Here is a 57223-nt window from a genome sequence, read left to right on the forward strand (position 1 = left end):
TCTTTGGGTTACTTTTCTTTTGGGCCAGCAAAAGAAAAGTGACTCGGCCTTCGGCAGAAGGTCGAAACGCCCGCCGCCGTGGCGGCACGATGGCGGGAACGCTCAACGATAGCCAAGAGCAAAGTCACTGGACCCCGGCCTGCGCCGGGGTGACGGTGAGGGGGACACGCGTTCTCGCGAGCATCCACCCGCGCACCCCTGCATTCCCTCGACAAGGGACAAGGAGACGTGACGCACCGCGCAAAACCACCCGAACCATTGCGTATCCCCCCAAATCCGGCAACCCTACGCGCTGGCCCGCCAACCGGCAGCGGCCGCTGCATCCACGCTGCCAATGGGCAGCCATTTGGGGAACCACCAACATGACGAGCATGAACTCGTGATCGGCAACCATCCCAGCACAGAGTCGCGCAAAGAGCTCACCGTTCGTGGTCTCATCCTTGGCGTCATCATCACCGTGGTGTTCACGGCCGCCAATGTCTTCTTCGGCCTCAAGGCCGGCCTCACCTTCGCCACCTCGATTCCGGCGGCGGTGATTTCCATGGCCCTGCTGCGCGGGTTCAAGGATTCCACCATCCAGGAAAACAACGTCGTGCAGACCATCGCGTCGGCGGCGGGCACGCTGTCGTCGATCATCTTCGTGCTGCCCGGCATGATCATGATCGGCTGGTGGGCGGATTTCCCGTTCTGGACGTCATTCGCGGTCTGCGCGCTGGGTGGCGTCTTGGGCGTGATGTATTCCATCCCGCTGCGCCGTGCACTGGTGACCACCTCCGATCTGCCTTACCCCGAAGGTTTGGCCTGCGCCGAAGTGCTGAAGGTCGGCGCGGGTGACAAGGCGACCGCCGGCAGCGTGGAAGAAGGCAGGGCGGGTCTGCTGGCGGTGTTGTGGGGTTCCATCGTGTCCGCGGTGTTTGCCGTGGTGGTGGCGACTCAGGTGTTCGCCAGCGACGTGGTGTCGTATTTCCGTGTCGGCAACAAGGGCGCAGTGAGCGGGTACGATTTCAACCTCTCGTTTGCGCTGTTCGCCATCGGGCATCTGGTGGGCCTGTCGTGTGGTATCTCGATGCTCATCGGTGCGCTGATCGGTTGGGGCTGGGGGGTGCCGCACTATTCGCTGCTGGCCGATACCAGCGGCGTGGTGGCGGATCTCGCGCAACAGACCTGGAGCCACAAGGTGCGTTTCGTGGGTGCCGGTGCCATCGGCGTGTCGGCCATCTGGACGCTGGCCAAGCTGGTGAAGCCGGTGATCAGCGGCCTCGCTTCGGCCATGGCGGCGTCGCGTGTGCGCAAGGCCGGCAAGGCGGATTCGCTGCCGCGCACCGAGCGTGATATTCCGATCGGCATCGTGGGTCTGGTCACGCTGGCCTGTTTCGCGCCGATTGGCTGGCTGCTGGGTTACTTCGGTTCGCAGAGTGGCCTGGGTGACCAGGTGGGAGTGCTGGCCATCGGTGGCGTCGCCTTCGTGGTGCTGATGGGCTTCTTCGTCTCCACCGTGTGCGGCTACATGGCCGGTCTGATTGGTTCGTCCAACAGCCCGTTGTCCGGCGTGGGCATCCTGGTGGTGATCGCTGCCTCGCTGCTACTGGTGGCGTTCGTGAAGCCGCACGTCAGCCCGGAGTCGGGCAAGGCGCTGGTGGCGTTCGCGCTGTTCATCACCTCGGTGGTGTTCACCGTGGCGGCTATTGCCAACAACAATCTGCAGGATCTCAAGACCGGCCAGCTGGTCGATGCCACGCCGTGGCGTCAGCAGGTGGCGCTGGTGATCGGTGTGGTCGCGGGCGCGGCGGTGATTCCGCCGGTGCTCGATCTGCTCAACAAGGCCTATGGTTTCGTGGGCGTTGCCGGTGTTGGCGCGCATGCATTGCCCGCGCCGCAGGCTGGCCTGATCTCGGCGCTGGCGCAGGGTGTGATCACCAACAACATCGACTGGAGCCTGATCATCACCGGCATCTGGATCGGTGTGGTGATCATCGTGGTGGACGAGATCCTCGCGCGCACCACCAAGCACATGCGCATGCCGCCGCTGGCGGTGGGCCTGGGCATCTACCTGCCCACGATAAGCACGCTGATGGTGGTGGTCGGCTCCGTGGTCGGCTGGTACTTCGACCGTCGCGCGGATCGTTCGACCAAGCCCGAAAGCACCAAGCAGTTGGGTGTGCTGCTGGCGTCGGGCCTGATCGTGGGCGAAAGCATCGTCGGCGTATTCATTGCCGGCATCGTGGCATTTGCCGATAAGCTGGGCTTCACCAACCTGCAAGCGCCGTTGGCGCTGGTTGGCCCGGATTTCGGGACGGCAGCCGAATGGATCGGCGGTATCGCTTTCGCTGCCGTTGTGTTCGTGATGTACCGCTGGGTTGCCCGCATGGCCAACGGCCTGAACGGCAAGCCCTGATGGATGGGGTCGCGGTTGCCTGAAGCGACCGCGACCGAATGTCATCCCTGCATGCCACGATCGAACAGGAATGCGCCTTGACCGGCTATCCTAGGCGGTCGCAGCGAAGGTCCTGCGCGCTGGTCGATGTGGAGGCGGTAACCGCGTGGTAGAGCAGACAGGGGCGGAGGCCTCGATTTCCGGTGACATGCTGGCTCGCCCTGGCCTGATGGTCAGGTTGCGTCGGCTCGCCGGTCCGCTGCTTTCGGTGGCTATGCTGTGCCTGGCGCTGTGGGCGCTGCACCGGCTGGCCAGCGAGGTGAGCTACCGCGAGGTCGCGCGTTACGTCCACAGCCTGGAGAACTACCGCATCGCGCTGGCCGTGCTGCTCACGGCAGGCAGCTATGGCGTGATGATCCTGTATGACTGGTTCGGCCTGGCCACTATCGGCAAGCGCTTGCCCGGCGCCCAGGTCAGCCTGATCTCCTTCATCAGCTACGCCTTCAGCAATGCGCTGGGCATGGCGCTGCTGATCTCCGGCTCCATTCGCTACCGCTTCTATATCCAGGCCGGCCTCACCACCGCGGAAGTGGCGAAGGTGGTGGTGTATTGCACGCTCAGTTTTTGGCTGGGTCTGGCCGCGCTAACGGGCGTGACGCTGCTGCTGGTGCCGGTACCGCCGACGCTGCCACTGGCGGGCTGGCGCATTCCGGTGGCCTGCGTACTCACTGCGATTCCCTTGCTGTGGCTGGTCGGCAATCGGCTGATGCGTCGGCCGCTGCGCATCTGGCGCTGGCGCCTGAGCTTGCCTTCCACCATGGTCGCTGCGCGCCAGATTCTGGTCGGCGCGGTGGACTGGGGGCTGGCCGCCTACGTGCTGTATCTGCTGATGCCCAACCAGGTGGATACCGGTTTCGGGCATTTCCTGGCGATCTTCGTGCTGGCGCAGATTGCCGGCCTGATCAGCCACGTGCCTGGTGGCCTGGGCGTATTCGAGGCGGTCATGCTGGCCGGCTTCGGTGCCGCGGGTAATCAGGGTCTGGAAGCGCCCATCCTCGGTGCGCTGGCCGCGTATCGCCTGATCTATTACTTCCTGCCGCTGTGCGCCGCCACCATCGTGGTGCTGGTGCGAGAAGCGCGCGGGCTGCGCAGCAAGGCATTGCTGGCGCCATGGTTCACCGGGCTGCTGCCACCTTTCTTCGCGGGCCTGACGCTGGTGTCGGGTGCGGTGCTGCTGTTCTCGGGCGCCACCTCGGCCTTGCCGGCGCGCATGGCGATCCTGCGCGACGTGTTGCCGCTGGCGGTGCTGGAAGTGTCCCACTTCCTCTCCAGCGTGGTCGGCATGATGCTGCTGATCCTCGCGCGCGGCCTGCAGCGTCGCCTGGACGCTGCCTATGTGCTGACCCTGGTGCTGCTGGTGCTGGGCGCCGTGCTGTCGTTGCTCAAGGGCATCGATTACGAAGAGGCCATTCTGCTGTCACTGCTGGCGCTCGCGCTGGCGCCGGCCCACCAGCTGTTCTACCGGCGCGCGTCGCTGTTCAGTGCGAGCTTCTCGTGGGGCTGGATCATTGCCATCGTCGCCGTGCTGGTCTGCGCTGGCTGGCTGGTGGGCTTCAGCTACAAGCACGTGGAATACACCAACAACCTGTGGTGGGAATTCAGCTTCTACCACGGTGGTGCGCCGCGAGCGTTGCGTGCCCTGGTCGGCGCGGCGTCGGTAGGCCTGCTGTTTGCGCTGGCCAACCTGATTCGCCCGGCGCCACCGCATCTGCAGCTGCCGGGCGAAGGCGAGCTGCAGAAGGCCTTGCCGCTGATCAAGCACTACACCTCGGCGCAGGCGCATCTCGCGTTGATGGGTGACAAGACGCTGCTGTTCGACACCGAAGGCAAGGCCTTCATTATGTACGACGTCGAAGGCCGTAGCTGGGTGGCTATGGGCGATCCGGTGGGCGAGGACGAAACGGCCCGTCGCGAACTGGTGTGGACCTTCCGCGACCAATGCGAGCGCGCGGGTGGCTGGCCCTTGTTCTACCAGGTTCGCCCGGAAGATCTGGACCTCTATCTCGAAGTGGGCATGAACCTGCTCAAGATCGGCGAAGAGGCGAGGGTGGAACTGGCCACCTTCAATCTCGACGGCAAGTCGAAGAAGGTGCTACGCAACACCATCAACAAGCTCACGCGCGAAGGCATGCGCCTGGAGATCGTGCCGGCCGAGCACGTGGCAACGTGGATGCCGAAACTCAAGAAGATCTCCGACGCGTGGATGCGTGACAAGGGCGTGCGCGAGAAGGGCTTCTCGTTGGGCACCTTCGATCCGCGCTATCTCGAGCGCACGCCGATGGCGCTGGTCTGGCAGGGCGAAGAGCTGGTGGCGTTCGCCAACCTGTTCCTCACCGACAATAAGGAAGAGGCATCGCTGGACCTGATGCGCCACCTGCCGGATGGCACGGCTGGCGTCATGGACTTTATGTTCATCGAGCTCATGCAGTGGTCCAAGCAGCAAGGCTACCGCTGGTTCAATCTCGGCATGGCACCGTTCTCCGGCTTGCAGAATCGTCGCAGTGCGCCGCTGTGGAGTCGCCTGGGAGCGATGTTGTTCGGTCGCGGCGAGCGCTTCTACAACTTCCGCGGGCTGCATAAGTACAAGGACAAGTTCGATCCCGTGTGGGAGCCGCGTTACCTCGCGGTACCCAACGGTATCGCCTTGCCGCTGGTGTTCGCCAATGTGGCGAGCCTCATTTCGGGTGGACTTTCGGGCATGGTGCGCCGTTGAAACGATTCTTTAAGTGGATGCTTCTCACGCTGGCGGTGGTTGCCGCTATTGGCATGGGAGCCTGGCAGCCGTGGCATCACGTCACGATGGAAGAGTCGAGCATTGCCGTTCCGGTGAAACCGGGAGTCGTGCCGCTACAAGGGCGCGACGATGTGGTGGCCGTGTTTTATTCCGGCGATGGCGGCTGGCGCGATCTGGACAAGTCGCTGGGCAGGATCATTGCCGACCATGGCATTCCTGTGGTCGGCATCAGCCTGCTGCAGTACTACTGGCGCGAGCGCTCCGCGGAGGATTCGGCAGCGGATCTCGACGCACTTATCGCGCGCACCGTGGCCGGTAACGACAAGAAGCGCATCTGGCTTATCGGCTTCTCGTTCGGTGCGGACGTGCTGCCGTCCATCGTCGGTAAGCTCAGTCCGGAAGGGCGTGAGCGCATTGCCCAGATCGTGATGCTCTCGCCCAGCAAGGACGTGAACTTCGAGATCGAAATGGAAGGCTATATGCGCGAGGGTTGGTGGAAAACCCACACGCAGGACTTCTTCCAGTGGCTCAACCCCGTGCAGCACTACGACGCCATGCCGCCACTGCTGGCGCTGGGCGGCCACCCGCCGGTGGTGTGCTACTACGGCATCAAGGACAAGGACGACACCATCTGCGCCGACCCTTCCTTGCCGTCCTGGGTCAAGGTGATTGAGAAGACCGGTGATCATCACTTCGACTACAACTACGAAGGTTTGGCGCAGCAGATGATTCACGACCTGCCCGCAGCGGAGCATTAAGACAAGCAGGCTGGATGGTTTGCCGGGGAGGGCGCCATGGAAAGGCATTCGAATAGTGCGGACGCGGTCACGCGTAACGCCGGCATCGACCTGCTGCGCGGATTGTCCATTCTTCTCGTTGTGCTGCACCACATCGGACTGCGCATTCGATTGCGGAAGACCGTGCTGGCCGACGTATTGCCAGAGAAGTTGCTCAACGCACTCAACTTCAACGGCTACGAGGCCGTCTTCATCTTCTTCGTCATCTCCGGTTTCCTGATCGCAAGCAACGCGCTGCGCCGCAGCGGTGCGCTGGCGAACATCGAGCCGCGTACCTTCTATGCACGACGGTTCTCCCGCATCGCGCCCTGCCTGATGCTGTTGGTTGCCGTACTGAGCGCGCTGCACCTGCTTGGCGTGCAGGATTACGTCATCCAGCGCGAAGGGCAGACGCTGCCGCGCGCGATCATCGCAGCGCTTGGCTTTCACCTGAACTGGTACGAAGGCATGTTGGGCTACCTGCCCGGCGGCTGGGACGTGTTGTGGTCGCTGTCGATCGAAGAGGTGTTCTACCTCGGCTTTCCGCTGGTCTGTCTATTCACGCGGCGCACGTGGGGGCTGGTGCCGATCCTGGTGGTGTTGGCTATCTCGTTGCCGTGGACGCGTGCCGCGCTCGCGGGCAACGAGATCTGGCAGGAGAAGGCGTACTTGCCGGGCATGGCAGCCATCGCCACCGGTGTGCTGGGGGGCTTGTTGGTACAACGCTGGCAGGCCGTTCCGCGTGGCGTGGCGTCAGCGCTTGGTATCGCCGGATGCGTCGGGCTTTACCTGGTGATGTTCGAAGGCAAGCTGCTGTGGTTGTTGATGCACAACGGTTACATGCTGGTGCTCACCAGCTCCGCGTTGTGCCTCGTGCTGGCCAGCGCGTGGGCTCCAGCCGGTCGAGTGCCGTGGCGTGGGCTGGATTGGCTGCGCTCATGGGGACGCCTGAGCTACGAGATCTACCTCACCCATATGTTCGTGGTGATCGCGGCGATTCGACTCTACAAAGCGACGGGCAGCAACATCGCGCACGGCTACCTTTGGTATCTGCCGATCTTGCCGCTGTGCTGGCTGTTGGGCAAAGCCGTGGAGCGATACATCTCGACGCCGGCGGAGCGCTGGCTGCGCGAGCGGATGCTGTCGCCAGCGACCGTTTCCCCGGTGCTTTCCGAGCAAGCGCTCCCGCAGCAACGCGCTTAAGAGAAAAACACGTAGCGCACGAGGAACAGCAGCGCGACCACCCAGGTGGCGGTATGGACATCGCGCATGCGGCCGGTGAAAAGCTTCAGCACGGCGTGGCTAATGAAGCCGAACGCCAAACCATTGGCGATGGAGTAGGTGAACGGCATCACCAGTGCGGCCAGCGCCGCCGGCACGGCTTCAGTGTGGTCGTCCCAATGCACGTTGACCAGTTCGCGCAGCATCAGGCCGGCCACATAGAGCAGTGCAGGTGCTGTTGCATAACTGGGAACGGCACCGGCGAGTGGTGCCAGTACCAGTGCCGCCAGAAATAACAAAGCGATGACCAGCGCGGTAAGTCCGGTGCGTCCACCTGCCTGCACACCCGATGCGCTTTCGATAAAGGCGGTGGTGCTGCTGGTGCCGAGCACCGAGCCGGCGAGAATAGCGATGCTGTCGGCAAACAGAGCGCGACCCAACCGCTGCTTATGCGATCCCTGTGACAAGTGGGCGTGGTGAGTGATACCCATCAACGTCCCGGTGGCGTCGAACATCTCGACCAACACGAAGACAAGCACCACCTGAAAGAAGCCGTGATGCAGCGCGCCGCGAACATCCAGTGCGAAGAAGGTGGGTGCAAGGCTGGGTGGTTTGGAGAACACGCCGGCGAACTGCGCGTGTCCGGTGGCGAAGCTGGCCAAGGTGACCGCCAGAATGCCGATCAGGATGGCACCGCGCACTTTGAGCGCATCAAGCACGGCGATGACGAAGAAGCCGCCAATGGCAAGCAGCACCTGCGGCTCGTGCAGATCGCCCAACCTGACCTTGGTGACGGGGTCTGAGACAATAATGCCGGCATTGCCCAGGGCGATGATGGCGAGGAAAAGCCCGATGCCGGCCGCGATAGAGCAGCGCAGCGAATGCGGTATGCCCGCGAGCAGCCAGCGTCGAATGCCGGTGGCGCTGAACACCACGAACACGCATCCGGAAATGAACACCGCGCCCAGCGCTTCCTGCCAGCTGTAGCCCATGGCGGTGACCACGGTGTAGGCAAAGAAAGCATTCAGGCCCATGCCGGGCGCCATGCCCACGGGATAGTTGGCGACAAAGGCCATGATCAGCGAGCCAATCGCGGCCGCAAGGCACGTGGCGGTGAATACCGCGTGGCGGTCCATGCCGGTGGTGCTGAGGATGTCCGGGTTGACGAAGATGATGTACGACATCGTCAGAAAGGTGGTCAGCCCGGCGATGACCTCCGTACGCACGGTCGTGCCGTGCTCATTCAACTTGAAGAGACGTTGCAGCATGGCGTGGATCGCCTGTGCGGGGAGGCTGCCCATGGTATCGAAGCAGGCGGGATGCGTGCTGACGCAGGGCAGGGATGCCCGGAAGACTTTGGTCTAGCCCTGCCTCGTTTGGGCAGGGACAGACATCAAGGATCAGCGGAAACGGTTGATGGTGTCGCGCAGATCTTGGGCGACATCGCGTGCAGCCTGCGCGAAATCTTCGCCGTTGCCGGCATAGAGAATGGCGCGCGACGAGCTGATCATCAGGCCGGTGCCATGGGCGCTGCGGCCATGCCTGAGGACGGCTTCCACGTCGCCGCCTTGTGCGCCAATGCCCGGCACCAAGAGCGGCATGTCGCCGACGATGGCGCGCACCTTGCCGAGTTCTTCCGGCCAGGTGGCACCGGTGACCAGCGCGCAGTTGCCGTTGGCATTCCAGTCGCGCGCGATGGTTTCAGCCACGCGCAGATACAACGGCAGGCCACTGCAATCGAGCGCCTGGAAATCCGCGCCGCCCGGGTTGGAGGTGCGGCACAGCAGGATCACACCCTTGTCCGCGCGTTCAAGGAAGGGCTGCGCGGAGTCGCGACCCATGTACGGGTTCAGCGTGACTGCATCGGCCTTGAAACGATCGAATGCTTCGGTGACGTAATGCTGCGCGGTGCTGCCAATGTCGCCGCGCTTGGCGTCGAGAATCACCGGCACTTTCGGATGCTTGTCGTGAATGTGCGCGATCAGTCGCTCAAGTGCGTCTTCCGCACGCAACGCGGCGAAGTGGGCAATCTGCGGCTTGTAGGTGCAGACGAGGTCGGAAGTGGCATCGACGATGTCGCGGCAGAACTCGAATACGGCATCCGGGCGACCTTTCAGGTGCGCGGGAAACTTCGATGGTTCCGGATCCAGGCCGACGCAGACGAGGGAGTTGTGGTCAGTCCATGCGTTTTGCAGGGATTGCATAAAGTGCATTGGAGTCTCCTCGTCGCCGCCTATCAGCTCCCTCTCCCCTCCGGGGAGAGGGCGGGGTGATGGGCCAATCTTGCGGTATCGCTTGATGGTCGTGCTGTTCTTTTGAAGGACAGGGGCCAGCCGTGACCCCTCACCCCAACCCTCTCCCCGGAGGGGAGAGGGAGCAGGAGCTGCGCTTACGCCAGCTTCTTGTACTTCACGCGATGCGGCTTCGCAGCTTCATCGCCGAGACGACGCTTCTTGTCCGCTTCGTACTCGTTGTAGTTGCCCGGGAAGAACTCCACGTGCGAGTCGCCTTCGAACGCGATGATGTGCGTGGCGATGCGGTCGAGGAACCAGCGGTCATGCGAGATGACCACAGCGCAGCCCGGGAATTCGAGCAGCGCGTCTTCCAGTGCACGCAGGGTTTCCACGTCCAGGTCGTTCGACGGTTCGTCGAGCAGCAGCACGTTGCCGCCCTGCAGCAGGGTCTTGGCCATGTGCAGGCGGCCGCGCTCACCACCGGACAGCTGGCCAACGATCTTCTGCTGGTCGGTGCCCTTGAAGTTGAAGCGGCCAATGTAGGCGCGCGACTGGATCTCGAAGTTGCCGATGGTGAGGATGTCCGAACCGCCGGACACTTCCTGCCACACGTTGTTCTTCGGATCGAGCGCGTCGCGGGACTGGTCGACATAGGCGAGCTTGACCGTGTGGCCCAGCTTCACCTCGCCAGAATCCGGCTGTTCCTTGCCCATGATCATCTTCATGAACGTGGATTTACCGGCGCCGTTCGGGCCGATCACGCCGACGATGGCGCCCGGCGGAATCTTGAACGACAGGTCTTCGATCAGCACGCGGTCGCCGAACGCCTTGTTGACGTTCTTGAACTCGATCACTTCCTGGCCCAGGCGCTCGCCCGGCGGAATGAAGATTTCATTGGTTTCGTTGCGACGCTGGTACTCGACCGAGTTCAGCTCCTCGAAGCGGTTAAGACGCGCCTTGCCCTTGGACTGACGGCCCTTGGCAGCGGAGCGCACCCACTCCAGTTCCTTCTCGATGGCCCTCTGGCGCGACTTTTCCTGCGAGGCTTCCTGCTTGAGGCGGGTGTCCTTTTGCTCCAGCCACTCGGTGTAGTTGCCCTTCCACGGAATACCGCGGCCGCGGTCGAGTTCCAGAATCCACTCGGCGGCGTTGTCGAGGAAGTAGCGGTCATGGGTGACAGCCACGACGGTGCCCGGGTAGTTCTGCAGGAACTGCTCCAGCCAGTCGACTGACTCAGCGTCCAGGTGGTTGGTGGGCTCGTCCAGCAGCAGCATGTCGGGCTTGGACAGCAGCAGGCGGCACAGCGCCACGCGGCGCTTTTCACCACCGGACAGCGGACCGATCTTGGCGTCCCAGGGGGGCAGGCGCAGCGCGTCGGCGGCCACTTCCAGCTGGCGCTCCAGCGCGTGGGCGTCGTTCACGGCCAGGATGTTTTCCAGCTCCTGCTGTTCGGCAGCGAGCTTGTCGAAGTCCGCGCCTTCCTCACCATAGGCGGCGTAGACCTCTTCCAGGCGCTTCTGCGCGTCGAGGATGACGGAGACGCCTTCCTCGACGGATTCACGCACGGTTTTCTCGGGATCGAGCTGCGGCTCCTGCGCGAGGTAGCCGACCTTGATGCCCGGCTGCGGACGGGCTTCACCCTGGAAGTCCTTGTCGACGCCGGCCATGATGCGCAGCACCGTGGACTTGCCCGCGCCGTTCACGCCCAGCAGGCCGATCTTGGCGCCGGGGAAGAAGCTCAGCGAGATGTCCTTGATGATGTGGCGCTTCGGGGGAACGATCTTGCTGACCCCGTTCATGGTGTAGATGTACTGCATGGAGCCTCCGGCGGCGTGCACGAAGCCAGCCGTAGAGGGCAGGCAGTGCAATTCAGAGTGGGTGTAAACCACTCATTATAGCGGGTTATGGGGGCGGGCCGGTGACCGTGCTTTGGTCGTTTGCCCCATGCGGGACAACCGCCTGTGGGAGCGCACCCTGTGCGCGACAGACCACCGGAGCTGAAACTCGTCAGGGCGCAGTCGCGCACAGGGTGCGCTCCCACCAGGGGAACCGTCGTTTTTAGCGCTCGCTATCCAGCGATGCCATGCCCTGGGTGTTGTAGCGCTCACCGGCCGCGGCGCCGGGAGGGAACGCCTGCTCCAGCGTGGCGAGGTCATCGGCAGACAACGACACATCCAGCGCCCCCAATGCCTCATTCAGACGCTCGCGTGTCCGCGCGCCGACCAGCGGCACGATGTCCTCGCCACGGGCCAGCACCCAGGCGATGGCGACCTGGGCCACGCTGACACGGTGCGTCTCGGCCAGCTGGCGCAGCGTATCGACCAGGGCCAGGTTGTGGGCGAGGTTGTCGCCCTGGAAGCGCGGGGCGTGGGTGCGGAAATCCCGTGCATCGGCAGGGCGGTCCTGAGTCCAGTGACCGCTGATCAACCCGCGTGACAGCACACCGTAGGCGGTGACCCCGATGCCCAGCTCGCGGCAGATGGGCAGGATGCCCTGCTCAATACCGCGTGAGATCAGCGAATACTCGATCTGCAGGTCCACCGCCGGCAGCACGCTGTTGGCTCGCCGAATGATGTCCGGACCCACTTCGGAAAGGCCCAGGTGGCGCACGTAGCCGGCCTTCACCAGGTCGGCAATGGCGCCCACGGTCTCCTCGATCGGCACATTCGGGTCGAGCCGGGCAGGACGGTAAATGTCGATGTAATCGGTGCGCAGACGCTGCAGCGTATAGGCCAGTGCCGTCTTCACCGCCGCTGGCCTGGCGTCGTAGCCCAGCCAGTCCCCGGCGGGCCCGCGCTGGGCGCCGAATTTCACGCTGAGCTGGTAGCTATCGCGGGGACGGCCTGCCAGGGCGTCGCCGATCAGCATTTCGTTGTGGCCCATGCCGTAGAAGTCGCCGGTATCCAGCAGGGACACCCCCGCGTCGAGCGCGGCATGGATGGTGGCGATGCTCTCGCTCCGGTCGGAGGCCCCATACATGCCAGACATGCCCATGCAGCCGAGACCGAGGGCGGAAACCTTGGGGCCATGCCGGCCGAGTGTGCGGTGCTTCATGGGGAGCGCTCCGTGGAGGGGGATCTCCGTATGGTGCCCCCCGGCCGGGTGGCCGGCATGTGCCTCTGGCCGCGAACGGGCCGTGTTCCGGGCACAAGATCTTCGGGAGACGGGCGGATATGGCCCCAAGGGGCTGGGGGCGTTACACTTTCTCGTTCAAACCCGCAAGCCACCCCCATGAGGTCAGGATGTTTCCGAAGAACGAGACGATCGCCGGTTACGACAACGAACTGGCCCAGGCCATGGCCGACGAAGCGCGTCGCCAGGAAGATCACGTCGAGCTGATCGCTTCGGAAAACTACGCCAGCCCCCGCGTCATGGAAGCGCAGGGCAGCGTGCTCACCAACAAGTACGCCGAAGGCTACCCGGGTAAGCGCTACTACGGCGGCTGCGAATTCGTCGACGTGGCCGAGACGCTGGCTATCGATCGCCTGAAGCAGCTGTTCGGCGCCACCTACGCCAATGTGCAGCCGCACTCCGGCTCGCAGGCCAATCAGGCCGTGTACCTGGCTCTGCTCAACCCGGGCGACACCATCCTCGGCATGTCGCTGGCTCATGGTGGCCACCTGACGCACGGTGCCAAGGTCAACGTCTCGGGCAAGCTGTTCAACGCCGTGCAGTACGGCGTGAACGAGCAGGGCCTGGTCGACTATGACGAGGTCGAGCGCCTCGCCGTCGAGCACAAGCCGAAGATGATCGTGGCCGGCTTCAGCGCTTACTCGCAGGTGATGGACTGGGCGCGCTTCCGCGCCATCGCCGACAAGGTCGGTGCCTTGCTGTTCGTGGACATGGCGCACGTCGCCGGCCTGATCGCCGCAGGCGTGTACCCGAGCCCGCTGCCGCACGCACACGTCGTCACCTCCACCACGCACAAGACCCTGCGCGGCCCGCGCGGCGGCATCATCGTGGCGAAGGATGCCGGCGAAGAGATCGAGAAGAAGCTGCAGTCCATCGTGTTCCCGGGCATCCAGGGTGGCCCGCTGATGCACGTGATCGCCGCCAAGGCGGTGGCGTTCAAGGAAGCGCTGGAGCCGGAGTTCAAGACCTACCAGGCACAGGTGGTGAAGAACGCCAAGGCGATGGCCAAGACCTTCATCGATCGCGGCTACAAGATCGTTTCCGGTGGCACCGAGAACCACCTGATGCTGGTGGACATGATCGGTCGCGATGTCACCGGCAAGGACGCGGAAGAAGCGCTGGGCAAGGCACACATCACGGTCAATAAAAACGCCGTGCCGAATGATCCTCGCAAGCCCTTCGTCACCTCCGGCCTGCGCGTGGGCACCCCGGCCGTCACCACCCGCGGCTACAAGGAAGCGGATGTGGTCGAGCTGACCCATTGGATCTGCGACGTGCTAGACGCGCCGAAGGATGACGCTGTCATCGCCAAGGTGCGTGAGAAGGTCACGGCGCAGTGCCACAAGTTCCCGGTGTACGGATAAAGGCGAGAAGCGAGTGAAGAGGAGTGAGATGTGAGAGCAAGCTGTCCTTCTATCTTCTCACTTCTCATTTCCCACTCCTGAACTTATGCATTGCCCGTTCTGCCAGCACGAAGACACCCGCGTGATCGATTCACGCCTTGCGGAAGACGGCGCCACCGTGCGTCGTCGTCGCGAGTGCCCGAAGTGCGGCGAGCGCTTCAATACGTTTGAAACGGCCGAGCTCAAGCTTCCCACGATCGTGAAGAGTGGCGAGCGACGTGAGTCGTTCGATGAGCGCAAATTGCGTGTGAGCTTTGAGCGGGCGCTCCAGAAACGTCCGGTGCCGACACCGGCGGTGGACAGTGCCGTGCGCGAGATCATCAATGATTTGCGCCGCTGCGGTGAGCGTGAGGTGCCTTCTCGCCAGATTGGCGAGTTGGTGATGCGTGAGCTGAAGAAGTTGGATCAGGTGGCTTACGTGCGGTTTGCTTCGGTCTATCGCAAGTTTGAGGATGTGCAGGCGTTTCGCGAGGAGATCGAGAAGTTGGAGCGTGATCTTCCGGAGTTGGAGGCGCTGCAGCTTTCTTTGCTTAGCGAGAGTATGGCGCGGCGTAAGAAGTCCTGACGTCGCTGTCATTGTGTAGGAGCGCACTTGTGCGCGACCGCAGGCTGACATGGTTCCCGCTCCGTCGGCTGTCGCGCACCAGTGCGCTCCTACAGAAATCCGTCCAAAGCCCATAGACTGACGCCATCTCCACGCCAGGCGATGCGCTATGACCTCAGTTTTCTCCGCCATCGACCACGCCCACATGGCGCACGCGCTGCGCCTCGCCGAGCAAGGGCTCTACACCACGCAACCGAACCCGCGCGTGGGCTGCGTGATCGCGCATGGCGAGCAGATCGTAGGCACGGGCTATCACCAGCGTGCCGGCGAGCCGCATGCCGAGGTTTATGCGCTGCGCGAAGCCGGCGACAAGGCGCGAGGCGCTACGGCGTACGTCACGCTGGAACCCTGCGCCCATCACGGCCGAACGCCACCTTGTGCGGATGCGCTCATCGCAGCAGGTGTGTCGCGCGTAGTGATCGCGGCGGAGGATCCGTTTCCCCAGGTCGCCGGCCGCGGCATCGGCAAGCTGCGCGACGCAGGCATCGTGGTCGACACCGGTTTGATGCGTGAGCAGGCGCGTGAGCTCAATATCGGTTTCTTCAGCCGCATCGAGCGCGGTCGCCCGTGGGTGCGAGTGAAACTCGCCATGAGTCTGGATGGCCGCACGGCGCTGGCCAATGGCGATTCGAAGTGGATTACCGGTGAGGCCGCACGCGCCGACGTGCAGCGTTGGCGTGCGCGCAGCTCGGCCATTCTCACGGGCTCGGGCACGGTGCTGGCAGATAACCCGCGTTTGACCGTCCGCCTGCCTGAAAGCGAGATGTTTACGCCGCCGTGGCGAGTATTGTTGGATAGCCGCCTGCAAACGCCGTCAAACAGCCATGTGTTGGATGGAACGGCACCGACACTGGTGCTGCATGGGGCGCATGCGAAACCGGACTATCCGGGATTCCAGGCGGCGGAGCTGGCCGTGGTGGCAGAGCGAGGTGGTGCGCTGGATCTGGATGCCGTGATGGCTGAGCTGGCCCGACGCCAGGTAAGCGAAGTGCATGTGGAGGCCGGCCCGCGTTTGTGCGGCGCTTTGTTCGCAGCGGGTCTGGCCGATGAGCTACTGCTCTACGTGGCGCCCGTGTTGCTTGGTGATGCAGCACGGCCATTACTGGGCTTGCCATCACTGTCGGACATGGCGGCGCGGTGGAAACTGCAGACGCTCGACCGGCGTGTGCTTGGCGACGATCTGCGGTTGCAGCTGCGGCCCATCGTCTGAGCTGAGCATGTTTTCTTATGTGTTTTGATGATTAGGATGCTACCGATGGCGATGCCGTCACCCGTACTCAGCGATGCCGAACGCGCGTTCTTCCGCGAACAGGGTTATCTCGTACGCAAGATCCTCGACGATGCCAGCGTGGCGCGCTATGTGGCGGCGGTCGAGGCGTCACGCCGCGAGCGGGGCGATGCGCAGCGCATGAGCAATTTGCAGTTTCTGCAGCCGGGCAAGGCGATTCGCGATATCCAGGACATCGTCTGCAACGACGACATTCTTGCAGTGTGTCGTGACCTGTTGGGCAACGGTATCGTGGTCGATGGCGCTTCGTTGTTCTATGGCGAGGCGGGCGTGGAGTACCGGCAGGGCTGGCATCGCGATGTGCTGCAGGTGCCAGACGATCAAGTGGATCTGAACTGGTTCAGCGACAGCTATCACTACAACAATGTGCAGATGAACATGCCGCTGACGGTGGACGGTTGTCTGTGGATCGTACCCGGCAGTCATCGGCGTCAGCTCAACGCGGAGGAGCGCGCGATTTTCGGCAACACCGAAAAGATGGCGCCGGTGGACGCGCCTGAGCTCAACGGTGGCAAGCAGCTGGTGCTGCAGCCGGGCGAGGCGGTGTTCTACAACAACTACGCCGTGCATCGGGGTTATGGTGGTGTGTTGAAAGACAAGCGCATCACCATCCATCTGGGCTTTCACTCCACCGAGCATGCGCCGACGTTGCATTTCGGCGTGCTTGACCATACCGAGTACACGTTGGAATACCTGTCGTCGCTGGCACCATGCGTGCGTGAAGCGCTACGCACGCATCTGGTCGAACGCGCACGGCATCCGGAAGTAAATGCATTTCACGCCTATCACCAGCAGTTTCTGGCCAAGGAGTTCAAGACCACATGACGACGGCAGCGATACGCTGGGGCATCATCGGTTGCGGCAATGTCACCGAGGTGAAGAGTGGCCCGGGCTTCAGCAAGACGCCCAACTCCGCGCTGGTGGCGGTGATGCGTCGCGACGGCGACAAGGCGCGCGACTATGCGCAGCGCCACGGTGTGCCGCGCTGGTATGACGACGCGGCTAAGCTGATCGCTGACCCCGAGGTCAACGCGGTCTACGTCGCCACGCCGCCGTCAACCCATAAGCAGTACGCGTTGATGAGCATCGCCGCCGGCAAGCCCGTCTACGTGGAGAAGCCGATGGCGCTGGACCACGCCGAGTGCGAAGCCATCATTCGCGCGGGGCGGGAGGCCAACGTACCGGTATTCGTGGCGTATTACCGCCGCAGCCTGCCGCGCTTCAGCAAAGTGCGCGAGCTGATTTTCGATCAGCATGTGATCGGTACGCCGCGCATCGTCAACACCGTGTTGTACGAGCCGCATCATCCGCGTTACCACGACCCCAAGGCTTTGCCTTGGCACGTGCAGGCCGATGTCTCCGGTGGTGGCGTCTTCATGGATATCGGTTGCCACACGCTCGATATCCTCGATTGGCTGTTTGGTCCCATCGTGTCGGTCACCGGCCAGGCCAGCAATCAGTTGAAGGCGTATCCGGTGGAGGATGGCGTCGCCATGTCGTTCGCCTTCGGCAACGGTCTGCTTGGCACCGGCCTGTGGAACTTCGACTGCTACAAGCATCTAGACCAGATCGAAGTCATCGGCGACAAGGGCCGCATGGCCTTCGCCACCTTTGGCGAGGGCCCGATACGAGTAGAGAGCGCGGACGGCTCGAGGGAATACAACGTGGCGAACCCAGCGCACATCCAGCAGCCGCTGATCGAAACCATCGTGGCCGAGCTGACCGGGCAGAAAGGCGCTTGCCCGTCGACTGCCGAGAGCGGCGCGCGTACGAGCTGGGTGATGGACCAGGTGCTGCGCAACTATCGACGCACTACCGGTCAGACGATCGGGTGAGCCCTCGGCAGGCACGATCGGCTACCAAAGCGAGCTTTGTGGGGCCCGGTTCGCCGGGACTCGGTGGGTCCCGGCTTCCCCGGGGACGCGGTGTTCACCCCCGTGGACAACGAAGCGGGCGGGGCAGCTGAAGGTTGGTGCTAGAATCCCCGGGCCGGTTCGCCGGTAAAACCACAAACGACGTCTTCAGGGCGGGGCGAAACTCCCCACCGGCGGTAGGCCCTTCGGGGTGAGCCCGCGAGCGCTTCCAGGTCATCGGAAGGTCAGCAGATCCGGTCCAATGCCGGAGCCGACGGTTGGATGCCAGCGATGGCTTCCAGAAAGTCCGGATGAGAGAAGACGGTACGGCGCATGCCTTCGCTGGCGCGCGCCTGCCAGACGCCTTGAGGCGTTTTTCGCATGTTTTCGACGCGGGAAACGTTTCATGTCCAAGCATCGTTGCTATTGTTTCGCGACCTCTGTTCAGGAGGTGCGCTGATGTTCACCGGCATCATTCAAAGCGTGGGCCGCATTGCGCGGCTCGAACCACGCGGCGGCGACGTGCGCCTGCACGTGGATACCGCCGACCTCGATCTCGCTGACGTGCAGCTCGGCGACAGCATTGCCGTCTCCGGTGTGTGCCTGACCGCGGTGACACTGGAATCGCGCGGCTTCGGCGCGGATGTCTCCAATGAAACGCTGTCACTCACCACGCTGGGCAAGCTGAAGGCGGGCGACCCGGTGAATCTTGAGAAGGCACTGCGCCTTGCCGATCGCCTGGGCGGCCATCTTGTATCCGGTCATGTGGACGGCTTGGGCAAGGTGGTGTCGATCACGCCTGACGGGCGCTCGTTGCGCTGGGTGTTCGAGGTGCCTGCTTCGCTCTCGCGCTATATCGCGGCAAAGGGCTCCATCTGCATCGATGGCACCAGCCTCACCGTCAACGAGGTGAATGGTCATCGCTTCGGCGTCAACCTGATTCCGCACACGGTGGAGCACACGGCATTCCATGCGCGCCGCGCGGGGGACGCCGTGAATATCGAGGTGGATGTGGTGGCGCGATACATCGAGCGGCTGATCGCCAATGGCGATGCGCCGAAGCTCGATGAGGCGTTTCTCAAGCAGCACGGTTTCGCGTAACGCAAGTCGTCCCCGCGCAGGTGGGGACCCCGTGACTTTTGCACGTACTAGAGGCGCTGGATCCCCGCATTCGTGGGGATGACGGACAAAGCAGCGTCGCGGCAAACTTCTTTTTGGACATTCCCATGAGCTTCAACACCATCCCCGAAATCCTCGAAGACATCCGCGCCGGTCGCATGGTCGTCATCCTCGACGACGAAGATCGTGAGAACGAAGGCGACCTCATCATGGCATCGCAAATGGTGCGGCCGGAGGACATCAACTTCATGGTGCGCGAAGCGCGCGGCCTGGTCTGTGTGACGCTCACCGAACAGCGCACGCGACAGCTGGGCCTCAAACCCATGGTGATCGACAACACCTCGCCGTATCAGACCAACTTCACCGTCTCCATTGAGGCGGCCGAAGGCGTGACCACCGGCATCTCCGCGCATGACCGTGCGCGCACCATCCAGGTGGCGGTGAAGTCCGATGCAAAGCCGCAGGACCTATCGCAGCCGGGCCACATTTTCCCGCTCACCGCGCAGCCGGGCGGCGTGCTCACGCGCGCCGGCCATACGGAAGCCGGTTGCGACCTGGCGGCGCTGGCGGGGCTGGAGCCCTCGGCCGTGCTGATCGAGATCCTGCACGAAGACGGCTCGATGGCGCGTCGCCCTGAGCTGGAAGTGTTTGCGAAGAAGCATGGACTGAAGATCGGCAGCATTGCCGACTTGATCCGCTACCGCCTGGAAACCGAGAAAACGGTACAGCGCGTCTACGAAGAAGACGTGCAGACCGAATTCGGCCCGTTCCGCCTGGTGGCCTATCGCGATGCGATCCGTCACGGCCTGCACTTCGCGCTGGTGCGTGGCGAGGTGAGCGACGGCAAACCGGTGCTGACGCGCGTGCACGTGCGCAACACCTTGTCGGATGTGCTGCATCTGCAGCGCGATGATCTTGGCCTCACCGTCACCTCCGCACTGCGCCGTATTGCTGATGAAGGTCGTGGCGCCTTGCTGGTGCTTTCGGGCGAAGACACCGCTGACGCCTTGCTGCGTCGCCTCAACCGCCAACCGGCGATCCAGGCGCCTGAGGAAGCGCAGCAGCAGGAGTGGCGTCAGCTGGGCCTGGGCGCGCAGATCCTCGCCGATCTGGGCATTCATCAGCTGCGTGTGCTGGGTACGCCGCGCAAGATGGTGGGGCTGGGTGGTTTCGGGCTGGAAGTGGCCGAATACGTTTGACCCCAACTAGCCCTTGTAGGAGCGCACTTGTGCGCGACCGCGGAGATTCGTTGTCACCGCTACGTAGGCTTGTCGCGCACAAGTGCGCTCCTACAGAGGGTTTGCATCGCATGGCCACATCCACGCCATGCCACCGCCGCCATACTCAGGCTTTCACCACAAAACGAGCGCCATGACATCTCCGATCATTCGTCTCATCGCCCCCTCTGGCTATCCGCACGACCCCGATGCGATGAGCCGTGGTGTCGCGCGCCTGCGCGCAGCGGGTTGCGTGGTGGATGGCACGGAAGTGCTCGATCGCGTCGAGCAGCGATACGCCGGCAGTGATGCAGAGCGTGTGGCCGATCTCAACCATCTGGCCATCCAATCTTCGCTGCCGGATATCGCGCTGGCAGTGCGCGGCGGCTATGGCGCCACGCGATTGCTGGAGCACATCCATTACGGCGCTCTGCGCGAACGCTTGAGCGGCACATCGGCCGTGCTGGTCGGGCACAGCGATTTCACCGCCATCCAGATGGCGCTGTATGCGAAGAGCGGGCTGACCACGTTCGGCGGCCCGATGCTGGGAGCCGACTTTGGCGCACCCGAACTCAATGGGCTGATGTGGGAGCACTTCTGGCGCGCCGTTGGCGAGCCTGACGCCACGGCGAGCTGGGCAACGCCCACGGTAGGAGAGCTGGATATCGAAGGCCCGCTGTGGGGCGGCAACCTTGCCGTGCTGTGCAGCCTGATCGGTACGCCGTACTTCCCGGCCATCGATGGCGGCATCCTGTTCGTGGAAGACGTCGGTGAGCCGCCATTCCGCATCGAGCGTCTGCTGTACCAGCTGCATCTGTCCGGCGTGCTGGATCGCCAGCGGGCGCTGGTGCTCGGGCACTTCACCCATTGCCGCCCCCACAGCTACGACAACGGTTATGACACCGAGGCCGCGTTCGACCAGATCAGTCGGGTGGCCCGCGTGCCGTTGATCCGCGGCCTGAAGTTTGGCCACGAGGTGGACAAGTTCACCCTTCCGTTTGGCGTTCCGGCCCGACTGCGCGTGGGGGCGGGGCAGGCCAGCCTGCACTTTGCCGGCCATCCCCACCTTGCCGGGACGGTTTCCCGGCCCGATCCGGGCACGCTGCCCCAAATCCCGTAAAATAGACGGCCCTCGCCGGGCCACAGCCCAGGAACCCCGTATTCATGAAGATCATCGAAGGCGATTTCGCCACGCCCAAAGGCCGTTTTGCCATCGTCGCCGGCCGTTTCAACGGTTTTGTCGTCGAGCCCTTGGTGGCCGGTGCCCGTGACGTACTGGTGCGCCATGGCGTGAAGGACGACGAGATCGAGCTGATCCGCGTGCCGGGTGCCTGGGAAATCGCGCTGGCCGCCCATAAGGTCGCCAACTCCGGCAAGTATGCCGCCGTGATCGCGCTGGGCGCGGTGATTCGTGGCTCCACCCCGCATTTCGACTACGTGGCCGGTGAGTGCGCCAAGGGCTTGGCCCAGGCCGCTTATGCCTCCGGTGTGCCGGTGGCGTTCGGCGTGCTGACCACCGACAACATCGAGCAGGCTATCGAGCGTTCGGGCACCAAGGCCGGCAACAAGGGCGCGGACGCCGCACTGGCCGCGCTCGAAATGGTCAACCTGTACGGAAAGCTCTGATGAACCAACGTCCCGAAGGCATTGATCTCGCTGCACGCTCGCGCGCCCGTCGTCGTGCGCTGCAGGCGCTGTATGCGTGGCAGCTCAGCGGTAGCCACATGAATGCGGTGATCGAGCAGTTCCGCCACGAGCAGGACATGGAAGTGGCCGACCTCGAATACTTCGAGGATCTGTTGCACGGCGTGGAGCGCCATGTCGAAGCCATCGACGACAGCCTCAAGCCTTACGTGGATCGTGAAGTCGGCCAGATCGACCCGATCGAGCGGGCTGCCCTGCGTCTGGCGGCGTACGAACTGAAGTACCGTCCGGATGTGCCGTACCGCGTGATCATCAACGAGGCCATCGAAGTCACCAAGCGCTTCGGTGCCGACCATGGTCACAGCTACGTCAATGGCGTGCTGGACAAGCTCGCCAGCGCGCTGCGCTCGACTGAAAAGCGCGGCTGATGGACGGGGCCATGGAGAGGCAGTCCGTGGTTCCCGTACTTGAGACTGAGCGGCTGCGCCTGCGTGCGCACCGGGCAGAGGATCACGCCGAGCGCGTGGCCATCTGGTCCGACCCCGAGGTCACTCGATTCATTGGCGGCCGTTCGCAGACCCCGGAGGAGGTGTGGCGTCGCTTCCTGCAGTACATGGGGCTGTGGACCGTGCTGGGCTTCGGCTACTGGGCGGTCGAAGAGAAATCCAGCGGCCGCTACATCGGCGACATCGGTTTTGCCGATTTCAAGCGCGAGATGGAGCCCTCGTTGCACGGTATGCTGGAGTTCGGCTGGGTGCTGGCGCCGCATGCGCACGGCAAGGGCTATGCGAGCGAAGCCGTAGCCGCCGCCGTGGCCTGGGGCGAGCAGCATTTCGGTGAGAAGCGCGCGGTGTGCATCATCTCGCCAGAGAACCTGCCCTCCATTCGCGTGGCCGAGAAGGCTGGCTTCAAGCGTTTGCAGGAAACCACTTATCACGGCAGCCCGACGGTTGTTTTCAGTCGATAAAGTTCTGCCATTCCGACGAGGGCTCTCGCCATGGAATTCCGACTGATCGACCGCATTCGCGAACGCACTGCGCAAGGCCGCGAAGACGTAAAGCTCGGCATCGGTGACGATGCCGCGGTGGTGGCACCGCCTACAGGGCAGGAGCTGGCCATCGCCATCGACACCATGGTCGAAGGCGTGCATTTTCCGCACGGCACCGATCCGGCCGATATCGGCTGGAAGTCGCTGGCGGTCAATCTTTCAGACCTCGCCGCCATGGGGGCGAGTCCCGCCTGGGCCTTGCTGGCGCTCACCCTGCCATCGCAACCGCCAGAGCAGCTCCAGCAATTCATCGACGGCTTTGCCGAGGGCTTCGCGCAACTGGCGCAACCGCACCGACTGGCCTTGATTGGTGGTGACACCACGCGCGGCGCGTTGAGCGTCAGCGTGGCGGTGCATGGCTTCGTGCCGCCGGGCAAGGCGCTAGCGCGTGCGGGCGCGCGCGCTGGCGATGTCGTACTGGTGACGGGCACGTTGGGCGATGCAGCCGGTGGCCTGCAACTGCTTCAGCGCGGTGCGCGTGTGGATGAGGGCGATGGCCGCGCTGCGTATCTGATCGAACGGCTTCACCGGCCCACGCCACGACTGGCGGCTGGACTCGCGCTGCGCGACCGCGCGACCGCCTGCATCGACGTGTCTGATGGATTGCTCGCTGACCTGGGTCATATCTGCGAGGAGAGCGGATTCGGTGCGGAGATCGAAGCTGCACTATTGCCGCGCTCTTCCATGCTGATGGCCGCGTTCGACGATCAGGCTGTACTTAGTTTCGCCTTGGCGGGCGGTGACGACTACGAGCTTTGCTTCACCGTGCCGCCCTCGCTGGTGGTCGATGTACAGACCGATCTCGCGCGCCTGGGTTGTGGCGCTACCCGCATCGGGCGCATAGTCGAAGGCGCGGGCGTGCGCGTGAGGGACGAGCACGGACAGTGGTTGGAAGCGGTCCAACACGGCTGGGATCACTTTGCATGAGTGACAAGAAAACTCTCACTTCCGAACAGCGTCGCCTGTTGCTTGCCAGCCCGATCGGGTGGGTGGCCTGTGGTTTCGGCTCCGGCCTGGCTCCGGTAGCGCAGGGGACCTTTGGCTCGCTCGCCGCCATCTTGCCGTGGCTGTTTCTGCGCACCTTGCCGATGCAGCTCTATATGTTCGCGGTGGTGGTGGCGTTTGTTCTTGGTGTATGGGTTTGCGGTATCGCCGGGCGAGCGTTGGGGGTGGATGATCACCGGGCCATCGTGTGGGATGAGTTTGTCGGGTTGTGGATTGCGTTGATTCCGGTGCTGGCGGGGCCTTGGTGGTTGGTGGTGGTGGGGTTTGCGTTGTTCCGGTTGTTTGATGTGTGGAAGCCTTGGCCGATTCGGTTGCTGGATCAGCGGCTGAAGGGTGGGATGGGGGTGATGGTCGATGATGTGGTGGCGGGGGTGTTTGCGGCGGTGGTGCTTGGGTTGTTGTTGATGCTTTTGCGCTGAGTGCTTTTCAACTTCGCTTAACCGTTTCATATATGCCGTCATCTCTGCGAAAGCAGGGATCCAGTGACTTTGCTCTCGGCTCTTTATTGCGGAGCTCCCGCCAGCGTGCCGCCTACGCGGCGGGCGTTTCGATCGCCTGCCGGCGCTCGAGTCACTTTTCTTTTGCTGGCCCAAAAGAAAAGTAACCCAAAGAAAACGGCCTCCAGAGCGGGGCTGCCGTAGCGTCGTGTTGAATAAAAGCCTTGGCATCCGCGAAGCCCTGATCGTCACGATCGCACGACACGCGGCCCTGCTACACCGCAACGCGCCACAGCGAAGAGGACTTAAAGCGGAGCTTTGCGCGCTTCTGCTCCCTCTCCCCTGCGGGGCACGCGGGGAGCGGCCATGGACGGCCGCAGCTTTGAGGAGCGAGGAGAGGGTTGGGGTGAGGGGCCAATCTTGCGCTGTCACTGCAAAAGAGCCAGCTGCATATAGGCAGCGTCAGGCGCGAAGCCAATTCCAACTCTCGCCACAATTCCGCCACAGTCCGCGCTGCTCATTGCGATATATTCCCAAGCTCGGTCGACATTCGATGCGGGGGCATCGAAGCCGTGGGGATACCAAGGAAGGGAGAGAGCATGAACCGATTGCCGGGTCTGGATTTGCTGCGCGCGGTGGCGATCGTCTGGGTGATGATTTTCCACTCGTTTCTCATCGATGGCTGGGGCCATTTCGGCGGCATCGAGAAGGACGGCTGGATGGGAGTCGACCTGTTCTTCGTGCTGAGCGGTTTCCTTATCGGCTCGCAGGTGCTCAAGCCTCTGGCGGAGGGGAAGGGGCTTTCGTTTGCCGACTTCTACGTGCGACGCGCCTTCCGCATTCTGCCGGTCTACCTGCTGGTCGTGGCTGCGTATTTCCTTTGGCCGTCCATCCGAGAGGCATCGGGCATTCAGCCGTTGTGGCAGTTCCTGACCTTTACGGTGAATCTTTTCATCGACGTGCAGCACAACCTCGCGTTTTCGCACGTATGGTCGCTATGCGTGGAAGAGCATTTTTACCTGCTGTTTCCGCTGATGGCGTGGTGGCTTGCGCGGCGCCCTTCATTCACGAAATTCATGGTCGTGTGCGCTGTAGTCATGCTGTTTGGCGTGCTGGTGCGTGGCTTTGTGTGGCTGCATTTCATGGGGCCGGTCAAGGGCGTTGACCAAAATTCCTATAACAAATTCTTCCTCGAGGGTATTTACTACCCCACATGGTCCCGTCTGGATGGCCTGCTGGCAGGTGTCATTCTTGCCGTGGTCAAGGCATACCGGCCCGTACTGTGGGTGCGTTGGGCGCGGTATGCCAATGGGATCATGCTGACCGGGTTGGCTGTGGTTGGCTTGGCGATCGTGGTGTTTATGGATCGCCCGGGCTTCCTGGCTACCTTGTTGGGCTATCCGCTGCTTTCGTTTGGCTTGGGGTTGCTGGTGTATTCCGGGGCGCAGGCGACGAGTGTGCTGTCGCGCATCCGGGTACCGGGTGCGGCTTGGTTGGCTGCCGCTTCCTACAGCCTCTACCTGTCACACAAGGCAGTGTTTCATCTGGTGGAATCCAGCCAGGGGGCGCGTTTGGATGGCCATGGCGTGCTGACGTTTATGGGGTATGCGTCGGCGGTGTTGCTGGTGGGTGCAGTGTTGCATTACGGGGTGGAACGTCCGTTTCTGCAGCTGCGCGAGCGCTTTCTGAAACCAGCACAGGCCAAGGCATACGCCATCGGCGGCGTCGCGAGCGATGCCGGCACCGAGCCTGCCTGACGGAGATTCGACCAGGGGACCGTTTCAAAGGGGGCAGTACTCCAAAGGGGGATGTCATGTGCAAGCTACTGCAGGCTGCGTGCCTGCTCGTATTGCTGTTGATCATGCCTTGGCCCATATCGGCGGCAGTGGGTGTGCCGGCGGGGCCGTGCCGGATGATCGACCCGTCCACGTGCGGCAATGCCAATGAAATCGCGCATGCTTCGGGCTTTTCAGAGGCGCTGGGGCATTTCGCTGGCGGCAGCAAGGTGAGCTACTTCCAGTCCAATCGTTCCCTGAGTGGTCAGGCCATGTCTGGCCTTGGCGGGTCGTCGGCGAACGTGATGCCGCTGTCGGACAAGCGCTTCCTGTTTTCCGCCTGTCCGTCCCGAGATTGCCGGGGCAGCGCGGCAGCGATCATCGTCAACGAGTATGGGCAGATCGAGGCGCTGGGTTTCTCCAGCTTCCATTGTGATGCCGCCTGCGACGAATACCGACACCTCGACTTTTACGTGCGGAAGGATGGCGACAACGATGCGTTGATCACCGCACTGAAGAGTTGGGCCACCGGTGATTCGTTGCGCAAGACGCTGCCCAACACGGATGCCGACAACGGCATCGATGGACGAACCAGCATCCACCTACTGCCTTGAGCACCAGGCGTGCTCTCGACTGAATAGCGCGCTGGCTCACCAGCGCGTTTGCGTGGAGGCAGCGTTAGCATGCAGCTACTCGTGAGAGTGGCTACTGGTAAGGCCGGCCATGAAGACGCTCAGCGCCCGTGCGTGGAGGTCCATGCTCGTGCTCACCGTATGCATGGGCTTGCTGCTGTTTGTGCCGGCCGGCACGCTGCGGTACTGGCAGGGCTGGATGTATCTGGCCATATTCCTGGCTTGCTCGGCGCTGACCACGCTGGACCTTATCCGTCGTGATCCCGCCTTGTTGGCGCGACGCTTGCGCGGCGGGCCCGCCGCTGAGAAGCGACCCGCGCAGCGCCTGATCATGGCATTTATGTCCGGCGGCTTTGTGTTGTCCTTGCTGGTGCCGGCGCTGGATCGTCGATATGGCTGGTCGGCCGTGCCGTCCGGTGTGTCGCTTCTGGGCGCTCTTTTGATCGTGCTTGGCTTTGCCGGCATTGCGCGGGTGTACCGGGAGAACCCGTTCACCGCAGCGACGGTGGAGTTGGCCGCGGATCAACGGGTGATCTCGACCGGCCCTTACGCGGTCGTGCGTCATCCGATGTACGCGTTCGCGCTGCTTTATCTGGCGGGCACGCCGTTGGCGCTGGCATCCTGGTGGGGATTCGTCCCCTTCATCGCGATGATGCCGTTTCTGTTGTGGCGCTTGCTGGACGAAGAGCGATTGCTGGAGCAGGAATTACCGGGATACCACGAGTATCGGCAACGGGTTCGCTATCGCCTGTTGCCGTTTCTCTGGTGAGGGGCTTCAGGCCACGAGGCGCAAGGCCAGGTACGGCATGATAAAGAACAACCAGGTCGAGATCTTGTACCAGGCCATGCCTGCATAGTGGATGGCGTCGAACGATTCCACCTTCAGGCCCGGGAACCAGCGGCCGTGGATGCGGTACATGCGCTCGTGCATGCCCAGAAAAAGGAAGAACCACAGCGAGACCAGCGCCAGGTTGAAAATGGCGGCCCAACCCAGCACGGCGCGCAACAGATCGACGGTCATCGCGTTGTCCTTTCGGTTTGTCTGGACCGCACTCTAATCCCATCGCCACCTCCGTGGTGCTAGCGCGATAGCTCGCTAGCCGGTAGGGGCTGTCGCCGATCCATCCACGGGGCCCCTGTCAATGGATCTGGTTGCACCAGACGCGCACTAATGGCGCACACTAGACGGCCGTAGCCAGGCGGTGCGCAGCCGATAGCGATGGACGTGAGCGGCGCGCTCTTGGCATGCTGATCCATCCCCCTTTTGGAGTGCCTCCCATGTTGTATCGACGTCTTGGCAAATCCGGCTTGCAGTTGTCGGCATTGTCGTTGGGTGCATGGGTCACTTTCGGCAAGCAGGTGGGGCGCTCGCTGGCGCGCGATCTTCTGGCGATGGCCCATGACCACGGCATCAATTTCTTCGACAACGCCGAAACTTATAACAACGGTGTAGCCGAGACTTTGATGGGCGATGTGCTCGCCGACCTGCGTTTCCCGCGGGACAGCTACTGCGTATCGAGCAAAGTGTTTTTTGGTGCGGTGGAGCATCCGCTGCCGACCCAGCGCGGCTTGTCACGCAAGCATGTGATCGAGGCCTGCCATCAGGCGTTGCAGCGCCTGCGCGTGGAGCACCTCGATCTGTACTTCTGCCACCGCCCCGATCCCGATACGCCGATCGCTGAGACCGTGGCGGCGATGGACATGCTGGTACGGCAGGGCAAGGTGCTTTATTGGGGCACCAGCGAGTGGCCGGCCGAGGCCATCATCGAAGCGCATCGCGTGGCACGCGAAAACCACATGATCGCGCCGACCATGGAACAGCCGCAGTACAACCTGCTGCATCGCGAACGGGTGGAGCGCGAGTACGCGCCGCTGTATGACAGCTATGGCATGGGCACCACGATCTGGTCGCCGCTCGCGTCGGGCCTGCTGAGCGGCAAGTACAACGAAGGTATTCCCTCCGACGCTCGTTTGAGCCAGCCCGGATACGAGTGGTTGCGCGAGGCGATTCTGGAACACGACCCCAGTCGGCTCGACAAGGTGCGCCGCCTGGTGCCGATCGCGGAGGAGCTGGGCGTGTCGATGGCGCAGCTGGCGATTGCGTGGTGCCTGGCGAATCCGCACGTGTCGACGGTGATGCTCGGTGCGAGCAAGCTGGAGCAGTTGCAGCAGAACCTCGGTGCGCTGGATGTGCTGCCGCGCCTCACCGACGAAGTGCTCAAGGAAATTGAGCAGGCCGTGAGCTGAGATGCTGATGCGACTTTGTAGGAGCGCACTTGTGCGCGACCGCAGCGTCAAAGGTTGCGAATGCCATGAATGGTGCGGTCGCGCACAAGTGCGCTCCTACACGGGAAAGGCGTTGCCCGCGGGTTGCCAGACTTCGCCCTCAGTCCGCCTGATGACTGTCTGATACGTTCGCTTTCGGCGGGCATCCTGTGCGGACTCTTCAAAGGAATGTCATCGCATGAAACCTCTGTCCCGCGCTGTACTCAGTGCTTGCCTCGCTGTGGTTGCGGCAACTGCCGCTCATGCAGGCGATCCCGAATGGACCCTGCCGCACAAACCCTTTCGCATCTACGGCAACACCTACTACGTCGGCACGCTTGGGCTCAGCGCCATCCTGATCGATTCGCCGCAGGGAATGGTGCTGATCGATAGCACGCTGCCGCAGAATGCGGCGCAGGTCGAAGCCAACATCAAGGCGCTAGGGTTCCGCGTGAGCGATGTGAAGCTGATCCTCAACACCCACGCGCATTTCGATCACGCAGGTGCCATCGCCACGCTGGCGCATGACAGCGGCGCACGGGTGGCTGCGAGCGAGGCAGGGGCCAGGGCGCTGATGCTCGGCGGCAAGGATCCGGAGGACCCGCAGTACGGCGAGGCTGATGCTTTTGCACCGGTTGCCAACGTGGAAGTGATCCGCGACGGCGGCGTCGCGAGCGTGGGCGATCTGGCCATCACCGCGCACTACACGCCGGGCCATACGCCGGGCAGTACCACCTGGACCTGGCAATCCTGCGAGGCCGATCGCTGCGTGAACATGATCTATGCGGACAGCCTCGGCCCATATGCTGCGGACGGCTACCACTTCACGGACGACGCCAAGCATCCGCAGCGGGTTGAGAACTACCTTCACGGTATCGATGTCATTGCGGCGCTGCCGTGCGACATCCTGGTCACCCCGCATCCCAGCCAGAGCGATTTCCTTGAACGGGTGGCCCGCCGCGATACCGGTGTGACGCCCAACCCATTGATAGATAAGGGTGCCTGCCGCGCTTACGCCGACGCCGGGCGCAAGAAGGTGGAGGCGCGTCTGGCCAAGGAAAAGGCGGAGCAGGGCGGCGCCAAAGCTTCTCCTTGAATCAGGGAGTTGACACTCAAATGAGAATTATTATCATCTGAGTGCCACCACCCTTCCGCAGGACACCTTCATGACCACGACGGTTCTGTCTCTCTCCCAGACGACTGAGGCGCTGGCTCGTCCGTTCCGCTTGCTCAGCCTCAAGCCCAGAGCCGCGGTTGCGCCGGATGCAACGGTGCGTCGCATCTCCAGCCAGTCACTGCTCAACGGTGAGCGGGAGCTGGTGATCCAGCATCAGGGCAACGAGTACCACCTGCGCCTCACGCGTAACGACAAGTTGATCCTGACCAAGTAATCGCTCCGCGCCCGCGAGCAACGCTACGCGGGCGCGTTGTCATTTCACCAGGCCTATCGCCACGCGGTTCCCATGAAGCGCCAGCCGGGTCTCCTCTCACAAGGGAGCTTGATGATGTTTGGCTGGCTTGCGCATGCATTCGCCTCGGTTTGTCCTACCCATGGCAGCACGGCATGGACCATCAGCCGTTGCTCGGTAGCGATGTCAGGCACCGAGCTCGCTTCGCGTTTGCCCTGGCTCGGCAGCGTGTTGTATCTGCCAACACGCACGCCGGCTCTCGATGGCGGGCGCATGCCGCGTGGCTGGCTGGCAGCCAGTCATGCGCTGGCGCCTCTGCTGCAGGTGGATGAGCTGCGCATGTCGAGCATGATCGGCCCCAACGGTCCGCGCGAATGGATCGATGCGTTCGATGCCAGTGACTACTTCTGCGCTCGCCTGCACTTGTTGCCGGATACCGACTATCTCGCCTGGGATGCGTTGTTGCGGCATGCGACGCCTTTGCCTGCCGCTCCCGTTTGTCCTGGCCAGTTGAGTTGCACGGCAGGCAGTGCCGACATCGTTTGTTTCCACACACGCCGGCTTGCGGCGTTCCAGGTGCTGGAGGCTGAGCCGTTACGGCATGTCTCCATGTTGGGGCGGGACATCGCACGAGAAGTGACTCGCTATGCCGAGCTGGCTGCCACGGATGACTAAAGAGGGGCCACGCCTTCGGGCTCCCCCACCCGTCTGCCCCGCCATGGGTCACGGAAGGTCAAATGCCACAGCAGCGCCTGTCTTGTAGGAGCGCACTTGTGCGCGACCGCAGCGCCTTGCCGGTGCTTCATGGGTCGATTTTCGCGCTGCTGCGACTATTGATTAACCCCCAACGCTGCGGTCGCGCACTAGTGCGCTCCTACAGAAGAGCGAGTGCGTCGTATCGTGAACGTCAGAAATCGGTCTGCGGACGCTTGTCCGCTTGTCCGTGCCGGTGTCCGCGGACAGCTGTCCGCGCCGGGGCGCGTCTCGTAATGCATTGAAATAGCGAGAATAAAAGAGCGCTTCCGGGTTGGCACGCGGATTGCTCATATGGGTTAAGGGGCCGCATTGTCCGCGGCCAGGGACCCATCCATGATTCGTGACACTTCCGCTCAAGACCGGCTGGTCGAGGTCAAGGCCAACCCCAAACGCCGTCTGGTATGGATCGGCGCAGCCGTGGCTGTGCTGGCCTTGCTTGCCTTGTTTGGTCCACGTATTGGCCGACTGTTTTCCGCCGATGCATCGGTCAGCAGCACGCGCCTGGCTTTCGCCACCGTGCAGCGTGGTCCGTTCGTGCGCGACATTGCCGCCGAGGGCAAAGTGGTGGCGGCGGTCAGCCCCACGCTTTACGCCACCTACGGCGGCGCCGTGACGCTCAAGGTGCATGCGGGCGACGCGGTGAAGAAGGGCCAGGTGCTCGCCGTGGTCGATAGTCCAGAACTCACCAACAAACTGGCGCAGGAACAAAGCGCCGCCGATGCGATGCAGGTGGATTACCTGCGTGCCCAGATCGATGCACGCAAGACGCGCGGCGAACTGCAGAAGGCTTACGACAACGCGCAGATCGACGAGCAGGGTGCACAGCGCGATCTCGCCCGCTACCAGAAAGCGTTTACGCAGGGCGCCGTGCCCAGCATGAACGTGGACCGGGCGAAGGACGAGTTGGAGAAGTCGCGCATCACCATGGTGCACGCCAAGGCCGACCTCTCCACCAACACCGATAGCCTCAACTTCGATATCCAGTCGAAGAAGCTCGCGCATGATCGTCAGCTGCTGCTGGTGAAGGATCTGCAGCGACAAGTGGATGACCTCAACGTCAAATCGCCGGTGGACGGCCAGGTCGGCCAGTTGTTTATCGCTGAGCGCGCCACCGTCGCCAAGGACGCACAGCTGGTGAGCGTCATCGACCTTTCCGCGCTGGAAGTGGAAATGAAAGTGCCGGAAAGCTTCGCGCGTGATCTCGGCGTCGGCATGACCGGTGAAATCAGCGGCAACGGCAGCACCTGGAAGGGCCTGGTCAGCACCATCTCGCCGGAAGTGGTGAATGGCGAAGTCGCTGCCCGTCTGCGCTTCGACGGCCAGACGCCCAAGCAGCTGCGCCAGAACCAGCGTCTGTCCGTGCGCATCCTGCTCGACAAGCGCGACAACGTGCTCAACGTGCAGCGCGGCTCGTTCGTGGACGAATCCGGCGGCAGCTACGCCTACATCGTGCACGACGGCGTGGCGGAAAAGCACACGATCCGCGTCGGTGCCAGCAGCATCGACAAGGTGGAGATCCTCGAAGGCCTGAATGAAGGCGACAACATCGTGATCTCCGGTACCGACAGCTTCAAGGGCGCCCAGCGCGTCGCCATCTCGAACTAACCACCACTAAAGGACGACATAACCATGCTCAAGATGACCCATCTGTCCAAGGTCTACCGCACCGAAGTGGTGGAGACCTACGCGCTGCGCGATTTCAACATCAACGTGAACGAAGGCGAGTTCGTCGCGGTGACCGGTCCGTCCGGCTCGGGCAAGACCACCTTCCTCACCATCGCGGGCCTGCTGGAAACCTTTACCGGTGGCCAGTACCACCTCGATGGCGTGGAGGTGAGCAACCTCAACGACAACGAACGCTCGCGCATACGCAACGAGAAGATCGGTTTCATCTTCCAGGCGTTCAACCTGATCCCTGATCTCAACGTATTCGATAACGTCGAAGTGCCGCTGCGCTATCGCGGCATGAAGGCACCGGAACGCAAGCAGCGCATCATGGACGCCCTCGAGCGTGTCGGTCTCGCTTCGCGCGCCAAACACTATCCGGCCGAGCTGTCCGGTGGCCAGCAGCAGCGCGTCGCCATTGCGCGTGCACTGGCGGGCACGCCGCGCCTGCTGCTGGCGGACGAACCCACCGGCAATCTGGATACGCAGATGGCTCGTGGCGTGATGGAGCTGCTGGAAGAAATCCATCGCGAAGGCGCCACCATCGTCATGGTCACGCACGATCCGGAGCTGGCTGCCCGTGCGCAGCGCAACGTGCACATCATCGATGGTCAGGTGGTCGATCTTGCTGAAGATCCGCGCTTCCACCATGCGGTGACCTCAGCGCGCGCCAACTCGCCAGCCTGAAACGTTGCAACAGGAGCCTCCCGGGAACGGGAGGCTGTGATCGCCCTTGAGCGGATGACCTCATGTTTGCCTACTACCTCCAGCTTGGATTGCGCAGTCTGCGAAAAAACCCGTTGCTGACTGCGCTGATGGTGATGGCGATCGGTTGCGGCGTGGCGGCTTCGATGACCACGTATTCGGTATTTCGCGCGACCTCCAACAACCCCATCCCGCAGAAGTCGTCCGAGCTGTACGTGCCGCAGATCGACAACTGGGGACCGGATTCGCTCGTCGACAACAAGGGCGAGCCGCCCAACGCGCTGACTTACACCGACGCCATCAACCTGATGCGCGATAAGCGTGCAAAGCGGCAGACCGCGCTGTACCCAACGGCGATCTCCATCGTGCCGGCGGACGCCGCCATGCTGCCGTTCCGCGAGACCAGTTATGGCTGGTACGCGGATGCATTCGGCATGTTCGACGTTCCCTTCCTGTACGGCCACGGCTGGACTGCCAGCGAGGACGAGTCACACGCCGCCGTGGCGGTGATCGGCAAGGCCCTCAACGAGAAGCTGTTCAATGGCGCGAACAGTGTCGGCAAGAACATCAACCTCAACGGCCGCGATTACCGCATCATCGGCGTGACCGATCGTTGGAATCCCGAGCCGGTCTTCTATGACGTGATCAACACCAACGGTTTCGATGATCCCATCCAGGTGTTCATCCCGTTCACGCGCGCGGTGGAGTTGCAGACGCCTACCAACGGCAACAACAACTGCAACCACGATCCGGGCAAGGGCTGGGACTCGTGGATCCATTCGGAATGCGTGTGGCTGGGTTTCTGGGCGGAGCTGCCGACCAAGTCCGAGGCCGATGCGTATCGCCAGTACCTCAACGGTTATGTGGCTGAGCAGCAACGCTCGGGACGCTTCCATTGGGCGCCGAACACGCGCCTGCGCAATGTCACTGAGTGGCTGGACTACCAGAAGGTCGTACCGCAGGAGGCGAAGGTCTCGCTGCTGGTGTCGGTGGGTTTCCTGCTGATTTGTCTGGTGAACACGGTGGGCCTGCTGCTGGCGAAGTTCATGCGCCGCTCGTCGGAGATCGGTGTGCGGCGGGCGCTGGGCGCAACGCGCAAGGAGATCTACCTGCAGTTCCTGATTGAAGCAGCCGCCATCGGCCTGGCCGGCGGCGTGGTAGGCCTGCTGCTCACCGGCCTGGGCGTGATGGGCGTGACGCTGGTGTTCGAGCCGGACATCGCCAAGCTCGCCACGCTCGATGCGTCGCTGGTTCTGCTGACCCTGCTGGTGGCCATCCTGGCGACGGTGCTGGCGGCCTTCTATCCCACGTGGCGTGCTGCGCAGGTGCAGCCGGCGTGGCAGCTCAAGTCCAATTGAGGCGACGACCATGATGCATATCAAGCCGATTCTCGCCGCCCTCAAGCGCCACAAAGCAGGCACGATTCTGATCGCCATGCAGATCGCGCTCACCCTGGCGATCGTGTGCAATGCCATCTTCATCATCAGCCAGCGACTGGACCGCATCCAGCGGCCGACAGGCATGGTGGAAACCGACATCATGGCGATTCAGAGCCGTTTTGTCGGGGTGGACGGCACAGCGGCCTCGCCGCTTCTCAAGGCAGATCTGGCGGCCCTGCGCCAGTTGCCCGGGGTGCAGGACGTCATCTCGATCAACTCTTATCCGCTGCGTGGCGGCGGCTGGTCGACTGGTGTGCGCACCGACGTGGATGCGAAGAATTCCAAGGCGCATACCACGCAGTACTTCAGCGACGAGCACGCCCTTCCGACGATGGGGCTGCGCCTGGTCCAGGGCCGCAACTTCCGTTCCGACGAGATCGTGGAAGCCGAGCCGCAATCGGTGCCCGATCCCGCCTCGGTCATTGTGAGCAAGGCGCTGGCCGACAAGCTGTATCCCGACGGCCACGCGCTGGGCAAGCCCATCTACATTGGCGATACCAAGAAGCCGACCACCATCATCGGCATCGTGGAGCGCCTGGGGGTACCGTGGAATGCCTCGTGGTCTGATGATTTCTACGAGAACGCGCTGATCCAGCCGGTGCAGTTGACGAGCGCGTTCACCAGCTACCTGATCCGCGCCAGGCCGGGCCAGTTGGCCGACGTGCTGAAGGCGGCGCCGGCGACGCTGGTGAAGACCAACCGCATGCGCGTGATTCCGAGCGAACGCGGCGTGCGTAGCTTCGCCCAGGTGCGCGAGCATGCCTATAAGGGCGACCGCGGCATGGCGATCCTGATGAGCGTGGTGTGCGTGGTGCTGCTGGGCATCACGGCCGCGGGTATCGTCGGCCTCACCAGTTTCTGGGTCGGCCAGCGCCGCAAGCAGATCGGCGTGCGGCGGGCGCTGGGGGCGACCAAGGGCGACATTCTCGGCTACTTCCTCACCGAGAACTTGTTGATCGGCGTGGCCGGCGTGGTGATCGGCGCGCTGCTCGCCATCGGCATGAACCTGTGGTTGGTGACTCAGTTCGAGATGGCGCGCCTGTCTCTGTCCTACGTGCTGGTCGGTGTCGTGGCCCTGCTGTTGCTGGGACAAGGCGCGGTGCTGGCGCCGGCGATGCGTGCGGCGCGAGTGTCGCCGGTGGAAGCCACTCGTTCCGTGTGACGTGTGGTGAAGGTAACGGTGGATCGGAAAATGGTTTGGGCTGGAATGAGGTATTCATGAGCGGCATGTTTGCCCACAACCTTCGGCTTGGCGCGGCGAGCCTTCGGCGCAACGTCTTGCTGACGGCGCTGATGATCATGTCGATCGGCTTCGGCGTTGCCGCGTCGATGGTGACGTTCGCTGTCTTTCGTGCGGTGTCGGGTGACCCGATACCGCAGAAATCCTCGAAGCTGTTCGTGCCGTTGATTGATAACCGTGGACCGCAGTTCAACCACCACGGTGAACCGCCGTCCGCGCTCACCTACAACGATGCGATGGCGCTGATGCGTGCCCACAAAGCCGCGCGGCAGACCCTGCTGTTTCCGGTGGGGCCGTCCCTGATGCCGGATGACCCGAATCGCATGCCGTTCAAGGCGGTGGGCTACGCCACCTACAGCGACTTCTTTGCGATGTTCGACGTGCCGTTTCTGTATGGCAGTGCCTGGGGCAGCGAACAGGATGAAGCACGCGAAGCAGTCATCGTGATCAGCCGTGCGTTCAACCAGAAGCTCTTTGGCGGCGCCAACAGCGTAGGGCGCCGGATCACGCTGGACGACCGCCAGTACCGCATTGTGGGCGTCACCGATACGTGGGATCCCAAGCCCCGCTTCTTCGACATCTTCGACGGCAAGCTTTATGCCGACCCGTCGCAGGTCTATATCCCGTTCACCTATGCGATCAGCCAGCGCATCGACACCTACGGCAACAGCAGCTGCGGCAGCATCGGCAAGCGCGGCGACAGCTGGGAGAGCTGGCTGCAGGGTGAGTGTGTGTGGATCAGCCCCTGGGTGGAGCTTGACGACGCCGCGCAGGTGCAGGCCTATCGACAGTTTCTCGATGGCTATGCGCGGGAACAGCGCGATGCAGGCCGCTTCAACTGGGCGCCGAACAACCGCCTGCGCGATGTGCGCCAGTGGCTCGACTTCCAGCATGCGGTGCCACCGGAGAGTCGCATCTCGCTGTCGCTGGCGCTGGGTTTCCTGTTGATCTGCCTGGTCAACACCGTTGGCTTATTGCTGGCGAAGTTCATGCGTCGGGCGCCGGAGATCGGTGTGCGACGTGCGCTCGGTGCATCGCGTTTGGACATCTATCGCCAGTTTCTGGCTGAAGCGGCCATGGTCGGCCTGGCTGGCGGCATGCTGGGGCTCGTGCTCACGGTATTGGGCATGCTCGGTCTGAGGCTGGTGTTCGAGCCGCAGATTGCGCGCCTGGCTCACCTGGACGTGTCACTGGTGCTGCTGACTTTGCTGCTGGCGATCGTGGCCACAGTGCTCGCGGCGTTCTATCCCACCTGGCGGGCGGCGCAAGTGCAGCCGGCCTGGCAGCTTAAGTCGAACTGAGGAGAAGGCCATGCAGATCAAGCCCATCCTCGCTGCGTTGCGCCGACACAAGGCCGGCACGGTGCTGATTGCGATGCAGATCGCGCTCACGCTCGCCATCGTGTGCAACGCGCTGTTCATCATCCAGCAGCGCGTCGCGCACTTGTCCGAGCCGACTGGCATCGACGAGCCCAATATCTTCATCATCAAGAACGAGTGGGTCGGCACGCCGGATACCGATCGGGTCGATGCCATGATGCGTGAAGACCTGCAAGTGTTGCGGCAAGTGCCTGGCGTGCAGAACGCAACACCAAGTAACTCTTATCCGCTGCGTGGCGACGGCTGGGACGACGCCGTCAGGCTTAGCGCAGACCAGCTGCAGGACAGTTCCGGGGCCACCATCTATTTCGCCGACGAGCACTTCCTGGACACGTTGGGTGTCAAGCTGATCGCGGGGCGCAATTTCCGGGCGGATGAAATCGGCCACATGGACATGCGCTATAAGCTCGCGCCACCCGAAGTCATCGTGACCAAGGCGCTGGCCGACAAGCTCTTCCCTGGCGAGTCAGCGGTCGGCAAGACCATCTATCTGGTGGGTGGTCCCGCCACGGTGATTGGCGTGGTCGAGATGCTGCAGGCGCAGGTTGTCGACCGCTGGGCGTCGGCTTTCGCGTATCGGTCGGTGATCATTCCTGAGCGGCTGGCCAGCTCGCTGGGCGCGTTCTACATCGTGCGCACCCAGCCGGGCCAACTGGATGCGGCCATGGGCGCCGCGCGCAAGGCACTGTTTGCGCACAACCCGCGCCGCGTGCTCAGTGATGATCAGGGCATGCTCAGTTTCGGAGAGGTGCGTTCGCGTGCCTACGAGCGCGATCGTGGCATGGCGATACTGATGGGTGTCATCAGCGTAGTGCTGCTGGCGATCACCGGTGCAGGCATCGTGGGCCTGACCAGTTTCTGGGTGGGCCAACGCCGCAAGCAGATTGGCGTGCGCCGCGCGCTGGGCGCCACGCGCGACGACATCCTGCGCTACTTCATGACGGAGAACCTGCTGATCAGTTGCGGCGGCGTGCTGCTGGGCGCGGTGCTCGCGATTGCGATCAATCTCTGGTTGGTCACGCGTTTCGAAATGCACCGGTTGTCCATGGGGCATCTGCTGATGGGCATGGTGATTCTGCTGCTGTTGGGTCAGGGCGCGGTGCTTGCGCCTGCGATGCGTGCGTCGCGGGTGCCGCCGGTGGAGGCCACGCGGTCGGTGTGACCGCGGGTCGAGCAACGATTAATGGAAGGGGAGACCTATGTTCAGCTATTACCTGGACCTCGCGTTGCGCAGCCTCAGGCGCAACAAGATGCTGACCGGCCTGATGGTGCTTGCCATCGCCCTGGGCATCGGCGCGAGCATGACCACGCTGACGGTACTGCATGTATTGTCGGGCGACCCGTTGCCGGGCCGCAGCGCATCACTGTTCTATCCACAGCTCGATCCACGCGAGATGGACGGCTATGACCCGAGCAAGGAGCCTCCCGCGCAGGTGACGTGGATCGACGGCATGAACCTTCTGCACGCCAAACGTGCGGATCGCCAGGCCCTGATGACTGGCGGCTCCGTGCCGGTGCAACCGAGCCAGTCGGGGATCGACCCGTTCTACAGCGAAGCGCGTTACACCTCCAACGAGTTCTTCAATCTGTTCCAGGTGCCGTTTCTTTATGGACACGGCTGGAACGAGTCGGAGGACGACGCCAAGGCGCGCGTCGTGGTGATTTCGCGCACGCTCAACGACAAGCTGTTCGGCGGCAAAGACAGCACCGGCCAGACGCTACGCATCAAGGATGTTCCTTTCCAGGTGATAGGCGTGCTCGATACATGGCGCCCCAATCCGCATTTCTACGACCTGTACATGGGGCGATATGCGACTTCGGAAGACGTGTTCGTGCCGCTGACCACCTCGCGTGACGTGCGCCTTGAACACGATGGCTCCACCGACTGCTGGGGCTCCGGTGGCGGTGATGACGAACATGCGGAAACCCAGCCCTGCGTATGGCTGCAGTTCTGGGTGCAGCTGGATGGCGCCGCCAAGGTGGTCGCTTACAAGGAGTTCCTCACCCACTACTCGCAGGAGCAGAAGGCGATGGGCCGCTTTCAGCGCCCGGTGAACGTGCGCCTGCCGGTACTGATGGAGTGGATGGACATCAACAAGGTCGTGCCTGGCGACGTGAAGCTGCAGGCCTGGCTGGCATTCGGTTTCCTGTTGGTGTGCCTGGTCAACACGGTGGGGCTGATGCTGGCGAAGTTCCTGCGCCGTTCCGGCGAACTCGGCGTACGTCGTGCACTGGGTGCCTCCAAGCGCGAAGTGTTCATGCAGCTGCTGGTGGAGTCGGGCGTGATTGGCCTGGCGGGTGGCATCGGTGGCTTGCTGCTCGCCATTCTCGGCTTGTGGCTGGTCCGTCTGCAGCCGTCGGACTACGCCTCACTGGCGCATCTGGACCTGAAGATGCTGCTGACCACGTTCCTGCTCGCCGTCGGTTCCACCCTGTTGGCGGGGCTGCTGCCTGCTTGGCGCGCCTGCCAGATCACACCTGCGCTGCAATTGAAGAGCCAGTAAGGAGCACACGCGATGGATATTCTTCCGATTCTCTCCACGTTGCGCCGTCACAAGATCACTGCTTTCCTGGTGATCATCGAAATCGCACTGACCTGCGCCATCGTGTGCAACGCGGTGTTCATCATCAATCAGCGGCTTGACCGCATGAACATGCAGAGCGGTGTGGATGAGCACCGGCTGGTGCATGTCATCATGGCGGACATCGGCGTTACCAAGGACCAGAAGGCGCGTACGGCAGAAGACCTGGCCGCGTTGCGGCAAATCCCCGGAGTGGCCAGCGTAGCTTCGGTCATGCAGCTGCCGTTCGGCAATTCCTCATCGAATGCCGGCATCAAGCTCGACCTCAAGCAGAATCAGCCCACGCTGCTTGCCACGCTGTACTCGGGCGAAAATCTGCTGCCGACCTTCGGCACTCAGTTGGTGGCTGGTCGTGACCTCGCGCCAGACGAGTTCATTGACTTCGATGAGGTGGTGCGCGCGGCGGCATCCAAGGAAGCCAAGTCGGTACCCCATTCGGTGGTGATTACGCAGAACATGGCCGACCGCTTGTGGCCGGGGCAATCGGCGCTAGGCAAGCAGTTTTACATTGCCGATTGGCCGTTGACCGTGGTCGGTGTCGTCAAGGAGCTGATTCGCCCCTACATCCAGAACGATGCGGATCGCAGTTACAGCATGTACCTGCCCATGCGCGAGTCGCGTGGCGATTACGTCATTCGCACCCAATCGCCACAAGATCGCGAGCGCGTGCTGACGGCGGCTGTAGCCAAGCTGAAGCAGATCAACGCGCATCGCGTTGTGCTGAAGAAAATGACCATGGACGACATGCGCCATGATTTCTTCCAGAACGACCGCGCCATGGCCGGCTTGCTGGTGGGGGTCTGCATTGCGCTGCTGGTGGTGACGGCGCTGGGCATCGTTGGCCTCGGCAGTTTCTGGGTGGCGCAGCGGCGTCGGCAGATCGGCGTGCGACGGGCACTCGGTGCGACGCGCAGCAACATCCTGCGTTACTTCCAGACCGAGAACTTTCTGCTGGCCACCATCGGCATCGTGCTCGGCATGGTGCTGGCTTACGGCATCAATCTGCTGCTGATGCTGCATTACGAGCTGCCGCGATTGCCCGCGATCTATTTCCCGGTGGGCGCCGTGTTGCTGTGGATCATTGGACAGCTGGCGGTGTTGGGCCCGGCCATGCGTGCTGCGGCCGTGCCGCCGGTGGTGGCGACCCGATCGGTCTGACCGGAGGCGACGGCATGTTCGGGTATTACCTGGATCTGGCTTTTCGCAGCCTCAGGCGCAACAAGGTGCTGACGGCGCTGATGGTGTTGGCCATCGCCGTCGGCATCGGCGCCAGCATGACGACGCTGACGGTGATGCACTTGTTGGCAGGTGACCCGGTGCCGACGCGCAGCGGCACGCTGTATTACCCACAGATTGACCCGGACACCTCGCCAGGCGAGCGCCAAGAGCCGAATGACGTGATGGACTATCACTCGGCTGTTGACTTGTGGGGTGCCCGACGCGCGGATCGGCAGACGATGGTCACCAGTGCGCCGATCAAGGTGCGCGTCGCCGACAGCAAACAGCCGGCCCTGATGATTCAGATGCTGGCGACTACCGCCGATTTCTTTCCGATGTTCGATGTGCCGTTTCAGTACGGCGATGGGTGGGGTCGGGCAGATGACGAGAAACACGCGCGCGTGGCCGTGATTTCAGCGCAACTCAACGACAGGTTATTTGGGGGCGCCAATAGTGTGGGGCGCACCATTCGCTTGCGCGATGCGGATGTACGCATCGTAGGGGTGCTGAAGCCTTGGCGGCCCTCGCCGCAGTTCTACGAAGTGGCTGGCGGACGCTTCTCCAACGGCAATACCGCCGCGTTCTACGCGAAGCCGGAGGATGTATTCATACCCTTCTTCACCGGACTGGAGTTGGGGGAGGGGAACTTTGGCGTCTTCAATTGCTGGCGCGTGCCCGACAACTTCACTCGGCTACAGGACAAGGCGTGCACGTGGATTGCCGTGTGGGTGCAGTTGAACAGTGCGGCCAAGGCGCGCGATTACACGCAATTCGTTGCCGATTACGCGGCGCAGCAGAAAGCGCTTGGGCGCTTCGTGCATGCAGACAATACGCGACTGCGGAGTCTGATGCAGTGGCTCGACTACAACCATGTCGTGCCTGGTGATGTGCGCCTGCAAACCTGGCTGGCTTTCGCCTTTCTCGCCATTTGTCTTTTCAACACGGTGGGGCTGTTGCTGGCCAAATTCCTGCGCCGGTCGGGGGAGATCGGCGTGCGACGCGCGCTAGGTGCGAGTCGGCGTGCGGTGTTCGCGCAATACCTGGTGGAGGCCGGAGTCATTGGTCTGTTGGGTGGTGTCGGTGGCTGGCTGCTCACCTTGGTCGGACTGTGGCTGGTGAGGCGGCAGCCTGCTGAGTATGCCGACATGGCACACCTGGACCTGTCCATGTTCGTTGTGACGTTTACCCTCGCTGTCGCAACAAGCTTGCTGGCCGCCTTGCTGCCTGCACTCAGGGCCAGCCGCGTGGCCCCAGGCCTGCAACTGAAGACGCTATGATGAACCTTCATCCGATCCTCGTCGCCCTGCGCCGGCATCGACTCGCGACGGCGCTCATCGCGTTGGAAATAGCGCTTGCTTGCGCCGTGCTGTGCAATGCCTGCTTTCTCATTGCCGGGCGCATCCGCGCGATGGATGTGCAAAGCGGGGTCGACGAAGCATCGTTGGCGGTCATCAAACTGACCGGGTTCGAGGGCAGTCAGGCCAGCGATCTCAACGCGCGTGTCCTTTCAAGTTTGCGTAGTGTGGCAGGCGTGCAGTCGGCTACGGTGACCAACACGGCGCCCTTTGGGGAGAAACTGAGCACGGGGGGTGTCATCACGGGCAAGGAGCCGGGTGCGAGCAGGGCCGTGGTGGATTTCTACGTAGGCGGTCCCGGTACGTTCAAGGCGATGGGTCTGCACCTCATGGATGGCCGACTTTTGCAGCCGGACGAGTACCGCCCCTTCACCAGCTTCGTGCCTGACGACGCGTCCGTGCTGATTTCGCGTTCACTTGCGCAGCACTTGTGGCCGAACCAGGATCCGCTGGGGCGAGAGTTGTGGTGCGACCGGCTGCACTTCCGCGTGGTCGGTGTGCTGGACCATCTCGTTCGCCCCAATCCGGGGGCCTTCGCACAGGACCGGGCGGAATGGACCGTGTTCGTCGGCGGCGCGCCGGGGCCGGGGTTCGCAGGCACCTATCTGCTGAAAGCCGATCCCGCTCAATTGCCCCGCGTGTTGCGCGATGCCAAAGAGGCCGTGATGCGCGTCGCCCCCGATGCTGTGCTCGATCAGGAATACAGCCGCATGCTGAAAGAGCTGCGCGATAACCGCTTCCACCAGGATCGCATCATGGCTGGCATGCTGGTTGGCATCATCGTCGCATTGCTGCTGGTGACGGCGCTGGGCATCGTGGGCCTGGCCAGTTTCTGGGTGCAGCAGCGGCGCAAGCAGATCGGCATCCGCCGTGCCATCGGGGCTACGCGGCGCGATATCTTGCGTTACTTCCAGACCGAGAATTTCCTTATCGTCAGCGGCGGTATCGCGATAGGCATGGTGCTGGCTTTCGTGCTGAACGTCCTGCTGATGAAGTTCTACGAACTGCCGCGACTACCCCTGTATTACCTACCGGTGGGGGCTATCGTGCTGTGGACGCTCGGTCAGCTGGCTGTGCTCGGGCCAGCCTTGCGGGCGGCCTCGGTGCCACCGGTGGTGGCCACACGCTCGGTGTAAAGGCGTAGGGTTCCGGTAAGCCCAACCGTGCGCTTCGGCACGGGTTGCAAGCCGGGCCTGGGTAGACAATAAATGTCCAACTTAACCGGAGGGATGGCTTCATGAAGATCGGACCGCGCATGCTGCTGGCGAGCGTGATGATGTCGGCAGCGTACGTTGCCTCGGCACAGGCCGCCCCGGCGGACGTTGCCACGCGCGTAAAGGCGCTCAACACCATTCTCGCCGAGCAGTGGCAGCACACACTGGAAACGCAACCTGAGTTCGCCACGATCCTCGGCGATCTGCGCTACAACAATCAGTGGTCGGATGCCTCGCCGGCTTACAACGATCGCGAGTACGCCGCGGACAAGGCGTTCCTGCAGCGTCTGCAGGCCATCGATACCACTGGCTTCTCGGAAGAAGACAAGCTCAACCAGCAGTTGATGGTGCGCCGTCTTTCCGATGCGGTGAAGGAGCACGAGCTGAGGCTCGACCAGATGCCGCTGGAGCAGATGAGCGGTGCCCATCTGCGCCTGGCGGGCTTCGTCAGCTCCATTCCGTTCGACAACACCAAGGAATACGACGATTACCTCGCGCGCCTGAAGGCGGTGCCGAAGCTGTTCGATCAGGTCACCGAAACCGCACGCTTGGGCTTGAAGAACAACATGATGCCGCCCAAGTATCTGCTCGAGAAGGTGGTGACGCAGATCGACAGCATCGCCAAGCCGGCCGGCATGGACAGCCTGTTTGCCGAACCGCTGAAGCACTTCCCCAAGTCGGTGTCGGCTGCGGATCAGAAGCGTCTGCACGACGCGATTCTTGCCGCTATCGACCAGCAGGTGCGCCCGGCGTACGCCAAGCTCGGCGAGTTCGTGGCGAAAGAATATGCGCCGCACGGTCGCACGGAACCGGGCGTGTGGCAGTTGCCCCACGGTGATGAGATCTATCGTCACCAGGTGGCGACCATGACCACCACCAACGAGAGCCCCGAGCGCATTCACGAGATCGGTCTCTCGGAAGTGAAGCGTATCGAAGACGAAATGACGGTGATCGCCAAGTCGCAGGGCTTCAAGGACCTGGCCAGCTTCCGCGCGTCGCTCGAGAGCAACCCCAAGACCCACGCGACGTCGCGTGAAGACATTCTCAACCGCTACCGCACCTACATTGCCGGTATGCAACCGGAGTTGCCCAAGCTGTTCGGCCTGCTGCCCAAGACCAAGGTGGAAGTGGTGCCGGTGGAAGCGTTCCGCGAGAAGGAAGCCGCCGCCGCTGAATACCAGCAGGGCACGCCGGACGGCTCGCGTCCGGGCAAGGTGTTCGTCAACACGAGTGATTTCGCCAACCGCAGCGTGCTGACCATGGAGTCCACCGCCTATCACGAAGGCGTCCCCGGTCATCACATGCAGATTGCCATTGCGCAGACGCTGCCAGGCCTGCCGCCGTTCCGTCAGCAGGCCGGCTACAACGCCTACATCGAAGGCTGGGCGCTTTACGCCGAGCGTCTGGGCAAGGAAATCGGCTTCTACAAGGACCCGCTGTCGGACTACGGTCGCCTCTCGGACGAGCTGCTGCGTGCTGATCGCCTGGTGCTGGATACCGGCGTGCACTCCAAGCACTGGACGCGCCAGCAGATGGTGGACTTCTTCCACGCTCATTCCAGCGAGGACGAGCCGGATGTGCAGGCCGAAACCGACCGTTACATCACCTGGCCGGGTCAGGCGCTGTCGTACAAGATGGGGCAGCTGAAGATCCTCGAGCTGCGTGAACACGCCAAGAAGGAGCTGGGCGACAAGTTCGACATCCGCAGCTTCCACGACCAGATCCTCAACGGCGGCGCACTGCCGTTGGATGTGCTGGAAGCCCGCATCGACACCTGGATTGCCGCTGTGAAGGCCGGCAAGGCACCGGTGCACCCGGTAAAGAGCTGAGGGGACCCGCAGCCCTCCTTCGCTACGGCGGAGGAGGGCTGGACGGCCCTCAGAGCCGCTTACAAAACGACTGCGCGACCGTCTGGCGGGCGCGTTCGGTGCTCGGAATCCTCATGGTCGACCAGTACACTCCGGTTCCTGCGCGCCGCCCGCGCCCACCAGCCGGCCGCTCGCTACGTTTTGTTAGCGACTCTTGGTTCCTCCTCCAGCCTTGCGCGGGGATGACTTTTTTCCTGGTCGGCGAAAAATCGCGCCGAACATGGCAACCTTTTGGCGTGGAGCTGCATCCACGTCTACATGTGCAAGCGACGAATGCGAACCGTACTGATCATTGACGACAACCCGGCCGTGGGCGAGGCGCTTTCGCTCGCTCTATCGCTGCATGAAATCCGCCCGCTGACCGCGCTGACGCCCGAACAGGGCCTCGCGCTGCTGGAAAGCGAACGGATCGACGTGGTGATCCAGGACATGAATTTCACTGCCGATACCACCTCGGGCGAGGAGGGTATCGCGCTGTTCCGCGCCATTCGCCAGCGCCATACCGACCTGCCGGTGATCCTGCTCACGGCCTGGACCCATCTGGAGACGGCGGTGGAGCTGGTAAAGGCTGGCGCCGCCGACTATCTCGCCAAGCCGTGGGATGACGCCAAGCTGCTGCAGACGGTGGAGAACCTGCTGGAGCTTTCCGAATCCACCCGCGAGGTGACCCGGGCCCGCAACGAGCGTCGCAAGCGCCGCGAGGATCTGCAGCGACGCTACGAACTCGACGGGCTGGTGTTTGCCTCCGAAGCGATGGCACGCACGCTCGATCTGGCCTGCCAGGTGGCGCGTTCCGATGTGCCCGTACTCATCACCGGCCCCAACGGCGCCGGCAAGGAGCGCATTGCGGCCATCGTGCACGCGAACTCCGCGGTCAAGCGCGGCGCTTTCGTGGCAGTGAACTGCGGTGCGCTGCCGGGTGAACTGATCGAAGCGGAATTGTTCGGCGCCGAGGCAGGTGCCTATACCGGCGCCAACAAGGCACGCGAAGGTCGCTTTGAACTGGCTGATGGCGGCACGCTGTTCCTCGATGAGATCGGCAATCTGTCGCTGTCAGGTCAAGTGAAGCTGCTGCGCGTGCTGGAAACCGGCCAATTTGAGCGACTGGGCTCGGGCAAGACCCGCCACGTGAAGGTGCGTGTGCTCAGTGCCACGAACGCCGACCTGAAGGCAATGATCCGCGCGGGCACCTTCCGCGAGGATCTTTACTACCGCCTCAACGTGATCGAAGTGAACCTGCCACCACTGTCCGAGCGTGTCGACGACATCCTGCCGCTGGCCGAGCACTTCCTCGGTGGCCGTGCGGAGCTCAGCGACGTGGCGCGCGAAGCGTTGCTGACCTATCCCTGGCCGGGCAACGTGCGCGAGCTGAAGAACGCGATCGAGCGTGCTGCGCTGCTGGCGGGCGATGGTCGCATTTCGCCCGAGCAGCTCAACTTGCCACAACTCGCTCCCTCGATTGCACGCAACCTGGATGAGCCCAGCCGCGAATCCGTGGAAGCGGCGCTGGAGAAGGCGGGCGGCGTGGTCAGTCGGGCGGCGACGGCTCTGGGTCTGTCGCGGCAGGCGTTATATCGGCGCATGGAGCGCTACGGCCTGGCGCAGGCCTGACGCTAGCGGATTGCTCCGGGCGCAATGGGCTAGCATGATGTCGGTTGCGCCGATGGAGTCCGCCATGCGCTATCGCCATTTGCTGCTTGTTGCCAGTTTGCTGTGCGCCAACGCCGTGGCACAGCAGGTTTCGCCTCAGGCCGGGCAGGCCAGTGACCGCTGGGGCCCGTTGCCTTCAAGTGCTGCGACTACCGGTGCCTATCGCGATACCTTGAGCACCGCGGCCACCGAAGCTCAGCGTTTCAATTTCAGTGACCAGCCCGGCAAGGACAAGGCGCCGCCTGACCAGACGCCGATCCGGGTCATCATCAACCGTGGTTATGGACCACACGTCAATTGCGTACCGATGGGAATAGGTGGCGCGTGTCATTGAAGCCGGCGGGTACCGAGGGAGAGAAGGGATGTTGAGCGGCTTTCGTTCGCTTGAGTCGCGCATGGTGCTGCTGATCGGATTCGCTGGCGTGACTGGCGCGCTTATGTACGCCGGCGTGACGCAATGGCCACTGCCGCAGATCCTGGTGTGGATGAAGCATGACCTCGGCGTCAACATGGGTGCGCCCGCGCATTTCGACTTCTACGGCGGCATGATCGTTTCGGTGGCCTTGCTGCTGCCGCTGTCGTTCTGGTTGGGTCATCGCGTGATGGCGCCCGTCACCCGTTTGCTGCGTGCCCTGGAAGGCGCGGTGGCCAGTTACCGTGACGGCGATTTCAGTTTCTCCATTGCAGCGACCCGTCGCGATGAACTGGGCGAACTGATCCGCATGCATAACGCGCTGGGCCAGACCCTGCGCGAGCAGCGCCAGAATCTCGCCCAGCGCGAACTGCTGCTCGACACCGTGGTGCAGAACACGCCGGTCGCGCTGGTGCTCACCGATGCCAGTGGTCGCGTCACTTACGCCAACATCGCTGCACGTCACCTGTTCAACGACGGGCGCACGCTGCATGGCCTCGATTTCGTCGAGCTGCTCCGCGACAGCCCGGAGGCGCTGCGCCGTGCCGTGGAAGGTGGCGAGGATGCCTTGCTCACCGTGGAGATGGACGGTGGCGAAGAAACCTTCCACTTGTCGCAACGAAGCTTCCGCCTGCAAGGCCGCCCGCATCGGCTGCAGCTGTTCCGCCGCATGACGCGTGAGCTGTCGCGGCAGGAGGTGTCGACGTGGAAGCGTGTCATACGGGTGATCAGCCACGAATTGAACAATTCACTGGCGCCCATCTCGTCGCTCGCCCATTCCGGCGCCGAGCTTGCGCGTCGTGGCGACACCACGCGGCTGCCCGGCGTGTTCGCCACCATCGGCGAACGTGCGCGCCATTTGCATGGATTCATCGCCGGCTATGCCAGCTTCGCCAAACTGCCAGCGCCGCAGCCGGTGGCCATCGCATGGCAACCGTTCCTCGATAGCCTGGCCTTGCACTGCAAGTTCCAGTTGAAGGGCGCCATACCCGAACAACCCGGCTGGTTCGATACAGCGCAGATCGAACAGGTGCTGATCAACCTGGTGAAGAACGCGCACGAATCAGGCAGTGCGGAAGAAGGGGTGTCGCTTTCGTTGGCGGTGATTGGCCGCGACCTGCGCATCGAAGTGGCCGATCGTGGCCCCGGCATGAGCGAAACGGTGCTGGCGCAGGCCTTGCTGCCGTTCTACTCCACCAAGCGATCGGGCACGGGTCTGGGCTTGGCGCTGGCGCGTGAAATCGTGGAAGCCCACGGTGGACGCATTGCCTTGGCCAACCGGGAAGAGGGCGGCCTGCGCGTTAGCCTCCTGCTGCCCGTGGGGCCGAAGTAGCCCGTTGTCAGGCGGGAGCAAGCCTCGCCTATACTCCCGGCATCGTTCATGGATGTGGAGCTCAGGCAATGGGACAGCTGTTTGCATTGGTCGTGGTGGTGGTGGCGGTTATCGTGCTCGCCAAGTTGGTGCGCATCGTTCCGCAGGGTTACGAGTGGACGGTGGAGCGCTTTGGCCGCTATACGCGCACGCTCAGCCCTGGCCTGCATTTCCTCGTACCTTTCATCTACAGCATCGGGCGCAAGATGAACATGATGGAACAGGTGCTGGATGTTCCCTCGCAGGACGTAATCACCAAGGACAACGCCGTCGTGCGTGTCGATGGCGTGGTGTTCTACCAGGTACTCGATGCCGCCAAGTCTGCCTATGAAGTGGCCAACCTCGAGCAGGCTGCCCTGGCCCTGATCATGACCAACATCCGCACGGTGCTCGGCTCGATGGACCTCGATGAATCGCTGAGCCAGCGCGACGCGATCAACGCCAAGCTCCTGAGCGTGGTGGATGAGGCGACCCATCCGTGGGGCGTGAAGGTCAACCGCATCGAGATCAAGGACATCGCACCGCCGCGCGATCTGGTCGATTCCATGGCGCGTCAGATGAAGGCCGAGCGCGAAAAGCGCGCCAACATCCTGGAAGCCGAAGGCCTGCGTCAGGCTGCGGTATTGAAGGCCGACGGTGAAAAGCAGTCGGCGATTCTCCAGGCCGAAGGCAAGAAGGAAGCCGCGTTCCGCGAAGCCGAGGCGCGCATCCGTCTGGCCGAAGCCGAAGCGGAGGCCACCAAGATGGTGTCCGAGGCAATCGCCAACGGCAACGTCAACGCGCTGAACTACTTTGTCGCCAACAAGTACGTCGAAGCGTTGAAAGAAATGGCCCACTCGCCCAATCAGAAGATGCTGCTGTTGCCGATAGAAGCCACCGGTATCCTCGGCTCGCTCGCTGGTATTGCCGAACTGGCCAAGGAATCGCTGGGCCAGCAGCAGGGTGGTAACACCGGTCGCAACATCCCGCCGCCGGCGCGCTGAGCGGAGACGCATGATGGAAGCCGTCGCGCTGCATTATTGGTGGTGGATTCTCGCGTTGGTACTGATCGCCGCGGAGGTGATGCTGCCGGGCTACTTCCTGCTATGGATCGGTATTGCTGCCGGCGTCACCGGGTTAGTGACGCTGGTGCTTCCCGCTCTGTCCGAGCTTGCCCAGGCGTTGGTTTTCGTGGTGCTGGCGTTTCTGTCCTGCGCCGCGTTCTGGTACGGCGTGCGCCCTCGCTTGATGCGTGATGAGCCGGGCAATGCGAAGCTCAATCGGCGCGGTGAGCAGAAGATTGGGCAGCGTTATGTGTTGGCGGAGGCCATCGTGAACGGGCGTGGCAAGGCCAAGGTGGGTGACAGCCTGTGGCTGGTGCTGGGGCCAGATTTGCCGGTGGGGAGCATGGTGGAGGTGGTGGGGGTGGATGGGACGGCGTTGTTGGTGAGGGCGGTGGAGTAGGTGGCTTAATCCGCTACGCGTTGTTCTGACGTCCCCTGTGCAATTGAAATGGCTGCTCTTGGCTCCCTCTCCCCTCCGGGGAGAGGGTTGGGGTGAGGGGCGGGTGCTAGCCTCAGCGTTTCCTAAGCACCGTCACCCCGGCGAGGGCCAGGGTCCAGTGGCGTTATCGCTTGGTCGTCGCGATACGGCGACCTGGCTCGCCTGCCGCGGGCTTCCGACCTCCTGCCGGAGGCCGGGTCACTTTCTCTTGCTTGCCCAAGAGAAAGTAACCAAAGAGAAGGGCACCCCCGCTTGGCGCTGGCCGATGAAGCCGGCCAGTCCGTGAGGGGCGGCCGCACAGGGGGCCCGACGATCAAGAGTGCAAAGCCAAGAGCCAACGCCAAGAGCCAACGCCGCCTTGTAGGAGCGCGCTCGCGCGCGATCGCAGAGTGTTGTCGTTACCTCATGGGGTGCCTATCGCGTGGCCTAGCTCTACGGAAGATCGCGACGCGGCGGTCGCGCACAAGTGCGCTCCTACAGAAGAGCCGGGGCCCTGCGTCGCCAAGCGAGCCTCAGCTTTAAGCCCTCTTGGCATCGACGCGTTGCGGGGTAGCCGCAGTGTGGCGGCGTTGCGCCTGTCGCAATCCGAGCTCCGGAACCTTCAGTGCTTGTATTCCGCGCCATGCAGAGCACCTCTGCGCTAGGGCGCGTTGCGGTGTAGCCGTACCGTGTGTCGGATGGACCGATCGGTGCCGAATATCGAAGCCTCCAAAGCTTGTATTCAACACGACGCTACGAGAGCTCCAAAGGCCGTTTTCTTTGGGTTACTTTTGACGCGAAGCTAATCCCCGTGGGACTTTTGGGCCAGCAAAAGAAAAGTGACTCGGCCTTCGGCAGAAGGTCGAAACGCCCGCCGCGTCCCACGGGACTAGCTCCGCGTCGTAGGCGGCATGCTGGCGGGAACGCCCGGCGAGAACCAAGCGCAAAGTCACTGGACCCCGGCCTACGCCGGGGTGACGAGAGGAATCGTCGCCGCAAGCAAGACCTCAAACCCCAACATCATCACCCCTGACAATAGCCATCCAAATCAGTTCTACTACCCCCATGCACCTCGCCTCTCGCTCCCCCAACAACACGCCGTCCACGGCCCCCACCACGTGGACCGCAACGCAATGAATCACCCCACCGTCCTTACGCCATTGGCGCTGGCTCCACTGAACACGCGCATCGCGTTTCTGCTGGAACTGGCCCGCCGACTGCACCAGTACGGCACAGCCGCGCCGCGTCTGGAGGGCGCGATTGCGGGTTCTGCGCAGCGTCTGGGGTTGCAAGCGGATGTGTGGTCCAGCCCTACCGCCATCATCATTTCATTCACCGACCTCGCACAGGGTGAGGACGAGGTGGCGCAGGTGACGCAGGTGATGCGGCTGGCACCGGGTGATGTGAATCTGGCACGTCTGTGCGAGGCGGATGCGATCGCCGACAAGGTGATCGCGGGTGATATCGAACTGCGTGAAGGGTTTCGTCTGCTGCGTGATCTGGGGCGGCCCGACACGCGGCGTGCGCAGGCGGGCGTGATTGCCAGCTATGGGCTGGCCGCGGCCAGCGTGGTGGCATTGCTGCTGCACAGCTCTTGGGCTGACCTGATCACGGCGTTACTGATTGGTCTCATCATCGGCACCATCACTGTACTGTCGGCAACGCGTCCGCGCTTGGCGGTGGCCAGTGAGGCGATCAGTGCGCTGGTGGCAACCCTCATTGCCATCGTGGTCAGTGAGTTCGTGGTGCCATTGGCGATCAAGTCGGTGATTCTGGCCGGGTTGATCGTGTTGATGCCCGGCATGGCGCTCACTACGGCGGTGCGTGAGATTTCCAGCCAGCATCTGGTGGCGGGCGTGGCGCGCATGGGCGGCGCGATTGCGACCTTGATCAAGCTTACGTTCGGTACCGTGGCGGCGACGCAGCTTTGCCATGCTTTCGGCATTGAGGGGCGGGACTATGCGTTGCCGCCGCTACCAGCGTGGACGGACTATCCCGCGCTGCTCGTCGGCGCTTTCGCGTTTGCTGTTTCTTTCCGGGCAGCCCGCCGTGACTGGCTGGTGGTGATGGCGGCGGTGGTGTTGGGTTACCTGGCGACCCGCTGGGGCGGCGCGTTGGCGGGCAAAATTCCCGCGGCGCCATTTGGCGTATTCCTGGGCGGTCTCACGCTTGGCAGCCTGGCCAATGTTTATGCGCGTTTCGTGCATCGGCCGGGCGCGATCATTCGCGAGCCGGGCATTATCTTGCTGGTACCGGGTAGTGTGGGGTTCCGTAGCGTATCGTCCCTGCTCGAACGCAATACCACGCTGGGACTGGATACCGGCATGCTGCTCATTACCTTGCTGATTGCCTTGGTGGCCGGGCTATTGTTTGGTGATTTGCTGGTCGCGCCACGCCGATCGTTGTAACGCAATGAATAGATAAAAAAACGCCGGCGCAGGGCCGGCGTTTTTCATGTGCGGAATGACTAGCAATCAGATCGCCAGATCCTTTTCCTTTTTGCCCGCCTTCAGCGCATCGCTGAACCAGCGCGGGCGCTTGCCGCGACCCGACCAGGTCTGCTCCGGGTCAGCCGGGTTGCGATATTTCGGGGCTACCGTGCCGCCGCTGCGGCGGGTCTTGGTGGCACGTGCGTGGCCGAAAATGTCCTCGAACGCATAACCTTCGGCTTTGATCAGTGCGTGAATTTTCTCACGCAATTTGGCCACCTTTTCCTTGCGCAATTCACCCTGGCGCTGCTGGGCCTTGCTGATCAGGTCATTGAGCTGATTATGGTTCAGATTCTTGATGTCAACTGCCATACGTAACTCCCGGGGTAAGTGCGGCTAGGTGAAACGTGCACCACGACGTAGGCAGTGCATTTTTAGGGGTTTTTGATACTCGCAGATATATCCGTGTATTGCAAAACGTTATATGGCATTAAATGGACTGCCAAATTATTAGTTACATTTGGGATTAACTGTGTAATGGATGGATGCTTTCGGTTGCCGAAAGTTCGTATCCAGGCTCCGTAAAAGAAAACGGCCGCGATAGCGGCCGTTTTCCAACACCCCATGGCGAAGTCGCTTAGCCCAACAGCGAGAACAAGTCATCCTGGGTAATGGCGCGCGCCTCCGCTTCATGGCGGGCGCGGTATTCCAGGGTGCCGGCGGCGAGGCCGCGCTCACTGACCACCACGCGATGCGGGATGCCAATCAGCTCCATGTCCGCAAACATGGCGCCCGGGCGCAGGCCGCGGTCGTCGAGCACGGTTTCGACGCCGCGCTGCTGCAGCTCGCGATAGAGCGATTCCGCGGCCTGGGCAATCTCCGGGGAGTTCTTGGGGTTGATCACGCACACTGCCACGCGCCACGGCGCCATGGGTTCCGGCCAGATGATGCCGGCGTCGTCATGGCGCTGCTCGATGGCGGCCGCCACGATGCGGCTGACGCCGACGCCGTAGCAGCCCATCAGCATCACCTGGGCCTTGCCGTTCTCGTCGAGTACGGTGGCCTTCAGCGCTTCGGCGTACTTGTTGCCTAGCTGGAACACGTGGCCGACCTCGATGCCGCGCGCCATGCGCAAGGTGCCCTTGCCGTCCGGCGAGGCGTCGCCCTCGACCACCTTGCGGATGTCGTCCACACGGGTGACGCGAGCGTCGCGATCCCAGTTGGCGCCGGTGTAGTGGGTGCCGTCCTGGTTGCCGCCGCAGACGAAGTCGGCAAGCACGGCGGCACTGCGGTCGACGATGACCGGAATCTCCGCAGGCAGGCCCGCCGGTCCGATAAAGCCCGGGCGCGTGCCGGTGAGGGCAAGGATTTCCTCTTCGGAGGCGAGCTCCGACTCGCCCGGCATCTCGGCCAGCTTGCCGGCCTTCACTTCGTTGATCTCGTGGTCGCCACGCACGCACAGCGCCACCAGACCTTTGGTGCCACGCACGAGAATGGTCTTTACGCACTGCTGCGGCGATACCTTGAGGAAGGCAGCGACGTCATCGATGGTCTTCTGCGTCGGCGTGTCCACACGCTGCAGCGCGGCGGCTGGTGCCGGGCGCGCCGTGGTGGGCGCCAGTGCCTCGGCCTTTTCAATGTTGGCGGCGTAGTCGGAGCCGTCGGAGAACGCGATGGCGTCTTCCCCTGAATCGGCCAGCACCTGGAATTCGTGGCTGGCGTTGCCGCCAATGGCGCCGGTATCGGCCTGCACGGCGCGGAACGTCAGGCCCAGGCGGGTGAAGATGCGGGAGTACGCCTGGTACATGGCGTCATAGGTTCCCTGCAGCGACTCCTGGGTCAGATGGAAGGAGTAGGCATCCTTCATCAGGAATTCGCGCGCACGCATGACGCCGAAACGAGGACGGATCTCGTCGCGGAACTTGGTCTGGATCTGATAGAAGTTCACCGGCAGCTGCTTGTAGCTCTTCAGCTCATTGCGCGCGTAGTCGGTGATCACTTCTTCGGCGGTGGGCGCGTAGCAGAACTCCTGCTCTTTGCGATCCTTGATCTTCAACAGCTGCGGGCCGAATTTCGCCCAGCGGCCGCTTTCTTCCCACAGCTCCTTGGGCTGGATGGTGGGCATCAGCAGCTCGACGGCGCCGGCGCGATCCATTTCCTCGCGCACCACCTGCTCGACCTTGCGCAGCACGCGCAGGCCCAACGGCGACCAGGTGTACAGACCGGCGGCCAGCTTGCGGATCATGCCGGCGCGCAACATCAGCCGATGGCTGGCAATTTCGGCGTCGGCGGGGACTTCCTTGACGGTGGCCAGGTGGAATTGGCTAAGGCGCATGCGTACGGATCCGGCGGTGAAAGAGGCCGATTATAGCGATGCGGGGGGCTTGGGGGCCGGACTTGGATTCGTGAGTTATACCCGTCGTGGCGCCCGCACAGCCCCCTCACCGTCATCCCCGCGAAAGCGGGACAAGCGCGAAGCGCGCAGAACGCTCGCAGGGCGGCCCCGAAGGGGCGAGCGCAGCGAGTCATCCAGTGCCTTTCAAGCGTCAAGGGCAGCCGAAGTCACTGGATCCCCGCTTTCGCGGGGATGACGGTGAGGGGCTGTGCGGGCGGTGCAGAGAATTTGAGGCGAGGCTCAGCCGCCGGAGCAGTACTGCTTGTACTGGGCTTCGGCCGTGGCGGTCTGCTGCTGGCGCTGATCGGCGTCGATCAGCTTGTCCTGGCCGTCCTGCTGCATGACGACCGGGCCGCCACCCTTGAGGGTGTCGAGGTTGTGCTGGATTGATTCGCACAGTTTGGCGCGGTTGTCCGGCGTGTCCTGCACGGGCAGCGAGGACTCGGCCGGCTTGGAGGCAGGCGCACCGGCACTGTTCTGGGTGCTGGACGGGGTCGGCTCAGAGGTCGTCAGCGGCTCCACGGTGCCGGAGGTGGTCACCTTGTTGTATTTGGTGCCCTGCGGGGGCGGCGCGTCGGAATAGTGCACGGTGCCATTGGCGTCCTTCCACTTGTACGCCTGGGCGGCAACCAGGGGCGCGACGAGCAGCAGCGCGGTGGCAATCAACAGGCGACGCATGGGCAGACTCCAAGGCTTTTGACAGGGTGCGCATTTGTTAACACCCCCTCCGGCCGGACTCAAGCGGATGATGGTTTACACTGCGCGTATTCCGTCACGGATTGATTCATGAGCGACAGTACGCCCGTCCGCACCCCTCGTCACCGGGGTATTTATCTGCTGCCGAACCTGTTTACCACCGGCGCGATGTTTGCGGGTTTCTACGCGATCGTGGTGAGCATCAGCGGCGACTACAGCGCGGCGGCCATTGCCGTCTTCGTGGCGGCCCTGCTGGACGGCATGGATGGCCGGGTTGCCCGTTTGACCAACACGCAGACCGAGTTCGGTGTGCAGTACGACTCCCTTTCCGACCTCGTCAGTTTCGGCCTGGCGCCGTCTCTGGTGATGTACACCTGGTCGCTGTCCACGTTGCGCGACTATGGCCCGACCTGGGGCAAGATCGGTTGGGCAGCGGCGTTTGTGTATGCCGCCTGCGCCGCCTTGCGCCTGGCCCGCTTCAACACCCAGGTTGCCGTGATCGACAAGCGGTATTTCCAGGGGTTGGCCAGCCCTGCGGCGGCGGCGGTGTGCATGTCGTTCGTGTGGAGCATGGACAAGTTCGGCATCGTCGGCGCCGAGGTGTGCTTCATCACGCCGGTGCTGGCGGTGGTGGTGGGCCTGCTGATGGTCAGCAATTTCCGCTACTACAGCTTCAAATCGTTGCCGATGGGCGACCGCGTGCCGTTTCTGTGGGTGCTGATCGGCGTGCTGGTGCTGGTGCCGTTCTTCATCGATCCGCCGCGCGTGCTGTTTGCCGTGTTCACCCTGTACCTCTTGTCCGGCCCGGTGATGACCCTGTGGGGGCGCGCCACGCATCGTCGGCGTAGGGGCGTGGCCTGATGGCTGCTACGCACGCACCCCTGGTCCATCGCGAGCGCGTATTGCGTGCGCTAGGCGTGATGCCGTGGGTACGTCGTGCGGCTGCGCCGGCCGACGTGGCCGCCGAGCAGCCGGTGACGGAAGCCACAGCCGCCATGATCGCGGGTGAGTGTGTGGTGCTGCTTCCTGCAGGCTGTTCGCCGCGTGAGCTGGATCTGGTCGGCCGTGCACTGCTGAGTTACGGCCCGGCCGTGGCGCGTGCCCCGCGCATCGAAGTGGCCGACGGCAAGCTGCCCGCCACGCCGGAAGCACGGGCC

Annotated in this window: 51 protein-coding genes, 1 other RNA gene and 1 riboswitch (1 of these 53 cut by a window edge); of the genes, 44 read left to right on the plus strand and 8 right to left on the minus strand. The window is 63.0% G+C overall.

The annotated features are described in order from the left end of the window. Positions 1 to 379: 379 nt before the first annotated feature. The 4 genes from AC0GUR_RS19485 (at position 380) to AC0GUR_RS19500 (ending at position 7147) form a co-directional block, all read left to right on the plus strand. Positions 380 to 2395: an OPT family oligopeptide transporter gene (locus tag AC0GUR_RS19485; protein WP_472879171.1), complete on the plus strand. Its 2016-nt coding sequence runs from the start codon at positions 380 to 382 to the stop codon at positions 2393 to 2395. Between the two features lie 145 nt (positions 2396 to 2540). After that, positions 2541 to 5147 (plus strand): bifunctional lysylphosphatidylglycerol flippase/synthetase MprF, encoded by a 2607-nt coding sequence (gene mprF / locus AC0GUR_RS19490; RefSeq protein WP_472879172.1) that lies wholly within the window; start codon positions 2541 to 2543, stop codon positions 5145 to 5147. A 17-nt stretch (positions 5148 to 5164) separates the two neighbouring features. Then, complete coding sequence (locus tag AC0GUR_RS19495; RefSeq protein ID WP_472879173.1) at positions 5165 to 5926, plus strand: AcvB/VirJ family lysyl-phosphatidylglycerol hydrolase; 762 nt, start codon at positions 5165 to 5167, stop codon at positions 5924 to 5926. Between the two features lie 36 nt (positions 5927 to 5962). Next, on the plus strand, positions 5963 to 7147 hold the full coding sequence (locus tag AC0GUR_RS19500; protein WP_472879174.1) for an acyltransferase family protein: 1185 nt from the start codon (positions 5963 to 5965) through the stop codon (positions 7145 to 7147). On the opposite strand, the gene AC0GUR_RS19505 is transcribed toward AC0GUR_RS19500, so the two are convergent. From AC0GUR_RS19505 to AC0GUR_RS19520, 4 genes are all read right to left on the minus strand, one after another. Continuing rightward, positions 7144 to 8433 (minus strand): NCS2 family permease, encoded by a 1290-nt coding sequence (locus AC0GUR_RS19505; RefSeq protein WP_472879175.1) that lies wholly within the window; start codon positions 8431 to 8433, stop codon positions 7144 to 7146. The two genes, AC0GUR_RS19500 and AC0GUR_RS19505, sit on opposite strands and share 4 nt — an antisense overlap. A gap of 132 nt (positions 8434 to 8565) precedes the next feature. After that, positions 8566 to 9378 carry an orotidine-5'-phosphate decarboxylase gene (gene pyrF, locus AC0GUR_RS19510; protein ID WP_472879176.1) on the minus strand — a complete coding sequence of 271 codons (813 nt, stop codon included), beginning with the start codon at positions 9376 to 9378 and terminating at the stop codon, positions 8566 to 8568. Between the two features lie 176 nt (positions 9379 to 9554). After that, positions 9555 to 11216 carry an energy-dependent translational throttle protein EttA gene (gene ettA, locus AC0GUR_RS19515; protein ID WP_472879177.1) on the minus strand — a complete coding sequence of 554 codons (1662 nt, stop codon included), beginning with the start codon at positions 11214 to 11216 and terminating at the stop codon, positions 9555 to 9557. A gap of 241 nt (positions 11217 to 11457) precedes the next feature. Beyond that, positions 11458 to 12453, minus strand: a complete 996-nt coding sequence (locus AC0GUR_RS19520) for an aldo/keto reductase (protein WP_472879178.1) — start codon at positions 12451 to 12453, stop codon at positions 11458 to 11460. A 188-nt stretch (positions 12454 to 12641) separates the two neighbouring features. On the opposite strand from AC0GUR_RS19520, the gene glyA reads away from it, so the two are divergent. The 16 genes from glyA to AC0GUR_RS19600 all read left to right on the plus strand — a co-directional run bounded on the left by glyA (position 12642) and on the right by AC0GUR_RS19600 (position 27325). Beyond that, a complete protein-coding gene (glyA, locus tag AC0GUR_RS19525; protein ID WP_472879179.1) occupies positions 12642 to 13895 on the plus strand; it encodes a serine hydroxymethyltransferase in 1254 nt (417 codons plus the stop codon). An 85-nt stretch (positions 13896 to 13980) separates the two neighbouring features. Then, on the plus strand, positions 13981 to 14499 hold the full coding sequence (gene nrdR / locus AC0GUR_RS19530; protein WP_472879180.1) for a transcriptional regulator NrdR: 519 nt from the start codon (positions 13981 to 13983) through the stop codon (positions 14497 to 14499). 148 nt (positions 14500 to 14647) lie between these two features. Next, positions 14648 to 15748: a bifunctional diaminohydroxyphosphoribosylaminopyrimidine deaminase/5-amino-6-(5-phosphoribosylamino)uracil reductase RibD gene (ribD, locus tag AC0GUR_RS19535; protein WP_472879181.1), complete on the plus strand. Its 1101-nt coding sequence runs from the start codon at positions 14648 to 14650 to the stop codon at positions 15746 to 15748. Between the two features lie 45 nt (positions 15749 to 15793). Beyond that, complete coding sequence (locus AC0GUR_RS19540; RefSeq protein WP_472879182.1) at positions 15794 to 16651, plus strand: phytanoyl-CoA dioxygenase family protein; 858 nt, start codon at positions 15794 to 15796, stop codon at positions 16649 to 16651. Then, positions 16648 to 17661 (plus strand): Gfo/Idh/MocA family protein, encoded by a 1014-nt coding sequence (locus tag AC0GUR_RS19545; RefSeq protein WP_472879183.1) that lies wholly within the window; start codon positions 16648 to 16650, stop codon positions 17659 to 17661. The genes AC0GUR_RS19540 and AC0GUR_RS19545 overlap by 4 nt, the downstream gene beginning before the upstream one ends. 178 nt (positions 17662 to 17839) lie before the next feature. Beyond that, positions 17840 to 18006: riboswitch (FMN riboswitch) on the plus strand. A gap of 132 nt (positions 18007 to 18138) precedes the next feature. Continuing rightward, the gene (locus AC0GUR_RS19550) at positions 18139 to 18780 is read left to right on the plus strand and encodes a riboflavin synthase (RefSeq protein ID WP_472879184.1); all 642 of its coding nucleotides are present in this window, start codon (positions 18139 to 18141) and stop codon (positions 18778 to 18780) included. A 125-nt stretch (positions 18781 to 18905) separates the two neighbouring features. Continuing rightward, complete coding sequence (gene ribBA / locus AC0GUR_RS19555) at positions 18906 to 19997, plus strand: bifunctional 3,4-dihydroxy-2-butanone-4-phosphate synthase/GTP cyclohydrolase II (protein ID WP_472879185.1); 1092 nt, start codon at positions 18906 to 18908, stop codon at positions 19995 to 19997. A gap of 172 nt (positions 19998 to 20169) precedes the next feature. Beyond that, entirely contained in the window at positions 20170 to 21135 is a 966-nt protein-coding gene (gene ldcA, locus AC0GUR_RS19560; RefSeq protein WP_472879186.1) for a muramoyltetrapeptide carboxypeptidase, read from the plus strand. A 44-nt stretch (positions 21136 to 21179) separates the two neighbouring features. Further along, the gene (gene ribH, locus AC0GUR_RS19565; protein ID WP_472879187.1) at positions 21180 to 21641 is read left to right on the plus strand and encodes a 6,7-dimethyl-8-ribityllumazine synthase; all 462 of its coding nucleotides are present in this window, start codon (positions 21180 to 21182) and stop codon (positions 21639 to 21641) included. Further along, the gene (gene nusB / locus AC0GUR_RS19570; protein ID WP_472879188.1) at positions 21641 to 22087 is read left to right on the plus strand and encodes a transcription antitermination factor NusB; all 447 of its coding nucleotides are present in this window, start codon (positions 21641 to 21643) and stop codon (positions 22085 to 22087) included. The genes ribH and nusB overlap by 1 nt, the downstream gene beginning before the upstream one ends. Positions 22088 to 22098: 11 nt before the next feature. Beyond that, positions 22099 to 22626, plus strand: coding sequence for a GNAT family N-acetyltransferase (locus AC0GUR_RS19575; protein WP_472879189.1), 528 nt, complete (start codon positions 22099 to 22101; stop codon positions 22624 to 22626). 30 nt (positions 22627 to 22656) lie between these two features. Continuing rightward, on the plus strand, positions 22657 to 23634 hold the full coding sequence (gene thiL / locus AC0GUR_RS19580) for a thiamine-phosphate kinase (protein WP_472879190.1): 978 nt from the start codon (positions 22657 to 22659) through the stop codon (positions 23632 to 23634). Then, positions 23631 to 24131, plus strand: coding sequence for a phosphatidylglycerophosphatase A family protein (locus AC0GUR_RS19585; RefSeq protein ID WP_472879191.1), 501 nt, complete (start codon positions 23631 to 23633; stop codon positions 24129 to 24131). The genes thiL and AC0GUR_RS19585 overlap by 4 nt, the downstream gene beginning before the upstream one ends. A gap of 617 nt (positions 24132 to 24748) precedes the next feature. Then, positions 24749 to 25906, plus strand: a complete 1158-nt coding sequence (locus AC0GUR_RS19590) for an acyltransferase family protein (RefSeq protein ID WP_472879192.1) — start codon at positions 24749 to 24751, stop codon at positions 25904 to 25906. A gap of 56 nt (positions 25907 to 25962) precedes the next feature. Then, positions 25963 to 26538, plus strand: coding sequence for a hypothetical protein (locus tag AC0GUR_RS19595; protein WP_472879193.1), 576 nt, complete (start codon positions 25963 to 25965; stop codon positions 26536 to 26538). Between the two features lie 109 nt (positions 26539 to 26647). Further along, the gene (locus AC0GUR_RS19600; RefSeq protein ID WP_472879194.1) at positions 26648 to 27325 is read left to right on the plus strand and encodes a methyltransferase family protein; all 678 of its coding nucleotides are present in this window, start codon (positions 26648 to 26650) and stop codon (positions 27323 to 27325) included. Between the two features lie 6 nt (positions 27326 to 27331). Here AC0GUR_RS19600 and AC0GUR_RS19605 read toward each other — a convergent pair whose 3' ends face one another. Further along, positions 27332 to 27577, minus strand: coding sequence for a DUF6868 family protein (locus AC0GUR_RS19605; protein ID WP_472879195.1), 246 nt, complete (start codon positions 27575 to 27577; stop codon positions 27332 to 27334). Between the two features lie 257 nt (positions 27578 to 27834). Between AC0GUR_RS19605 and AC0GUR_RS19610 the strand changes: the two genes are divergently transcribed. From AC0GUR_RS19610 to AC0GUR_RS19715, 22 genes are all read left to right on the plus strand, one after another. After that, the gene (locus AC0GUR_RS19610) at positions 27835 to 28803 is read left to right on the plus strand and encodes a potassium channel beta subunit family protein (protein ID WP_472879196.1); all 969 of its coding nucleotides are present in this window, start codon (positions 27835 to 27837) and stop codon (positions 28801 to 28803) included. Positions 28804 to 29020: 217 nt separating this feature from the next. Continuing rightward, on the plus strand, positions 29021 to 29917 hold the full coding sequence (gene bla / locus AC0GUR_RS19615; protein ID WP_472879197.1) for a subclass B3 metallo-beta-lactamase: 897 nt from the start codon (positions 29021 to 29023) through the stop codon (positions 29915 to 29917). 70 nt (positions 29918 to 29987) lie between these two features. Next, a complete protein-coding gene (hemP, locus tag AC0GUR_RS19620) occupies positions 29988 to 30212 on the plus strand; it encodes a hemin uptake protein HemP (RefSeq protein ID WP_472879198.1) in 225 nt (74 codons plus the stop codon). A gap of 114 nt (positions 30213 to 30326) precedes the next feature. Next, positions 30327 to 30905 (plus strand): hypothetical protein, encoded by a 579-nt coding sequence (locus AC0GUR_RS19625; RefSeq protein WP_472879199.1) that lies wholly within the window; start codon positions 30327 to 30329, stop codon positions 30903 to 30905. Between the two features lie 414 nt (positions 30906 to 31319). Beyond that, on the plus strand, positions 31320 to 32591 hold the full coding sequence (locus AC0GUR_RS19630) for an efflux RND transporter periplasmic adaptor subunit (RefSeq protein ID WP_472879200.1): 1272 nt from the start codon (positions 31320 to 31322) through the stop codon (positions 32589 to 32591). 24 nt (positions 32592 to 32615) lie between these two features. Beyond that, positions 32616 to 33338 carry an ABC transporter ATP-binding protein gene (locus tag AC0GUR_RS19635; protein ID WP_472879201.1) on the plus strand — a complete coding sequence of 241 codons (723 nt, stop codon included), beginning with the start codon at positions 32616 to 32618 and terminating at the stop codon, positions 33336 to 33338. A 62-nt stretch (positions 33339 to 33400) separates the two neighbouring features. Then, positions 33401 to 34714, plus strand: a complete 1314-nt coding sequence (locus AC0GUR_RS19640; RefSeq protein WP_472879202.1) for an ABC transporter permease — start codon at positions 33401 to 33403, stop codon at positions 34712 to 34714. A 10-nt stretch (positions 34715 to 34724) separates the two neighbouring features. After that, the gene (locus tag AC0GUR_RS19645) at positions 34725 to 35957 is read left to right on the plus strand and encodes an ABC transporter permease (RefSeq protein ID WP_472879203.1); all 1233 of its coding nucleotides are present in this window, start codon (positions 34725 to 34727) and stop codon (positions 35955 to 35957) included. Between the two features lie 65 nt (positions 35958 to 36022). Next, positions 36023 to 37336 carry an ABC transporter permease gene (locus AC0GUR_RS19650; RefSeq protein ID WP_472879247.1) on the plus strand — a complete coding sequence of 438 codons (1314 nt, stop codon included), beginning with the start codon at positions 36023 to 36025 and terminating at the stop codon, positions 37334 to 37336. A gap of 10 nt (positions 37337 to 37346) precedes the next feature. Continuing rightward, on the plus strand, positions 37347 to 38576 hold the full coding sequence (locus AC0GUR_RS19655; protein WP_472879204.1) for an ABC transporter permease: 1230 nt from the start codon (positions 37347 to 37349) through the stop codon (positions 38574 to 38576). A 37-nt stretch (positions 38577 to 38613) separates the two neighbouring features. After that, complete coding sequence (locus tag AC0GUR_RS19660; protein WP_472879205.1) at positions 38614 to 39918, plus strand: ABC transporter permease; 1305 nt, start codon at positions 38614 to 38616, stop codon at positions 39916 to 39918. 12 nt (positions 39919 to 39930) lie between these two features. Beyond that, positions 39931 to 41154: an ABC transporter permease gene (locus AC0GUR_RS19665; RefSeq protein ID WP_472879206.1), complete on the plus strand. Its 1224-nt coding sequence runs from the start codon at positions 39931 to 39933 to the stop codon at positions 41152 to 41154. A gap of 14 nt (positions 41155 to 41168) precedes the next feature. After that, a complete protein-coding gene (locus AC0GUR_RS19670) occupies positions 41169 to 42491 on the plus strand; it encodes an ABC transporter permease (protein WP_472879207.1) in 1323 nt (440 codons plus the stop codon). Next, complete coding sequence (locus AC0GUR_RS19675; RefSeq protein ID WP_472879248.1) at positions 42491 to 43705, plus strand: ABC transporter permease; 1215 nt, start codon at positions 42491 to 42493, stop codon at positions 43703 to 43705. Before AC0GUR_RS19670 ends, AC0GUR_RS19675 begins: the two co-directional genes overlap by 1 nt. Before the next feature lie 101 nt (positions 43706 to 43806). Further along, entirely contained in the window at positions 43807 to 45612 is a 1806-nt protein-coding gene (locus AC0GUR_RS19680; RefSeq protein ID WP_472879208.1) for a DUF885 domain-containing protein, read from the plus strand. Between the two features lie 113 nt (positions 45613 to 45725). After that, positions 45726 to 45801: non-coding RNA, sX9 sRNA (locus AC0GUR_RS19685), on the plus strand. A 123-nt stretch (positions 45802 to 45924) separates the two neighbouring features. Continuing rightward, positions 45925 to 47262 carry a sigma-54-dependent transcriptional regulator gene (locus AC0GUR_RS19690; protein ID WP_472879209.1) on the plus strand — a complete coding sequence of 446 codons (1338 nt, stop codon included), beginning with the start codon at positions 45925 to 45927 and terminating at the stop codon, positions 47260 to 47262. A 64-nt stretch (positions 47263 to 47326) separates the two neighbouring features. Next, positions 47327 to 47635, plus strand: a complete 309-nt coding sequence (locus AC0GUR_RS19695; protein WP_472879210.1) for a hypothetical protein — start codon at positions 47327 to 47329, stop codon at positions 47633 to 47635. A gap of 28 nt (positions 47636 to 47663) precedes the next feature. Then, on the plus strand, positions 47664 to 49046 hold the full coding sequence (locus tag AC0GUR_RS19700) for a sensor histidine kinase (protein ID WP_472879211.1): 1383 nt from the start codon (positions 47664 to 47666) through the stop codon (positions 49044 to 49046). Between the two features lie 68 nt (positions 49047 to 49114). Beyond that, a complete protein-coding gene (locus tag AC0GUR_RS19705; RefSeq protein ID WP_472879212.1) occupies positions 49115 to 50068 on the plus strand; it encodes an SPFH domain-containing protein in 954 nt (317 codons plus the stop codon). Between the two features lie 13 nt (positions 50069 to 50081). Then, the gene (locus AC0GUR_RS19710) at positions 50082 to 50528 is read left to right on the plus strand and encodes an NfeD family protein (RefSeq protein ID WP_472879249.1); all 447 of its coding nucleotides are present in this window, start codon (positions 50082 to 50084) and stop codon (positions 50526 to 50528) included. A gap of 1151 nt (positions 50529 to 51679) precedes the next feature. Next, on the plus strand, positions 51680 to 52954 hold the full coding sequence (locus tag AC0GUR_RS19715; RefSeq protein WP_472879213.1) for a threonine/serine exporter family protein: 1275 nt from the start codon (positions 51680 to 51682) through the stop codon (positions 52952 to 52954). 66 nt (positions 52955 to 53020) lie between these two features. Here AC0GUR_RS19715 and AC0GUR_RS19720 read toward each other — a convergent pair whose 3' ends face one another. The 3 genes from AC0GUR_RS19720 to AC0GUR_RS19730 all read right to left on the minus strand — a co-directional run bounded on the left by AC0GUR_RS19720 (position 53021) and on the right by AC0GUR_RS19730 (position 56048). Further along, positions 53021 to 53347 carry an H-NS histone family protein gene (locus AC0GUR_RS19720; RefSeq protein WP_472879214.1) on the minus strand — a complete coding sequence of 109 codons (327 nt, stop codon included), beginning with the start codon at positions 53345 to 53347 and terminating at the stop codon, positions 53021 to 53023. A gap of 265 nt (positions 53348 to 53612) precedes the next feature. After that, positions 53613 to 55310, minus strand: a complete 1698-nt coding sequence (locus tag AC0GUR_RS19725; protein ID WP_472879215.1) for a proline--tRNA ligase — start codon at positions 55308 to 55310, stop codon at positions 53613 to 53615. A 300-nt stretch (positions 55311 to 55610) separates the two neighbouring features. Further along, positions 55611 to 56048, minus strand: coding sequence for a DUF4124 domain-containing protein (locus tag AC0GUR_RS19730; RefSeq protein ID WP_472879216.1), 438 nt, complete (start codon positions 56046 to 56048; stop codon positions 55611 to 55613). A 108-nt stretch (positions 56049 to 56156) separates the two neighbouring features. Here AC0GUR_RS19730 and pssA point away from each other — a divergent pair, with 108 nt between their 5' ends. Next, complete coding sequence (gene pssA / locus AC0GUR_RS19735; protein WP_472879217.1) at positions 56157 to 56927, plus strand: CDP-diacylglycerol--serine O-phosphatidyltransferase; 771 nt, start codon at positions 56157 to 56159, stop codon at positions 56925 to 56927. Further along, a protein-coding gene (locus tag AC0GUR_RS19740) for a hypothetical protein (protein ID WP_472879218.1) crosses the window boundary here: on the plus strand, positions 56927 to 57223 show its 5' portion. The gene runs 186 nt beyond the window's last position; only the first 297 of its 483 coding nucleotides appear in the window; its start codon is at positions 56927 to 56929; the stop codon falls past the right edge of the window. Before pssA ends, AC0GUR_RS19740 begins: the two co-directional genes overlap by 1 nt.

It is taken from the genome of Dyella sp. PARNA 12/25 (assembly GCF_055702865.1).

Coding starts and splice junctions, on each gene's coding strand:
- AC0GUR_RS19495 (WP_472879173.1), top strand. CDS start 5,165: ATGCTTCTCACGCTGGCGGTGGTTGCCGCTATTGGCATGGGAGCCTGG.
- AC0GUR_RS19500 (WP_472879174.1), top strand. CDS start 5,963: ATGGAAAGGCATTCGAATAGTGCGGACGCGGTCACGCGTAACGCCGGC.
- AC0GUR_RS19505 (WP_472879175.1), bottom strand. CDS start 8,433: ATGCTGCAACGTCTCTTCAAGTTGAATGAGCACGGCACGACCGTGCGT.
- pyrF (WP_472879176.1), bottom strand. CDS start 9,378: ATGCACTTTATGCAATCCCTGCAAAACGCATGGACTGACCACAACTCC.
- ettA (WP_472879177.1), bottom strand. CDS start 11,216: ATGCAGTACATCTACACCATGAACGGGGTCAGCAAGATCGTTCCCCCG.
- AC0GUR_RS19520 (WP_472879178.1), bottom strand. CDS start 12,453: ATGAAGCACCGCACACTCGGCCGGCATGGCCCCAAGGTTTCCGCCCTC.
- glyA (WP_472879179.1), top strand. CDS start 12,642: ATGTTTCCGAAGAACGAGACGATCGCCGGTTACGACAACGAACTGGCC.
- nrdR (WP_472879180.1), top strand. CDS start 13,981: ATGCATTGCCCGTTCTGCCAGCACGAAGACACCCGCGTGATCGATTCA.
- ribD (WP_472879181.1), top strand. CDS start 14,648: ATGACCTCAGTTTTCTCCGCCATCGACCACGCCCACATGGCGCACGCG.
- AC0GUR_RS19540 (WP_472879182.1), top strand. CDS start 15,794: ATGGCGATGCCGTCACCCGTACTCAGCGATGCCGAACGCGCGTTCTTC.
- AC0GUR_RS19545 (WP_472879183.1), top strand. CDS start 16,648: ATGACGACGGCAGCGATACGCTGGGGCATCATCGGTTGCGGCAATGTC.
- AC0GUR_RS19550 (WP_472879184.1), top strand. CDS start 18,139: ATGTTCACCGGCATCATTCAAAGCGTGGGCCGCATTGCGCGGCTCGAA.
- ribBA (WP_472879185.1), top strand. CDS start 18,906: ATGAGCTTCAACACCATCCCCGAAATCCTCGAAGACATCCGCGCCGGT.
- ldcA (WP_472879186.1), top strand. CDS start 20,170: ATGACATCTCCGATCATTCGTCTCATCGCCCCCTCTGGCTATCCGCAC.
- ribH (WP_472879187.1), top strand. CDS start 21,180: ATGAAGATCATCGAAGGCGATTTCGCCACGCCCAAAGGCCGTTTTGCC.
- nusB (WP_472879188.1), top strand. CDS start 21,641: ATGAACCAACGTCCCGAAGGCATTGATCTCGCTGCACGCTCGCGCGCC.
- AC0GUR_RS19575 (WP_472879189.1), top strand. CDS start 22,099: ATGGAGAGGCAGTCCGTGGTTCCCGTACTTGAGACTGAGCGGCTGCGC.
- thiL (WP_472879190.1), top strand. CDS start 22,657: ATGGAATTCCGACTGATCGACCGCATTCGCGAACGCACTGCGCAAGGC.
- AC0GUR_RS19585 (WP_472879191.1), top strand. CDS start 23,631: ATGAGTGACAAGAAAACTCTCACTTCCGAACAGCGTCGCCTGTTGCTT.
- AC0GUR_RS19590 (WP_472879192.1), top strand. CDS start 24,749: ATGAACCGATTGCCGGGTCTGGATTTGCTGCGCGCGGTGGCGATCGTC.
- AC0GUR_RS19595 (WP_472879193.1), top strand. CDS start 25,963: ATGTGCAAGCTACTGCAGGCTGCGTGCCTGCTCGTATTGCTGTTGATC.
- AC0GUR_RS19600 (WP_472879194.1), top strand. CDS start 26,648: ATGAAGACGCTCAGCGCCCGTGCGTGGAGGTCCATGCTCGTGCTCACC.
- AC0GUR_RS19605 (WP_472879195.1), bottom strand. CDS start 27,577: ATGACCGTCGATCTGTTGCGCGCCGTGCTGGGTTGGGCCGCCATTTTC.
- AC0GUR_RS19610 (WP_472879196.1), top strand. CDS start 27,835: ATGTTGTATCGACGTCTTGGCAAATCCGGCTTGCAGTTGTCGGCATTG.
- bla (WP_472879197.1), top strand. CDS start 29,021: ATGAAACCTCTGTCCCGCGCTGTACTCAGTGCTTGCCTCGCTGTGGTT.
- hemP (WP_472879198.1), top strand. CDS start 29,988: ATGACCACGACGGTTCTGTCTCTCTCCCAGACGACTGAGGCGCTGGCT.
- AC0GUR_RS19625 (WP_472879199.1), top strand. CDS start 30,327: ATGTTTGGCTGGCTTGCGCATGCATTCGCCTCGGTTTGTCCTACCCAT.
- AC0GUR_RS19630 (WP_472879200.1), top strand. CDS start 31,320: ATGATTCGTGACACTTCCGCTCAAGACCGGCTGGTCGAGGTCAAGGCC.
- AC0GUR_RS19635 (WP_472879201.1), top strand. CDS start 32,616: ATGCTCAAGATGACCCATCTGTCCAAGGTCTACCGCACCGAAGTGGTG.
- AC0GUR_RS19640 (WP_472879202.1), top strand. CDS start 33,401: ATGTTTGCCTACTACCTCCAGCTTGGATTGCGCAGTCTGCGAAAAAAC.
- AC0GUR_RS19645 (WP_472879203.1), top strand. CDS start 34,725: ATGATGCATATCAAGCCGATTCTCGCCGCCCTCAAGCGCCACAAAGCA.
- AC0GUR_RS19650 (WP_472879247.1), top strand. CDS start 36,023: ATGTTTGCCCACAACCTTCGGCTTGGCGCGGCGAGCCTTCGGCGCAAC.
- AC0GUR_RS19655 (WP_472879204.1), top strand. CDS start 37,347: ATGCAGATCAAGCCCATCCTCGCTGCGTTGCGCCGACACAAGGCCGGC.
- AC0GUR_RS19660 (WP_472879205.1), top strand. CDS start 38,614: ATGTTCAGCTATTACCTGGACCTCGCGTTGCGCAGCCTCAGGCGCAAC.
- AC0GUR_RS19665 (WP_472879206.1), top strand. CDS start 39,931: ATGGATATTCTTCCGATTCTCTCCACGTTGCGCCGTCACAAGATCACT.
- AC0GUR_RS19670 (WP_472879207.1), top strand. CDS start 41,169: ATGTTCGGGTATTACCTGGATCTGGCTTTTCGCAGCCTCAGGCGCAAC.
- AC0GUR_RS19675 (WP_472879248.1), top strand. CDS start 42,491: ATGAACCTTCATCCGATCCTCGTCGCCCTGCGCCGGCATCGACTCGCG.
- AC0GUR_RS19680 (WP_472879208.1), top strand. CDS start 43,807: ATGAAGATCGGACCGCGCATGCTGCTGGCGAGCGTGATGATGTCGGCA.
- AC0GUR_RS19690 (WP_472879209.1), top strand. CDS start 45,925: ATGCGAACCGTACTGATCATTGACGACAACCCGGCCGTGGGCGAGGCG.
- AC0GUR_RS19695 (WP_472879210.1), top strand. CDS start 47,327: ATGCGCTATCGCCATTTGCTGCTTGTTGCCAGTTTGCTGTGCGCCAAC.
- AC0GUR_RS19700 (WP_472879211.1), top strand. CDS start 47,664: ATGTTGAGCGGCTTTCGTTCGCTTGAGTCGCGCATGGTGCTGCTGATC.
- AC0GUR_RS19705 (WP_472879212.1), top strand. CDS start 49,115: ATGGGACAGCTGTTTGCATTGGTCGTGGTGGTGGTGGCGGTTATCGTG.
- AC0GUR_RS19710 (WP_472879249.1), top strand. CDS start 50,082: ATGGAAGCCGTCGCGCTGCATTATTGGTGGTGGATTCTCGCGTTGGTA.
- AC0GUR_RS19715 (WP_472879213.1), top strand. CDS start 51,680: ATGAATCACCCCACCGTCCTTACGCCATTGGCGCTGGCTCCACTGAAC.
- AC0GUR_RS19720 (WP_472879214.1), bottom strand. CDS start 53,347: ATGGCAGTTGACATCAAGAATCTGAACCATAATCAGCTCAATGACCTG.
- AC0GUR_RS19725 (WP_472879215.1), bottom strand. CDS start 55,310: ATGCGCCTTAGCCAATTCCACCTGGCCACCGTCAAGGAAGTCCCCGCC.
- AC0GUR_RS19730 (WP_472879216.1), bottom strand. CDS start 56,048: ATGCGTCGCCTGTTGATTGCCACCGCGCTGCTGCTCGTCGCGCCCCTG.
- pssA (WP_472879217.1), top strand. CDS start 56,157: ATGAGCGACAGTACGCCCGTCCGCACCCCTCGTCACCGGGGTATTTAT.